General features: G+C 67.1%; 55 protein-coding genes and 2 riboswitches (2 of these 57 cut by a window edge). Of the genes, 34 read left to right on the top strand and 21 right to left on the bottom strand.

Annotated elements, in window-relative coordinates:
- The 3 genes from WIX41_RS07235 to WIX41_RS07225 all read left to right on the top strand — a co-directional run.
- A protein-coding gene (locus WIX41_RS07235; RefSeq protein ID WP_339446424.1) for a hypothetical protein crosses the window boundary here: on the top strand, positions 1 to 467 show its end. It extends 493 nt beyond the left edge of the window; the window shows 467 of its 960 coding nt (coding positions 494-960); the start codon falls outside the window, past its left edge; it ends in the stop codon at positions 465 to 467.
- Positions 464 to 835, top strand: a complete 372-nt coding sequence (locus WIX41_RS07230; protein WP_339446423.1) for a hypothetical protein — start codon at positions 464 to 466, stop codon at positions 833 to 835. The genes WIX41_RS07235 and WIX41_RS07230 overlap by 4 nt, the downstream gene beginning before the upstream one ends.
- Positions 836 to 1,005: 170 nt before the next feature.
- The gene (locus WIX41_RS07225) at positions 1,006 to 3,117 is read left to right on the top strand and encodes a hypothetical protein (protein ID WP_339446422.1); all 2,112 of its coding nucleotides are present in this window, start codon (positions 1,006 to 1,008) and stop codon (positions 3,115 to 3,117) included.
- 134 nt (positions 3,118 to 3,251) lie between these two features.
- Here the strand turns inward: WIX41_RS07225 and accC are convergent, their stop codons facing one another.
- The 3 genes from accC to aroQ all read right to left on the bottom strand — a co-directional run bounded on the left by accC (position 3,252) and on the right by aroQ (position 5,625).
- Positions 3,252 to 4,619 carry an acetyl-CoA carboxylase biotin carboxylase subunit gene (gene accC, locus WIX41_RS07220; protein WP_339446421.1) on the bottom strand — a complete coding sequence of 456 codons (1,368 nt, stop codon included), beginning with the start codon at positions 4,617 to 4,619 and terminating at the stop codon, positions 3,252 to 3,254.
- Positions 4,620 to 4,629: 10 nt separating this feature from the next.
- On the bottom strand, positions 4,630 to 5,118 hold the full coding sequence (gene accB, locus WIX41_RS07215; protein ID WP_339446420.1) for an acetyl-CoA carboxylase biotin carboxyl carrier protein: 489 nt from the start codon (positions 5,116 to 5,118) through the stop codon (positions 4,630 to 4,632).
- A 63-nt stretch (positions 5,119 to 5,181) separates the two neighbouring features.
- The gene (aroQ, locus tag WIX41_RS07210; RefSeq protein WP_339446419.1) at positions 5,182 to 5,625 is read right to left on the bottom strand and encodes a type II 3-dehydroquinate dehydratase; all 444 of its coding nucleotides are present in this window, start codon (positions 5,623 to 5,625) and stop codon (positions 5,182 to 5,184) included.
- Positions 5,626 to 5,876: 251 nt separating this feature from the next.
- Between aroQ and WIX41_RS07205 the strand changes: the two genes are divergently transcribed.
- From WIX41_RS07205 to WIX41_RS07195, 3 genes are all read left to right on the top strand, one after another.
- Entirely contained in the window at positions 5,877 to 6,038 is a 162-nt protein-coding gene (locus WIX41_RS07205; protein WP_339446418.1) for a hypothetical protein, read from the top strand.
- Between the two features lie 131 nt (positions 6,039 to 6,169).
- Positions 6,170 to 6,769, top strand: a complete 600-nt coding sequence (locus tag WIX41_RS07200) for an NAD(P)H-dependent oxidoreductase (RefSeq protein WP_339446417.1) — start codon at positions 6,170 to 6,172, stop codon at positions 6,767 to 6,769.
- 13 nt (positions 6,770 to 6,782) lie between these two features.
- Positions 6,783 to 7,379, top strand: coding sequence for a TetR/AcrR family transcriptional regulator (locus WIX41_RS07195; protein WP_339446416.1), 597 nt, complete (start codon positions 6,783 to 6,785; stop codon positions 7,377 to 7,379).
- Between the two features lie 70 nt (positions 7,380 to 7,449).
- On the opposite strand, the gene WIX41_RS07190 is transcribed toward WIX41_RS07195, so the two are convergent.
- Positions 7,450 to 8,103, bottom strand: a complete 654-nt coding sequence (locus WIX41_RS07190) for a hydrolase (RefSeq protein ID WP_339446415.1) — start codon at positions 8,101 to 8,103, stop codon at positions 7,450 to 7,452.
- 159 nt (positions 8,104 to 8,262) lie between these two features.
- On the opposite strand from WIX41_RS07190, the gene WIX41_RS07185 reads away from it, so the two are divergent.
- The gene (locus WIX41_RS07185; RefSeq protein ID WP_339446414.1) at positions 8,263 to 9,156 is read left to right on the top strand and encodes a LysR family transcriptional regulator; all 894 of its coding nucleotides are present in this window, start codon (positions 8,263 to 8,265) and stop codon (positions 9,154 to 9,156) included.
- Here WIX41_RS07185 and arsB read toward each other — a convergent pair.
- Both arsB and WIX41_RS07175 read right to left on the bottom strand, forming a co-directional pair.
- Positions 9,146 to 10,222, bottom strand: coding sequence for an ACR3 family arsenite efflux transporter (gene arsB / locus WIX41_RS07180; protein WP_339446413.1), 1,077 nt, complete (start codon positions 10,220 to 10,222; stop codon positions 9,146 to 9,148). The two genes, WIX41_RS07185 and arsB, sit on opposite strands and share 11 nt — an antisense overlap.
- A gap of 8 nt (positions 10,223 to 10,230) precedes the next feature.
- Positions 10,231 to 10,545: an ArsR/SmtB family transcription factor gene (locus WIX41_RS07175; protein ID WP_409187466.1), complete on the bottom strand. Its 315-nt coding sequence runs from the start codon at positions 10,543 to 10,545 to the stop codon at positions 10,231 to 10,233.
- Positions 10,546 to 10,616: 71 nt separating this feature from the next.
- On the opposite strand from WIX41_RS07175, the gene arsH reads away from it, so the two are divergent.
- From arsH to WIX41_RS07155, 4 genes are all read left to right on the top strand, one after another.
- The gene (gene arsH / locus WIX41_RS07170) at positions 10,617 to 11,321 is read left to right on the top strand and encodes an arsenical resistance protein ArsH (protein ID WP_339446411.1); all 705 of its coding nucleotides are present in this window, start codon (positions 10,617 to 10,619) and stop codon (positions 11,319 to 11,321) included.
- Positions 11,318 to 11,737, top strand: coding sequence for an arsenate reductase (glutaredoxin) (gene arsC / locus WIX41_RS07165; RefSeq protein WP_339446410.1), 420 nt, complete (start codon positions 11,318 to 11,320; stop codon positions 11,735 to 11,737). The genes arsH and arsC overlap by 4 nt, the downstream gene beginning before the upstream one ends.
- Before the next feature lie 94 nt (positions 11,738 to 11,831).
- A complete protein-coding gene (locus WIX41_RS07160) occupies positions 11,832 to 12,974 on the top strand; it encodes a DUF1254 domain-containing protein (protein ID WP_409187341.1) in 1,143 nt (380 codons plus the stop codon).
- Positions 12,975 to 13,162: 188 nt separating this feature from the next.
- The gene (locus tag WIX41_RS07155) at positions 13,163 to 13,495 is read left to right on the top strand and encodes a hypothetical protein (protein ID WP_339446409.1); all 333 of its coding nucleotides are present in this window, start codon (positions 13,163 to 13,165) and stop codon (positions 13,493 to 13,495) included.
- Here the strand turns inward: WIX41_RS07155 and WIX41_RS07150 are convergent.
- Genes WIX41_RS07150 through WIX41_RS07140 form a run of 3 tightly spaced genes read right to left on the bottom strand, consistent with a single transcriptional unit; the run spans position 13,492 to position 16,375 of the window.
- The gene (locus WIX41_RS07150; protein ID WP_339446408.1) at positions 13,492 to 14,847 is read right to left on the bottom strand and encodes a HAMP domain-containing sensor histidine kinase; all 1,356 of its coding nucleotides are present in this window, start codon (positions 14,845 to 14,847) and stop codon (positions 13,492 to 13,494) included. The genes WIX41_RS07155 and WIX41_RS07150 overlap by 4 nt on opposite strands.
- Positions 14,834 to 15,547, bottom strand: a complete 714-nt coding sequence (locus WIX41_RS07145; protein ID WP_339446407.1) for a response regulator transcription factor — start codon at positions 15,545 to 15,547, stop codon at positions 14,834 to 14,836. The genes WIX41_RS07150 and WIX41_RS07145 overlap by 14 nt, the downstream gene beginning before the upstream one ends.
- 27 nt (positions 15,548 to 15,574) lie before the next feature.
- Entirely contained in the window at positions 15,575 to 16,375 is an 801-nt protein-coding gene (locus WIX41_RS07140) for a MipA/OmpV family protein (RefSeq protein ID WP_339446406.1), read from the bottom strand.
- A gap of 156 nt (positions 16,376 to 16,531) precedes the next feature.
- Here WIX41_RS07140 and WIX41_RS07135 point away from each other — a divergent pair, with 156 nt between their 5' ends.
- Together WIX41_RS07135 and WIX41_RS07130 are read left to right on the top strand one after the other, a co-directional pair.
- A complete protein-coding gene (locus WIX41_RS07135; protein WP_339446405.1) occupies positions 16,532 to 17,764 on the top strand; it encodes an efflux RND transporter periplasmic adaptor subunit in 1,233 nt (410 codons plus the stop codon).
- A complete protein-coding gene (locus tag WIX41_RS07130; protein WP_339446404.1) occupies positions 17,761 to 20,814 on the top strand; it encodes an efflux RND transporter permease subunit in 3,054 nt (1,017 codons plus the stop codon). Before WIX41_RS07135 ends, WIX41_RS07130 begins: the two co-directional genes overlap by 4 nt.
- Positions 20,815 to 20,881: 67 nt before the next feature.
- Here the strand turns inward: WIX41_RS07130 and WIX41_RS07125 are convergent, their stop codons facing one another.
- Positions 20,882 to 21,484 (bottom strand): DNA-3-methyladenine glycosylase, encoded by a 603-nt coding sequence (locus WIX41_RS07125; RefSeq protein WP_339446403.1) that lies wholly within the window; start codon positions 21,482 to 21,484, stop codon positions 20,882 to 20,884.
- On the bottom strand, positions 21,484 to 22,371 hold the full coding sequence (locus WIX41_RS07120; RefSeq protein ID WP_339446402.1) for an RNA polymerase sigma-70 factor: 888 nt from the start codon (positions 22,369 to 22,371) through the stop codon (positions 21,484 to 21,486). Before WIX41_RS07120 ends, WIX41_RS07125 begins: the two co-directional genes overlap by 1 nt.
- A gap of 241 nt (positions 22,372 to 22,612) precedes the next feature.
- On the opposite strand from WIX41_RS07120, the gene WIX41_RS07115 reads away from it, so the two are divergent.
- The 7 genes from WIX41_RS07115 to WIX41_RS07085 all read left to right on the top strand — a co-directional run bounded on the left by WIX41_RS07115 (position 22,613) and on the right by WIX41_RS07085 (position 29,846).
- Positions 22,613 to 22,876, top strand: a complete 264-nt coding sequence (locus tag WIX41_RS07115; protein ID WP_339446401.1) for an RNA polymerase sigma factor — start codon at positions 22,613 to 22,615, stop codon at positions 22,874 to 22,876.
- The gene (locus tag WIX41_RS07110) at positions 22,867 to 23,901 is read left to right on the top strand and encodes a LysR family transcriptional regulator (RefSeq protein ID WP_339446400.1); all 1,035 of its coding nucleotides are present in this window, start codon (positions 22,867 to 22,869) and stop codon (positions 23,899 to 23,901) included. Before WIX41_RS07115 ends, WIX41_RS07110 begins: the two co-directional genes overlap by 10 nt.
- 128 nt (positions 23,902 to 24,029) lie before the next feature.
- Positions 24,030 to 24,785 (top strand): SDR family oxidoreductase, encoded by a 756-nt coding sequence (locus WIX41_RS07105; RefSeq protein ID WP_339446399.1) that lies wholly within the window; start codon positions 24,030 to 24,032, stop codon positions 24,783 to 24,785.
- 31 nt (positions 24,786 to 24,816) lie between these two features.
- On the top strand, positions 24,817 to 25,323 hold the full coding sequence (locus tag WIX41_RS07100; RefSeq protein WP_339446398.1) for an Ohr family peroxiredoxin: 507 nt from the start codon (positions 24,817 to 24,819) through the stop codon (positions 25,321 to 25,323).
- 32 nt (positions 25,324 to 25,355) lie between these two features.
- Entirely contained in the window at positions 25,356 to 26,363 is a 1,008-nt protein-coding gene (locus tag WIX41_RS07095; protein WP_339446397.1) for a bestrophin family protein, read from the top strand.
- Positions 26,364 to 26,382: 19 nt separating this feature from the next.
- On the top strand, positions 26,383 to 27,216 hold the full coding sequence (locus WIX41_RS07090) for an SDR family oxidoreductase (RefSeq protein WP_339446396.1): 834 nt from the start codon (positions 26,383 to 26,385) through the stop codon (positions 27,214 to 27,216).
- A gap of 95 nt (positions 27,217 to 27,311) precedes the next feature.
- On the top strand, positions 27,312 to 29,846 hold the full coding sequence (locus WIX41_RS07085) for a methyl-accepting chemotaxis protein (RefSeq protein WP_339446395.1): 2,535 nt from the start codon (positions 27,312 to 27,314) through the stop codon (positions 29,844 to 29,846).
- Between the two features lie 50 nt (positions 29,847 to 29,896).
- Here WIX41_RS07085 and WIX41_RS07080 read toward each other — a convergent pair whose 3' ends face one another.
- From WIX41_RS07080 to WIX41_RS07065, 4 genes are all read right to left on the bottom strand, one after another.
- The gene (locus WIX41_RS07080; RefSeq protein WP_339449431.1) at positions 29,897 to 30,451 is read right to left on the bottom strand and encodes a TlpA family protein disulfide reductase; all 555 of its coding nucleotides are present in this window, start codon (positions 30,449 to 30,451) and stop codon (positions 29,897 to 29,899) included.
- Positions 30,452 to 30,477: 26 nt separating this feature from the next.
- The gene (locus WIX41_RS07075; protein ID WP_339446394.1) at positions 30,478 to 32,847 is read right to left on the bottom strand and encodes a protein-disulfide reductase DsbD domain-containing protein; all 2,370 of its coding nucleotides are present in this window, start codon (positions 32,845 to 32,847) and stop codon (positions 30,478 to 30,480) included.
- On the bottom strand, positions 32,847 to 33,185 hold the full coding sequence (gene cutA / locus WIX41_RS07070) for a divalent-cation tolerance protein CutA (protein WP_339446393.1): 339 nt from the start codon (positions 33,183 to 33,185) through the stop codon (positions 32,847 to 32,849). The genes WIX41_RS07075 and cutA overlap by 1 nt, the downstream gene beginning before the upstream one ends.
- Positions 33,186 to 33,301: 116 nt before the next feature.
- Positions 33,302 to 35,086, bottom strand: coding sequence for an endonuclease (locus WIX41_RS07065; RefSeq protein WP_339446392.1), 1,785 nt, complete (start codon positions 35,084 to 35,086; stop codon positions 33,302 to 33,304).
- Between the two features lie 345 nt (positions 35,087 to 35,431).
- Between WIX41_RS07065 and WIX41_RS07060 the strand changes: the two genes are divergently transcribed.
- From WIX41_RS07060 to WIX41_RS07040, 5 genes are all read left to right on the top strand, one after another.
- On the top strand, positions 35,432 to 35,719 hold the full coding sequence (locus tag WIX41_RS07060; RefSeq protein WP_339446391.1) for a co-chaperone GroES: 288 nt from the start codon (positions 35,432 to 35,434) through the stop codon (positions 35,717 to 35,719).
- A gap of 113 nt (positions 35,720 to 35,832) precedes the next feature.
- Positions 35,833 to 37,482, top strand: a complete 1,650-nt coding sequence (gene groL, locus WIX41_RS07055) for a chaperonin GroEL (protein WP_339446390.1) — start codon at positions 35,833 to 35,835, stop codon at positions 37,480 to 37,482.
- A 350-nt stretch (positions 37,483 to 37,832) separates the two neighbouring features.
- On the top strand, positions 37,833 to 38,906 hold the full coding sequence (locus WIX41_RS07050; protein ID WP_339446389.1) for a 3-deoxy-7-phosphoheptulonate synthase: 1,074 nt from the start codon (positions 37,833 to 37,835) through the stop codon (positions 38,904 to 38,906).
- Positions 38,907 to 38,966: 60 nt separating this feature from the next.
- Positions 38,967 to 39,164: a DUF1778 domain-containing protein gene (locus tag WIX41_RS07045; RefSeq protein WP_339446388.1), complete on the top strand. Its 198-nt coding sequence runs from the start codon at positions 38,967 to 38,969 to the stop codon at positions 39,162 to 39,164.
- A gap of 4 nt (positions 39,165 to 39,168) precedes the next feature.
- Complete coding sequence (locus tag WIX41_RS07040; protein ID WP_339446387.1) at positions 39,169 to 39,654, top strand: GNAT family N-acetyltransferase; 486 nt, start codon at positions 39,169 to 39,171, stop codon at positions 39,652 to 39,654.
- Positions 39,655 to 39,678: 24 nt separating this feature from the next.
- On the opposite strand, the gene WIX41_RS07035 is transcribed toward WIX41_RS07040, so the two are convergent.
- A complete protein-coding gene (locus WIX41_RS07035) occupies positions 39,679 to 40,296 on the bottom strand; it encodes a trimeric intracellular cation channel family protein (protein WP_339446386.1) in 618 nt (205 codons plus the stop codon).
- An 88-nt stretch (positions 40,297 to 40,384) separates the two neighbouring features.
- A riboswitch (glycine riboswitch) is annotated at positions 40,385 to 40,475 on the bottom strand.
- A gap of 20 nt (positions 40,476 to 40,495) precedes the next feature.
- Positions 40,496 to 40,578, bottom strand: a riboswitch (glycine riboswitch).
- Between the two features lie 44 nt (positions 40,579 to 40,622).
- On the opposite strand from WIX41_RS07035, the gene WIX41_RS07030 reads away from it, so the two are divergent.
- Entirely contained in the window at positions 40,623 to 40,883 is a 261-nt protein-coding gene (locus WIX41_RS07030; RefSeq protein WP_339446385.1) for a GIY-YIG nuclease family protein, read from the top strand.
- A gap of 54 nt (positions 40,884 to 40,937) precedes the next feature.
- Complete coding sequence (locus WIX41_RS07025; protein ID WP_339446384.1) at positions 40,938 to 41,255, top strand: hypothetical protein; 318 nt, start codon at positions 40,938 to 40,940, stop codon at positions 41,253 to 41,255.
- A gap of 49 nt (positions 41,256 to 41,304) precedes the next feature.
- Here WIX41_RS07025 and WIX41_RS07020 read toward each other — a convergent pair whose 3' ends face one another.
- Complete coding sequence (locus WIX41_RS07020) at positions 41,305 to 42,594, bottom strand: NAD(P)/FAD-dependent oxidoreductase (RefSeq protein ID WP_339446383.1); 1,290 nt, start codon at positions 42,592 to 42,594, stop codon at positions 41,305 to 41,307.
- A 168-nt stretch (positions 42,595 to 42,762) separates the two neighbouring features.
- On the opposite strand from WIX41_RS07020, the gene WIX41_RS07015 reads away from it, so the two are divergent.
- Together WIX41_RS07015 and WIX41_RS07010 are read left to right on the top strand one after the other, a co-directional pair.
- Entirely contained in the window at positions 42,763 to 43,509 is a 747-nt protein-coding gene (locus WIX41_RS07015; protein ID WP_339446382.1) for an NYN domain-containing protein, read from the top strand.
- A 58-nt stretch (positions 43,510 to 43,567) separates the two neighbouring features.
- On the top strand, positions 43,568 to 44,188 hold the full coding sequence (locus WIX41_RS07010) for a glutathione S-transferase family protein (RefSeq protein ID WP_339446381.1): 621 nt from the start codon (positions 43,568 to 43,570) through the stop codon (positions 44,186 to 44,188).
- A gap of 199 nt (positions 44,189 to 44,387) precedes the next feature.
- On the opposite strand, the gene WIX41_RS07005 is transcribed toward WIX41_RS07010, so the two are convergent.
- Complete coding sequence (locus WIX41_RS07005) at positions 44,388 to 46,619, bottom strand: primosomal protein N' (protein ID WP_339446380.1); 2,232 nt, start codon at positions 46,617 to 46,619, stop codon at positions 44,388 to 44,390.
- A gap of 438 nt (positions 46,620 to 47,057) precedes the next feature.
- Between WIX41_RS07005 and WIX41_RS07000 the strand changes: the two genes are divergently transcribed.
- The 4 genes from WIX41_RS07000 (at position 47,058) to sppA (ending at position 52,038) form a co-directional block, all read left to right on the top strand.
- Entirely contained in the window at positions 47,058 to 48,059 is a 1,002-nt protein-coding gene (locus WIX41_RS07000) for a hypothetical protein (RefSeq protein WP_339446379.1), read from the top strand.
- Positions 48,052 to 48,606 carry a DUF3106 domain-containing protein gene (locus tag WIX41_RS06995; protein ID WP_339446378.1) on the top strand — a complete coding sequence of 185 codons (555 nt, stop codon included), beginning with the start codon at positions 48,052 to 48,054 and terminating at the stop codon, positions 48,604 to 48,606. The genes WIX41_RS07000 and WIX41_RS06995 overlap by 8 nt, the downstream gene beginning before the upstream one ends.
- 71 nt (positions 48,607 to 48,677) lie before the next feature.
- Complete coding sequence (locus WIX41_RS06990) at positions 48,678 to 50,048, top strand: MATE family efflux transporter (protein WP_339446377.1); 1,371 nt, start codon at positions 48,678 to 48,680, stop codon at positions 50,046 to 50,048.
- 85 nt (positions 50,049 to 50,133) lie between these two features.
- Positions 50,134 to 52,038 carry a signal peptide peptidase SppA gene (gene sppA, locus WIX41_RS06985; RefSeq protein ID WP_339446376.1) on the top strand — a complete coding sequence of 635 codons (1,905 nt, stop codon included), beginning with the start codon at positions 50,134 to 50,136 and terminating at the stop codon, positions 52,036 to 52,038.
- A 106-nt stretch (positions 52,039 to 52,144) separates the two neighbouring features.
- Here the strand turns inward: sppA and WIX41_RS06980 are convergent, their stop codons facing one another.
- The gene (locus tag WIX41_RS06980; protein ID WP_339446375.1) at positions 52,145 to 52,360 is read right to left on the bottom strand and encodes a hypothetical protein; all 216 of its coding nucleotides are present in this window, start codon (positions 52,358 to 52,360) and stop codon (positions 52,145 to 52,147) included.
- A gap of 140 nt (positions 52,361 to 52,500) precedes the next feature.
- Between WIX41_RS06980 and WIX41_RS06975 the strand changes: the two genes are divergently transcribed.
- On the top strand, positions 52,501 to 53,277 hold the full coding sequence (locus WIX41_RS06975) for an SDR family oxidoreductase (RefSeq protein ID WP_068854179.1): 777 nt from the start codon (positions 52,501 to 52,503) through the stop codon (positions 53,275 to 53,277).
- Between the two features lie 24 nt (positions 53,278 to 53,301).
- On the opposite strand, the gene WIX41_RS06970 is transcribed toward WIX41_RS06975, so the two are convergent.
- Together WIX41_RS06970 and WIX41_RS06965 are read right to left on the bottom strand one after the other, a co-directional pair.
- The gene (locus tag WIX41_RS06970) at positions 53,302 to 54,021 is read right to left on the bottom strand and encodes a hypothetical protein (RefSeq protein WP_339446374.1); all 720 of its coding nucleotides are present in this window, start codon (positions 54,019 to 54,021) and stop codon (positions 53,302 to 53,304) included.
- A gap of 33 nt (positions 54,022 to 54,054) precedes the next feature.
- A protein-coding gene (locus WIX41_RS06965) for a hypothetical protein (protein WP_339446373.1) crosses the window boundary here: on the bottom strand, positions 54,055 to 54,791 show its 3' portion. 58 nt of this gene lie beyond the right edge of the window; only the last 737 of its 795 coding nucleotides appear in the window; its start codon lies beyond the right edge, outside the window; the stop codon is at positions 54,055 to 54,057.

The following is a 54,791-nucleotide window of genomic DNA, read 5'->3' as shown; positions in this document are numbered from 1 at the left end:
ACGGTCTTGGCCGTTCGTTGATTGTTACCCAGCGCGTGCTGGCCGCCCGTGCCGGCAACCTGGCCGCCGAAGCGGCGCTGTTTGCCGACGGCCAGCCGTTGAAGGACAGCCCCGAGTACCGCCGCAGTCTGGTGGAGCGGGTGATGGATTCGCGCGATCCCGAAGCTTACATGGCCATTTCCACCGCCATGGGCCAACGCGCCAGCGGTGACGGCGCGCTGCAGGGCCTGGTGGCTGGCGACCCGTTCAGCGAACTGGCCTGGCGCCTGGCCGCGTGCGAACTGGGCATGGCGTGCGGGCCGGACAGTGTGTTGATGAACAATTTCTGCGCGAACGGAGGGATCTGTTCGCAGGACGGTGGGCAGGACTTCGCCACTTTCGTGTATGACGCTGCGGTTTCGCGGCAAGGTGCGGGGAAAATGAAAACGTTGGTTGAGCAGTTGATCAAGCGGAGTAACCGGTCATGAATTACCGTCGATTCCTGCATGGCGCCAAATTCTGGTTCTGGGTGGCGCTGTTTGTTGCCTATTCGGCCGGTGCCGTCGGCCTGGTCATGATCGATACCTACGATGACCGCTACCGGCAATTGTCAAAAGTAACCCTGACCTCGGTGAAGGCGCAGGAAGACGTGCGCCGCGCCGGTGCCAGCCAGGTGGCTGCGGTATACCGCGCGCAGAGCGGCATGCCGTTCACCTCGCTGCCGGCTGGCAGCACCTTCCAGGTGGTCTGGCCGGATGGCTCCACCGAAACCATGGTGATCGTCGACCCGACGTCGTCACTCGGTGTGGCCCCGGTCAAGGACACCCAGACCACGGCGGCCGACGCCAGCCGTTGATGCGCGCGCCCGGCAACCCATTGCCGGGCCCGCTGCGCTGCGCCGCCGCTGACGCTTGGGTCATGGATATATGCGGCGCCTATCGGCTTTGTGATTCATTTAGTTAGCTTCTCTTGGACAGAGGGGCAGTGCTTCGATTTCATCGGGCACGCCTTCCCCGTGAGTTGCCCATGCCCACTACCGCAGCCGACCACCGGCACGCCACCGGTCGCTTCCACGCCCGCAGCCCAGTAAGACCCGCTTCTCCCCGTCCGTTGGACACCTCCGTCATCCGTCGGGTGGAGACGCCGATGCAGGCGTTGGCAGCGGTGTTGACCGTGACCAACGCGGCCACAGTGCCGATAGCGACGCCGCCGCCAGCCACGGTGCGCGTCGTCGGGCCAATGACGACAAACTGCATTCCTGTGGCCGTCTCGCCGAGCATGCCCGGGGTGCTGCATGGCGTAGCGGGGTTGCTGCGCAGCCCAGTGACCGAGCTGTTCAGCGACGCCCGCAATGCGTGGCTACGGTATGAAGGGGTGCGCTGCGCGCCGCCGCTGGGCACGGGCATGCGCGCGCTGCTGCAGGTAGGGGATGCGCTCACCACCCTTGTCGAAGGTGCCGTGCTCGGCGGACGCAGCGTGCTTGGCATGCAGGAGGCGGCCGTTGTCCTCGATGCAGGCGCCGATGTCCTGGAGGATCGTCCACTGGGTCGGAACGAACTGACCAACGCCGTGATGGCGCTGGGGGGCATGCATGGACTCGAACCCGGTGCACCCGCCAACCCACGTGGCGCGCCGCGACGTCCCGGCATGGTCATCCGCCAGACTACCGCCGAATTGCGCGATGGTCGCATCCAGGTGCGGTATGAAGGTGCCGAGCGTGATCTCACCATCAGCGAAGGCCGGCTGCAGGTGCTGACCGACGACGGCACGATCGATGTGATCTTCGACACCGGCGATTGGCAATGGAAGCGCGCACCGGCCACACGACCGGTGACTGCCGGCGTGACCCGCCCGGGCAGCTCCATTCCACTCTTCGACCATGTGGCCGAGCAGGTGCATCGTCAGGTGCCGCTGGACCATGCCCGGCTGCGCCTGGACCTGCTTGGCCCCGACGGCATCCTGTACTACAACCATCCGGAGGCCGACCTTGCAGGCAACGCCGTCTGCGTGGATGGCCGGTATTACGCCGCTACCTTGACCGATGGCTTGGGCCTGCGTATCGGCGCGCTGGAACTGGTCAAGCGCGACGGCATCTACCAGGTGCGCGAAGCCGCGCCGACACCGGTGCGAACCCTGCGTTGTCGGCGGGCACCCGGCGAGGCTTGCACCATGTTGGCGCCCGAGTTTTCGGCGGACCTGTCCAGCACGCTGCAGACCCATCACGGGCAGGCCCTCACCCGATACCAGGCGCGCCGCCGCGGCGTCGTGCCCGACGTCAGCAGGCCAGGTTGGTACATGAGCCGCAAGGGCAACCGGCTGCGGCACTACCTGCGCTTCAACGACCGTTACTTCCGCGTGCGCCTGCGCCAGGTGGACGAACATACCCAACGCATCTCGGTGTACCTGCCGCGCGGCACCGGGGCCGGTCGCCTGCACCCCCGTGGCCAGTCCGCGCAGCGCATTGCCGACATCCGCCAGGCGATTCCCGCGCAGGAGCACCGCTTCATGACCCAGGCCGAATTCAACGTCGAATATCGAGGCATGCCCAGCCTGGAGGCAGCGCAGGTGTATGAAAGCGCGGTGGCACAGAACGATGACCTGCGGCTGAGCCAGCTGCAACGCGCTGCCATCCGCAGTTATCTCACCTGGCGGCGCCGCTCGGTGGACGATTTCCTGCAGTACGGCAGCCTGCAGCCGGTGTTCCGCGATTCGGACCAGGCCGTGGCGCGCATCAACCGAGGGCTGGCGCGCATTCCCCCGCATGCCGGCCGCGTGCACACCGCGCTGGCCGTGGATGCCGCTCAGCTGGCCGAGCTGAAGGTGGGCCAGACGATCTACAGCCGCAGTTTCCTGGTTGCCAGCGGTGACCGTGGCCGCGCGGTGGCGTCGGTGGCCGCAGCGGTCGACAGCCCGCGGGACGTGCCCACCGTGGTAACCCTGCAGGCCTACCACCATGCCCATCCCACCGGCCTGCTCTCACTGCAGGACGAAGCGCAGGTGATGATCGGCAACAACGTGCTGTTCAAGGTCACCGCCCAGGCCCAGGGCGAACTGCACCTGGAAGAACTGAGCGCAGCAAGACAGGCAATGGGCCCCCTCGGCGCCCAACCCCTTCTGGCCACGCCATTGCGGTCGTAGAGCCACGCCCTGCGTGGCTGCGCTTCCGGCGGGCATCCTGCAGCCACGCAGGGCGTGGCTCTACGCGTGGAAGCGCCCAGAAAGCAGAAAGGCGGGCAATGCCCGCCTCCCTGTTCAACCAGCCATCCACCAGATCAAGTCAACGCAATCGACTTGTTCTTGCGCTCGGCCAAACGCTTTTCCAGATAGTGGATGTTCTGCCCACCAGCCTGGAAGCCCTTGTCGCGCATGATGCGCTGCTGCAGCGCCACGTTGGTCTTGATCCCGTCCACCACCATCTCGCTCAACGCCACGCGCATGCGCGCAATGGCCGTTTCGCGGTCCGGCCCGTGCACGATCAGCTTGCCGATCATCGAGTCGTAGTTCGACGGCACGCGGTAGCCGGCGTAGATGTGCGTATCCACGCGCACACCCGGACCACCCGGCGGATGGAACGCGGTGATCTGGCCCGGGCTCGGCACGAACGTTTCGGCATCTTCGGCGTTGATGCGGCATTCGATCGCATGGCCGGTCAGCACCACGTCGCTCTGCTTGATGCTCAATTTGTGGCCGGCGGCGATGCGCAGCTGCTCCACCACCAGGTCGATACCGGTCACCATTTCGGTTACCGGGTGCTCCACCTGGATACGGGTGTTCATTTCGATGAAGTAGAAATGGCCGTCTTCGTAGAGGAACTCGAAGGTACCCGCACCACGGTAGCCGATACGCACGCACGCTTCGGTGCACACCTTGCCGATCTGCTCGCGCTGTTCGGCGCTGATGCCCGGTGCCGGCGCTTCTTCCACCACCTTCTGGTGGCGGCGCTGCATGGAGCAGTCGCGCTCACCCAGGTGGATGGCGTTGCCCTGGCCATCGGCCAGTACCTGGATTTCCACGTGGCGCGGATTTTCCAGGAACTTCTCCATGTACACCTCGCCATTGCCGAACGCGGCCTTGGCCTCGCTCTTGGTGGTTTCGATGGAGGTCTTCAACGACGCTTCGGCATGCACCACGCGCATGCCGCGCCCGCCGCCGCCACCGGCCGCCTTGATGATGACCGGGTAGCCGATCTCACGGGCGATCTTGGTGTTGGCCACGATGTCTTCGCCCAGCGGGCCGCCCGAGCCGGGCACGCACGGTACGCCGGCGGCCTTCATCGCGCGGATCGCTTCGACCTTGTCGCCCATCATGCGGATGGTGTCGGCCTTGGGGCCGATGAAGATGAAACCGGACTCTTCCACGCGCTCGGCGAAGTCGGCGTTCTCCGACAGGAAGCCGTAACCCGGGTGGATGGCCTGGGCATCGGTGACTTCCGCCGCGGCGATCAGCGCCGGAATGTTGAGGTAGCTTTCCGGCGACGGCGCCGGACCGATGCAGACCGACTCGTCGGCCATGGCCACGTGCTTGAGGTTGCGGTCGACCGTGGAATGCACGGCCACCGTGCGGATGCCCAGGGTGTGGCACGCGCGCAGAATGCGCAGCGCGATCTCCCCCCGGTTGGCAATAACGACTTTGTCGAGCATGGACGGACCCTTAGCCGATCACGAACAGCGGCTGGTCGAATTCGACCGGCTGGCCGTTTTCACCCAGGATGGCCACGATGGTGCCGGAAGCATCGGCTTCGATCGGGTTGAACATCTTCATCGCTTCGATGATCGCCAGCGTTTCGCCGGCCTTGACCTGCTGGCCGATGCTGACGAAGGCCGGCTTGTCCGGTGCGGACGAGGTGTAGAAGGTGCCCACCATCGGCGAGCGCAGCACGTGGCCTTCCGGCAGGGTCTGCGCCGGCTTGGCGGTGCCACCGGTGGAAGCTTCGGTCGGCGACTGCATCGGCATCGCCTGCGCAGCGGCCTGGACCGGCGCCGGAGCCATCATCATCTGCGGCTGGGCCTGCATCATGCCGTAGCCCGACACCGGAGCGCGCGACAGGCGCACGGATTCTTCGCCTTCCTTGATTTCGATTTCGGCAAGGTTCGACTCTTCCAACAGGTCGATCAGCTTCTTGATTTTGCGGAGATCCATGGGGGCCTCTGGTGTTTGATGTCAGTGTGGTGGGAAGCGCATGGCGCTCGGGTCAATGGGGTTTCAGGCGGCGGCCAGCCGCACCAGCGCCGCATCCATCGCGTAGCGGTAGCTGTCGGCGCCAAAGCCGCAGATCACGCCGACCGCCTTGTCGCTGAAGTAGCTGTGCTGGCGGAACGGTTCGCGGGCGTGCGGGTTGGACAGGTGGATCTCGATGAACGGCACATCCACCGCCGCCAGCGCATCGCGCAGGGCCACCGAGGTGTGGGTGAACGCGGCCGGGTTGATCAGGATGAACGTGGTACCGTCGGAACGGGCAGCCTGCACCCGGTCCACCAGCACGTGCTCGGCGTTGGACTGCAGGCTTTCCACCGCATGCCCGGCGACCTGCGCCTGGGCCAGCAGGGCCTGGTCGATCTGCGCCAGCGTGGCATGCCCATACACGCCCGGCTCGCGCGTACCGAGCAGGTTGAGGTTGGGGCCATGCAGGACCAGCAGTTTCGCCATGGGTGCCAAGAAACAGGAAAGGGCGGAGTCTGGCGGAAGCTGTGGATCGTGTCCAGTTCGGCGAAGTTACGCGTGTTTCAAGCGATTGTTTGAAAAACGCAGGTCAACTGGGCCCAAGCCCTGTCGCAGATGGCTCCGGTCACTTCGTTGTTTCGAGCTTCCAGACGGCGCCATTCATACCTTGTCCATGGCCGAGTGGCCGGCAGGATGGGGCGAACTGCCCTATTCGGAAACGGTCCGGGACGTGGGCGATGCATTCCTCCGTGAGGCACGCCATCTCGCGCTGCGCGTGCCCAGTGCGGGTAGCCCGCGGGGAGTTCAACCTGCTCATCAATCCTGCGCACGCGCGCTTTGCGGAGATCGCCCTGGTCTCCAATGACGCGCTGGCGCTGGATCCCCGGCTGTTCGAATAGCAAAACCCCCAGGCACTGAGCCGGGCAGTCCGATCACCCTCCCCATGGGATCCCAGCGTTCCGTTCATGGCACTGGTCATCCCGTAGGGCGATATTACCTTTAGTAGGTAACGTCACTCGAGGGTCATCCCATGCACAGCTTGATCGTAGTCGCCCACCCCGAACCCGGTTCGCTCACCCATGCGGTGGCGAACCGGATCGGCGATGCCATCCTTGCCGCCAGCACCAGCAACACGGTTGATATCGCCGACCTGGCGGCGGAGGGCTTCGATCCCCGCTTCAACCAGGCCGACAACGCCCTGTTCCGCCAGGCGGCAGCGCCGCCGCCGGATGTGGCCGCCGAACACGCCCGCATTGATCGTGCTGACGCGCTGGTGCTGGTCTATCCGCTGTACTGGTGGTCATTCCCGGCGCTGCTGAAAGGCTGGATCGACCGCGTTTTCACCCAGGGCTGGGCCTATGCCGACAGCCCCGATGGCAAGGTGCTCAAGAAGCTGCAGCGCCTGCAGGTGCACCTGGTGGGATTGGGCGGCGCGGATGCGGCCATGATCGAGCGGCGCGGCTATGGCAGCGCGATGAAAACGCAGATCGACATGGGCATTTTCGATTACTGTGGCGCGCGCGTGCAGTCGTCCACGCTGCTGCTGGAATCGGACAGCGGTTCCGCAGAGGCGCACCTGCGCACCGCCGCGGAGATCGGCCGTACCATTGGAGCGTCTGCTGCCGCCTGACCTCACCACTCCGATGCCCGCACGCCCCGAATCGCCCCGCCGTCGCTTGCCGCGCGAACAACGCGCGCGCCAGTTGCTGGATGTCGCGTGGGCGCTGGTGGGCGAAGAGGGAACCGATGCCCTGTCTCTGGGGCGCCTGGCAGAAGCAGCCGGGGTCACCAAGCCGGTGGCATACGACCACTTTGTCACACGCAAGGGCCTGCTGGCCGCGCTCTACCAGGACTATGACCAGCGCCAGACGGCGGTGTTCGAAGCGCGCATCGGCAAGGCCAAGGCGCAGTTGAAGGATCGCGCCCATGCCATTGCCGGTGGCTATATCGACTGCGTGCTGTCGCAGGGCAGCGAAATCCAGGGGATTCTCGCTGCCCTAGCGGGTTCACCAGAGTTGATGGAGGTAAAGCGGCGGTATCAGCAGGACTTCATCGAGAAGTGCGCGGAATGGCTGGGTGGCTTTGCCACCGGTGCCGAAATGCCTGACGCCGGCTACTGGGCGATTCTGGGTGCGGCGGAGTCGCTCTCGGAAGCGGTCGCCGCCGGGCTGGTGGAACACGCGGTGGCGGAGGCTGAGTTGGTGAGGCTGATCGTGTCGACCATCAAGCGGAGCCGATAGCGGCGACCGAGGCCGCCGCGCAGGTGCTGCGGGTGCGCACCACCTGCGGAACCGGCCAACGCCGGCTGGCTCAGCCTGCGTTGGGCGGCGCTGGCGTGTTGAGCAGCTGCTGTTCCCACAGGTAGGCGATGCCGCTGCCGGCGGCGTGCTGCTTGAACACCTCGGTCACTTCGGCCACGTGCTCCAGCCGTGCCCAGTCGCGCTGCCATTCGCCGGCCAGCGCCATCCAGGTCATCACGTTGGCGCCGGCGGCGATCATGCGCTGGATGGCGACCTGATGCGCCTCCACCGACACCGCGCCGCACGCGTCGGTAATGACGGTGACATCCCAGCCTTCGCCCAGCGCCTGGATGACCGGCATGGCCACGCAGATCTCGGTCCACAGCCCGGCAATGATCAGCTGCCTGCGGCCGGTGGCCTTGACCGCGTCCACCACCGCCTTGTCCTGCCAGGTATTGATCAGGGTGCGGTCGATGACCTCCTGGCCCGGGAATACATCGGTGATGTGCGGGAAGATCAGGCCGCCGCGTTCGGCGATGACGCTGGTGAGGATGGTGGGAACGCCGTAGGCCTTGGCGGTCTTGGCCAAAGCGGTGGCGCTGTTCACCACCGCATGCGGGTCGTGGCTGTTGAGGTTGGCCAGCTGGTAGGGCTGGTGGTCGATGAGCACGAGTACGGAATCTTCGGGGCGGAGCAGCGAGTCAAGACCGTTGCGGAATGTCATGGATTCATCCTGTAGTGAGGGGGAGTGAAGCGAGAACAAACCTTGTCATTGCCGCTGGCGGGGCGGTAGCGGCGCCTGGTGCCAAGCTGTGTCGCAGAAACAGGAACGCTGAATTGGAGGTGGCTGTGTCAGGCTATGGGGAGAATCGGGGAGGGCAGGGTGGATATCGAAGATCTGCGCACGTTCGTGGAAGTGGCTGATGCCGGAGGCGTCTCGCCCGCAGCGCGCCGGTTGGGCGTGGCCAAGTCCATCGTCAGCCGGCGGCTTGCCCGGCTGGAAGCGGAACTGGGCGTGCAGCTGCTGGCGCGCACCACGCGCGGGGCGTCACTCACCGAAGCGGGAGCCACGTTCCGTGAGCACGCCGCGCGGGCGTGCGCGGAAATGGATGCCGCCCGGGAAGCGATCCTGCCCAATGGCGATCTGCGTGGCCGGCTTCGCATTGCCGCGCCGCTGACGTTTGGTCCCACGCATTTCGCGGCGGTGTTCGCGGAAATGGCACGGCGCCATCCGCAGCTTCATGTCCATGCGGCCTACAGCGACCGCTTCGTGGATCTGGTGGCCGAAGGCTTCGACTGCGCGGTACGCGTGGGTTACCTGCAGGACTCCAACCTGGTGGCCCGTTGCGTGGGTCCGCTTCATGGAAGGCTTGTTGCAAGCCCGGCTTATGTCGCCGCCAATGGAGCCCCCGAGACCCCCGACGACCTGGCCGCGCATGAAGCGCTGATGCAGGGAACCGAACCGTGGCAGTTTCTCGATGGCGAACGGGTTGTCACGGTGCACCCGCGTGGGCGCTTCAAGGCCGACAACGGTACCGCGCTGCTGGCGGCGGCGATATCGGGTCTGGGTATCGCCTGGCTGCCCGATGGGATTACCCAGCCACATCTGGACTCGGGCGCCCTGGTCCACGTGATGCAGCGCTTTCCGCCGCCGCCGGCCGGCATCCATGTCATCCGGCCGCCGGGCCAGCACCCGTCACTGAAGGTGCGGGCGCTGACTGAGCTGCTTATCGCCTGTTTTGATCACGTGCCGGCGGCATCGCCTGTCATTCGGTAGAAGCGACAACACCACTGCGGCCAGGCACCGCAAAACAGCGGCTGCCAAGGCGCAGTGCGACATGCACCAACAGCACCAGCACCGGCACTTCCACCAGCGGCCCGATCACCGCCGCAAATGCCACCGGCGAGGCCAGCCCGAACGCAGCGATGGCCACCGCGATGGCCAACTCGAAGTTGTTGCCGGCGGCGGTGAAGGCGATCGCCGTGGTACGCGGGTAGTCCTTGGCGATCAGCCTGCCCATGAAGAAGCTGATGACGAACTGGATGATGAAGTAGAGCGTGAGCGGGATGGCGATGCGTACCGCATCCAGCGGAAGGCGCAGTATGTCCCCGCCCTTCAGGCTGAACATCGCCACGATGGTGAGCAGCAGGGCGACCAAGGTGATCGGGCTGATCGCCGGCAGGAACCGTTCTTCATACCAGCGCGTGCCTTTGGCAGCTTTCAACCAGCGGCCGGTGAGGTAGCCGGCCAGGAACGGAATGCCCAGGTAGATCAGCACCGCTTCGGCAATGGTCCACACGCTGACGTCGATGACGCTGCCCTGCAGGCCAAATACCGGCGGCAGCCAGGACAGGAAGAACCAGGCGTATACGCTGAACAATGCGATCTGGAAGATCGAGTTGAAGGCCACCAACCCTGCCACGTACTGGCTGTCGCCACGCGCCAGCTGGTTCCACACCAGCACCATGGCAATGCAGCGCGCCAACCCGATCAGGATCAGGCCGGTCATGTATTCGGGGTAATCCCGCAGGAACAGCACGGCCAGGCCGAACATCAGGAACGGGCCAACGAGCCAGTTCTGCACCAGCGAGAGTGCCAGCACGCGTTTGTCGGCGAACACCTCTGGCAGCGCCTCGTACTTCACCTTGGCCAGTGGCGGGTACATCATCAGGATCAGGCCGATGGCGATTGGAACGTTGGTCGTGCCAATCGACAGACGGTTGAGCGCGGCCGGGATGCCATCGAACAGTGCACCCAGGCCTACGCCCAGTGCCATTGCCGCGAATATCCACAGCGTCAGATAGCGATCCAGGAAGGACAGGCGGGAGGCGTCTACGTTCATCAGGGTCCTCAGCAGCAGCCAAGCCGATCAGAAGGCTGGTCGTCCGCGCAGCAGTTCTCGGTGAGGTACCCCACCAGGGCGTTCATTGCCTGGAAGTTCGCCCGATAGCAGATGGCCCGGCCCCGTTGTTCGGCGGTGATCAGCTTGGCGGCTGACAATGCCTTCAGGTGGAACGACAGCGTTGCGCCCGGCAGGTTGAGTGCCTGGGCGATATCGCCAGCCAGTTTGCCGCCAGTCCCCGCCTGGACCAGCAGGCGGTAGATGGACAGCCGGGTGGCGTGGCTCAGCGCTCCGAGCGCGCGGGTTGCATGCTTATGTTCCATAATTCTAGAATAATGGAAATAATTCCACAGGACAAGCCGTGACAGACCTTCCAAACATAGTTCCGGATGCCTTGGGTGTCCCCTCGGTCGCCACGTTGCAACCGGGGACTGTCCTGACGCATCGCCCGCGCATCCTGATCCTCTATGGTTCGCTGCGGCCGCAATCGTTCAGCCGCAAGTTGGCGCTGGAGGCGCAGCGGCTGCTGGAACACCTTGGCGCCGAGACCCGGCTGTTCAATCCGCACGAGTTGCCGATGCTCGACTCGGTGCCGGCCACGCACCCCAAAGTGCAGGAGCTGCGGCAGGCCTCGCTGTGGTCGGAGGGGCATGTCTGGGTCAGCCCGGAACGGCATGGCACGCTGACGGCGGTGTTCAAGAACCAGATCGACTGGCTGCCGCTGGAGGAAGGCAGCGTGCGGCCAACCCAGGGGCGCACGCTGGCGGTGATGCAGGTCTGCGGCGGCTCGCAGTCCTTCAATGTGGTCAACGCGCTGCGCGTGCTGGGCCGCTGGATGCGCATGGTGACGATTCCAAACCAGTCTTCAGTGGCCAAGGCGTGGCAGGAGTTCGATGAAGACGGGCGGATGAAAGCGTCGGCGTATTACGACCGCGTTGTGGATGTGATGGAAGAACTGGTCAAGTTCACCCTGCTGGTGCGCGGCCGCAGTGACTACCTGGTGGATCGTTACAGTGAACGCAAGGGCACGCTGGAGGCTGCGGCGCTGGCCGCCGCTGCCGGTGTCGTTGAAACCGTTTTGAATGAGGAAAATGCATGAACGCTGTCATCTATCACAACCCCGAATGCGGCACCTCGCGCAATACGCTGGCGTTGATCCGGCATGCCGGGATCGAGCCGGAGGTGATCGAGTACCTGCTCAATCCACCCAGCCGTGCGCGCCTGGTTGAACTGATCGCCGCTGCGGGTTTGAGCGTGCGTGGCGCCATCCGCGAGAAGGAAAAGCGGTATCTCGAGCTGGGCCTGGAGGATGATTCGCTCAGCGATGATGCGTTGCTCGACGCCATGCTGGCCAATTCGATCCTGATCCAGCGGCCGTTGGTACAGACCGACCTCGGCACCCGCATGTGCCGGCCCTCCGAGGTCGTGCTGGAAATCCTTCCTGCGATCGCAACGCCGTTCACCAAGGAAGATGGCGAAGTCGTCAGCGCAGCAGGTGGCCTTCATTCGCGTTGATCGCGCGGGTGAAGCGTGAAAACGCAGTAGAAGTACTGTTTTTAGCACCCGCGGCCGTTGCTACGCTCCAACACCCGTGGCCAGAGATTCCGCCGTGAGCACTGCCATCCTGCGCAACAACCGCCTTGCCCTGACGTTGGCTGTCCTGGCCGTAGCCGTGACCTTGTCCGCTTGCCGACGTGAACCCGAAGCGGCCTCCCCCAGCGCTGCGGAAGAACCTGCATCCGCACCGGCAGCGGCCACGCCAACCCCCGCGCCGGCCGCGGACGCCCGTGTTCCAGAGCCGGGCAGTGTGCCCGTCACCGCCGACAACTTCGTGCGTGCCGAATCGGATCGGTACTTCGCCTCCCTCGTGAAGGAGGGAGGCTTGGGCCGGATTTTCCACCACCGCGAACCGGCATCGATCGATAACCAGACCGTGGTGCGTTTGAACCGGGACACCCTGTATTCCAGCGCGGTGCTCGACCTTGACGCCGGTCCGGTCACCATCACCCTTCCCGATGCCGGCGACCGCTTCATGTCCATGCAGGTCATCGACGAGGATCAGTACACCACGCAGGTGAACTACAGGCCGGGCGCCTACACGCTGAGCCGTGGCAAGGACGGCACCCGCTATGTAGTCGTTGGCATACGCACGCTGGTGGATCCGGCCAACCCGGAGGATGTGGGCAAGGTGCACGCGCTGCAGGATGCCATCAAGATCCAGCAGGCCGCGCCGGGCAGTTTCGAAATTCCCAGGTGGGATACGGTGAGCCAGGACAAGGTGCGCGATGCACTGGTGACCCTGGGGTCAACGTTGCCGGATGCGCGCCATATGTTCGGTACCCGCGAAACGGTCGACCCGGTACGCCGCGTGATTGGCGCAGCGACAGCCTGGGGTGGCAACCCGGACAGCGAAGCGATCTATTTGAACGTGACGCCCGCCAGCAACGACGGCAAGACCGTGTATCGCCTTCATGTGGCGGATGTCCCGGTGGATGGATTCTGGTCGGTGAGTCTTTACAACGCCAAGGGCTACTACGACAAAAACCCGCAGAACGCCTATTCCCTCAATAACCTGACCGCAAAGAAGAACGCAGACGGCTCGGTGGACATCCAGTTCGGTGGCTGCGATGACCAGGTGCCCAACTGCCTGCCCACCACACCGGGCTGGAACTACATGGTGCGGTTGTACCGGCCACGGGCCGAGATACTGGACGGACGCTGGACCTTCCCGGAAGCCGTGCCGGTGCAGTAACGCGGCGGGTCAGCAAGGCGGCACGGCATCGTGCTTGGCAAAGGGTGGGTAGCAGGCGGATTGGCGGGAAGTGGCGACGGCGCGCCGGTTGCCTGCCGAGCATGTCATGGCGGGCGGGAAGGGTATGCTGCGCCCCACCTGCCGCGGGGCCGTACGACCACTTCGGCACGCAGGCGCTGGTCAAGGCGATGGAGCTGCGCGGGTACACCGTGGACCCGGCCGCGCAGTTCGATACCGAAGTCATCACCTTCCAGTGGTTCGACCACGTGCTGCACGGCGGGCCGCTGCCGCCGCTGCTGGCCGGCCGGGTCAACTACGAGCTGATGGGGGCCAACCGCTGGGAGCATGCCGATTCGCTGGACGCCGCTGCGGGCGGGTACCGCGACTTCCAACTGTCCAGTGAGCGCGATGGCGACCACCATGTCAGCGATGAATCGGTGGCCGACGCCGGGGAGCCGTTGCGGATCGAGTGGCACCCTGACAGCGTGCTGCGCATTCCGTTGCGGGCGGCGCGTCCCTAGGCGGTGGTGCCGGTGACCACGACAAAGCACGCACCTGGTGCGTCGTCGTCAGGTACGAGTGCGATGGACCACCCATGGGAGAGGCAGATTTCCATGCAGATCGCCAGCCCCAGGCCAGCGCCGTCGCTGTCTTTGGGGTTGCCCCGCCAGAAACGCTTGAACAGCAGCGAACGATCGGCCTCGCCAACCCCAGGGCCGGCATCGCGTACGTGGAAGCGATCCGGCGCCACCACGATGTTCACCACGCTGCCCTGCGGGGCGTGATGAAGTGCGTTCTCCAACAGGTTTTTGACCAGTACGAACAGCGCGCCTGCATCGGCCTCCACCGGCGGGAATGACGCGTCTTCGGTGGTGACCAGGACATCCACCCCGCGTTGAGCGGCCAGCCGTGACAGGTAGTCGACGGCGTCGTCGATCACGCTGGCGACCTGCACCGGCGCGTAGCTGTAGTTGTGCCCTTCGCTGACCTCGGCCAAGTGCAGAAGCTGATGCACCTGCCGCGCCATCTGCGTGGTGTCGCGCAACAGCAGCGCGGTGTTGGGGGCGCCGCTGAGCTCGATCTCCGCCTGCAGCAGTGCCAGGGGCGTCTTCAACTCGTGTGCGGCGGAGGCAAGAAACTCCTGCTGCACCCGGAACCCTTGTTCCAGTCGCTCCAGCGCGGCGTTGAATGCATCGATCAGCGGCACGACTTCCGATGGCAGGCCATCGCTGCGCAGGCGTGCGCCCAGGTTGCGCGGTCCCACCCGCGCTGCCACGCGTGACGCCTGCCGCAGCGGCCGGACCATGCGGTTGACGGTGATGTAGATGACGCCGGTAAAGGTGATCAGCGCCAGCACCGCCATGACCGAGCCGGCACGCAGGTACAGCTTGGATCCATGATCTTTGAGGGTGGCCACAAAGCGGTCGCTGCGCGCAATGCGCGCGTGGTAGGTACGGCCGGCATGCTCGAATGTGGCGTCTGCCACCCGCAGCAGAACATCGCCATCAGGTGCTGCGACCGTCATTCCGGTCGAGCCCGGCGGCAACGCCAGCAGCGTCTCCAGGGCCGGGCCCTCTTGGCTGGTGGCAACGTCATGTCCGGATTCGTCGGTCAGACGGTATGCGGCGTCGTTGCGCATGGCGGCGTAGACATTGCCCACCTCGGGCGACAGCTCAAGGGTCACGGTGCCGTCCGCACCGACGCGCATGCCTTCCTGGAGCTCGACCACCTCCTCGGCGAGTTCCTCGCGCACCATGTCGTCCATGGAGCTGGTGCGAAGCATCAGCATCACTGCCGCGGCAGCGACCGCTGCGGCGAGCAGCGCCAGCAGCGTGGCCAGCATCAGGCGTGCGCTGAGGCTACGCGGCAGCATCGGCAGGCCGCAGGGCAAAGCCCAGGTTGCGCACGTTCACCACCGACAGCGCTGAATCGATTGCGCCCAGCTTGCGCCGCAAGCGATGCAGGGCGACATCCAGCGCGTTCGGGGTGACTGCTTCGCTCACGCCCCATGCCGCCGATTCCAGTGCGGCCCGGCGGACCACCTGGCCGGCGGCGCGCACCAGTGAAATGATGATCTGCAGTTCGGCCGGCGCCAGGCTGACCTGTTCGTCGCCACAGCGCATGCAGCTTTTTTCGGCGATGACCTGCAGGTCGTGGTGCACCAGCTGCAGGTCGCGCAGTTCGGCGGGGCGGCGCATCAACGCGCGCACCCGCGCCGCCAGCTCCTCGATGGCGAAGGGTTTGGGCAGGTAGTCATCTGCACCGGCATCAAGCCCATCCACGCGGTCGTGCAGGGCATCGCGCGCGGTCAGCATCAGGCAGGGCATGCGGTTGCCGGCCGCGCGCATGCGCCGTACCAGGTCCAGGCCATCGCCGTCGGGCAGGCCGCGGTCGATCACGGCCAGCGCATAGGCATGCTGGCCGATGGCGTGCCAGGCCGCTTCCATGCTTGGAAAGGTATCGACGGCGATGCCTGCCGCACCCAGCCCGCGCTCGACCAGGCCCGACAGGCGCACGTGGTCTTCGACCAGGGCGATCCGGTTGGGCAGGGCAGTGGGCGTGGGCTGGGACATGCGGGGCCGTAAGGAAAGGAAGAACGATCAGAAGCTGCGGGTGATGCCGATGCGCAGGCCGGCAGAGCCGTCGGTGTCCGGCTCGCTGAGCGGGCTGTCGGTGATTTCATTGGGCAGGAACTTATAGTCCACCCCGCCCATCAGGCGCCACTTCTCTCCCAGCGGGCGGGTGAAGGCGATGCTCACCTGCGGCACCACGGCCGAGCCGGGTTGATAGCGGGGCACGCCCCGCGCGACTTCTTCATCCAGCGTGCCGTGGTAATAGTTGACCAGGTCATCGGACATCCAGCGTACCCCGACGCCAGGAACGACGGTAGTACGGCCCCACGTCAGTGCATAGGCGTAGTCGGCCGCGATCTCATAGCCGCCGCTGGCATCGGTGACATCGGCCAACGCGCTCAGCTTGAATTCGCCGGCGCGGCTGCTCCAGCTGGCGGTGATGCCGGCATCCAGGCCGTCGTCGCGGTCGTCCAGCCGCGCAGGGTCCACCCCGTTGGCCAGCAACTCGCGGCGGCCCAGGTCCTTGATGTCGAAACCGTCGAAACGGCCGCTCAGTACCGCGTCCAGGCTGAAGGTGTCGCCCTGGACCAGGTGCACGCCACCGGTCAGGCCTCGCCAGAAGAGGCGTTCGCCCTCATAGGTCAGCAGTGGCACCGGCCGCACGCGGGTGCCTTCGCCGGCGTAGGGGCTCTGGCGCACGGAGGCGGCCACGCCGATCGACCAGCGATCGTCATTGGCCTTGGCAAGCAGGTCGCCACTGCTGGTGGTGCTTTGCGCCAGTGCAAGGGTGGGAAGCAGGAGCGGAACAGAAACCAGGTACTTGAACATGAGGCGGTACTTCCGAGGGAGGGCGGAGCGAGTCTTGCGGCCCCGGACTTACACGCGACTTACCGCCGACGCCGGCGTTGCCCGCCGGTCAGTAAGAACCGGGTAACCCGGCCGGTTCCAGAATCGCCGCCGCCTCCTTTCCACCACGAGCCCCGCATGGCCGACCTCCGCCCGCGCTCTTCCCGCCACCGCCACTGGGCCGCCTCGCTGCCGCCGATTCCGTCGCGCATGAGCGGCCGCAGCACCCGCCGTTTCAAACTGCTGGTGACCGCGTTGGCGATCACCTTGACGGTGCTGGCAACCCTGGTGCTGGTCCGACCGGGCAATCCCGCAACCACCGCACAGCGTGGCACCGCCGAAGCACCCGCCGCCATGACGGTCACCCGTGTGCGCGTGGCCCGGCAGTCCTGGCAGCGTGGGGTTACCGCTTCCGGTGCGATTGCGCCCTGGCAGGAGTCGGTGGTGGGGGCGCCGCTGGCCGGGCTGCGCCTGGCCAGCGTGGATGCCAACATTGGCGATGTGGTGCACAAGGGCCAGGTGCTGGCGCGTTTTGATGACGCGCTGTTGCGGGCCGACGCCAACCGCCTGCAGGCGGCCCTTGCGCAGGCCGAGATCGCGTCCGCACAGGCCAGTCGCGATGCGCGGCGCGCGGAGCAGCTGCGTACCAGTGGTGCGTTGAGCGAGCAGTCGATCCTGCAGGCGCTGGCCGACGCCGCCTCCGCTGCAGCCGCGGCACGAGCGGCGCGGGCAGCGCTCCACGCCAAGCAGGTGGAGATCGACTACACCGTGCTGCGTGCTGCCGATGACGGGGTGATCAGTGAACGCACGGCCACTCTTGGCGCCGTGCCCGAACGTGGCGACGCCCTGTTCAAGTTGATCCGCCAACAGCGACTGGAGTGGCGTGGCGAGCTGGGCGCCGCGCAGCTGGTCCAGGTGGCCATCGGCCAGCAGGTTGAGCTGCAGCTGCCCGATGGCAGCGCCGCGCACGCGCGGGTACGCCAGCTCGCTCCTGGCTTGGGAGCAGATACCCGGCAAGGGCTGGTCTACGCGGACCTCGACGCCGGCAGCGCGGCGCGGGCCGGGATGTACGTCGACGGCAGCATCGGCCAGATGCATACACACGCACTGGTGGTGCCAGCGGCGTCGGTGGTGGTCCGCGACGGCCGCAGCCGGGTGTTCACCCTCAATGCCCAGGGCGCACAGGGCCATGTGAGCGCGCGCGAGGTGGCGGTGGGCCGGCGGCAAAACCGCCAGGTTGAGATCACCTCGGGTCTGGAGCAGGGGGAATGGATCGTCGAGGAGGGGGCCGGCTTCCTTGCCGATGGCGACCGGGTTCAGATCGTGCCGGGCACGGCGCAGGGCCATGGCACCCCGGCGGGCGCGCCATGAACTTCGCGACCTGGTCGATCCGCAACCCCACGCCGGTGATGCTGCTGTTCGTGTTGCTGGCGGTGGCCGGCGCGGTGGGGTTCGTGCGCCTGCCGATCCAGAACCTGCCTGATATTGAACTGCCAACGGTCAATGTGGCCCTTGCCCAGCCCGGGGTAGCGCCCGCACAGCTGGAAACGTCAGTGGCGCGCCCGGTGGAGGATGCACTGGCCAGTGTGGCTGGCCTGCGCCACCTGCGCAGTCAGGTCGGTAATGGCGCCGTGCACATCTCGGCCGAGTTCGAGATCGGCACGCCGTTGTCCGAAGCCCTGGATGAGGTCAAGGCGGCGCTGGACCGTACCCGCGCCATGTTGCCCGGCGACGTGCTCCCGCCGGCGGTCAGCGCGGACGTGGTGGGCAGCAGTCCCATCCTTACCTATGCCGTGGAATCGGCCACGCTGGACGAGGCGCAGCTGTCCTGGTTTGTCGACGACGTACTGGGCAAGGCATTGCGCGAAGTATCCGGGGTGGGCCAGGTGGAGCGCCTGGGCGGTGTGCAGCGCGAGGTGAAGGTGGAGCTCGATCCGGTGCGGTTGGTCGCACTCGACGTTACCGCCACGGAGGTTTCGCGCGCACTGGCGGCGGTGCAGATGGAATCTTCTGCAGGCGGCGTGCGTCTCGGGGGCGGCGAACAGGCCCTGCGCACGTTGGCCACGGTGGCAACGGCCGATGCGCTGGGGGCTGCAGCACTGCCGCTGGGCGATGGTCGCTGGGTGCGCCTGGACCAGGTAGCCACTGTGGTCGATGGTCATCGTGACCGTGATCAGGCCGCGCTGCTCGATGGCACGCAGGTGGTGGGCATCCATGTCTACCGCACGCGCGGCAGTGACGAGGCGGCCACCGCAGTGGCGGTGGGCCGCGCACTGGAAACAGTGCAGCAGCGGTACCCCAGCCTGGTGGTGACAGCGGTCGCCAGCCGCGTGGATTACACGCTCGAACAATATCGGGGATCGATGCAGATGCTTCTGGAAGGCGCGCTATTGGCGGTTCTGGTGGTGTGGTGGTTCCTGCGCGATTGGCGTGCCACGGCCGTGGCGGCAATGGCCTTGCCACTGTCGATCCTGCCTACGTTCGCGTTGATGCCGTGGCTGGGCTTCTCGCTCAATACGTTGACGCTGCTCGCCTTGGCGGTGGTCGCCGGCATCCTGGTGGACGATGCCATTGTGGAAATCGAGAACATCGAAACCCATCGTCGGCGCGGCAAGTCGGTTTCCCAGGCGACGGCCGACGCCGTCAGCGAAATCGCATTGGCGGTGATGGCCACCACACTCACGCTGGTGGTGGTGTTCCTGCCCACCGCGATGATGCCGGGCATTGCCGGGTTGCTGTTCGCGCAGTTTGGCTGGACCACGGTCGTCGCCGTACTGGCCTCCCTGCTGGTGGCACGGCTGCTGACGCCGCTGCTGGCCGTGCATTGGCTGCGCCCGTTGCCCGCGCAGCCGCACCTGCAGGGACGGCTGATGCGGCGCTATCTGGCCATCGTGCAGTGGGCGCTCGCCCACCGACGCATGACGTTGACTGCGGCAGTGGCGTTTCTGGCAGGCTCGTTCGTGTTGCTTCCTCTGCTTCCCACCGGTTTCATGCCGGCGGCCGACCAGGGCTATGTGGAAGTCGGGGTTGAATTGCCACCCGGGGTGGCGCTGGCCGATTCGGTACAGGCGGCCGAGCGCGTGCGCAAGGCGCTCGAGGACGTGCCCGGCGTAGCAAAGATATTCGCCCGGGTGGGTGAGCCGGGCGACGGGGACGGTGCGTCCGGCCCGGAAGTTCGTCGTGCGTTGCTGACGCTCACCCTGGCCCCGCGCGAACGGCGTGCGTCGCAGCAGGTGATCGAGGCGCTGGTGCGGGAACGGCTGGCGGCACTGCCCGGAGCGCGCTTCAGCGTGGGTGGCGGCAACCTGGGTACAGCCATGACCCTGATCCTGGCCAGCGATGATGGGCGCCTGCTGCGCAGCACCGCGCAGACGCTTGAACAGCAGATGCGCGGTATTCCCGGCTTGGCCAACGTCAGCTCCACCGCGAGCCTTGAGCAACCAGAACTGACCGTGCGCCCCGATCCGCGCCGCGCCGCGGAGCTGGGCGTGACCACCGCCGCCATCGCCGAAACGGCGCGCATTGCACTGGGCGGTGACATTGACGCCAATCTGCCACGGCTCAACCTCGATACCCGCCAGGTACTGATCCGCGTCCTGGTCGCGCCGGCCCTGCGCACGGACCTTGAGGCGATCGGACGTCTGCGCGTACCGGGACGTGATGGCGCGGTGCCGCTGCACAGTATCGCCACGTTGGCCATGGAAAGCGGTCCAAGCCAGATCGATCGCTTCGACCGACAGCGCGTCGTTACCCTGAGCGCCGGCCTGGCTGGCATTCCCTTGGGCGATGCCGAAGCAGCGGTTGCGGCGCTGCCGATCAGCCAGGCCATGCCAGCCGGGGTCCGTCCGATCGAAGCCGGGGATTCGGAGCTGGCCGGCGAGCTGGCCGGTGGTTTCCTGGTGGCCATCGGTGCAGGCCTGCTGTGCATGTTCTGTGTGCTGGTGCTGCTGTTCAAGGACGCGTTCCAGCCGTTGACGATTCTTTCCGCCGTGCCGCTCTCGCTGGGCGGCGCGTTGCTGGCGCTGCTGGTGACCGGCAGTGCGTTGGACGTGCCGGCGATGATCGGCCTGGTCATGCTGATGGGGATCGTGACCAAAAATTCCATCCTGCTGGTGGACCATGCGGTGCAGGCCACGCGCCAGCACGGCATGCGTCGTGGTGCTGCGTTGTTGGACGCATGCAGCCATCGTGCCCGACCCATCCTCATGACGTCGCTGGCGATGGTGGCCGGCATGCTGCCGATCGCTGCCGGGCTGGGCGCCGATGCCAGCTTCCGCCAACCGTTGGCGATCACGGTCATCGGGGGCCTGGCCACTTCCACCGTACTCAGCTTGGTGGTGGTGCCGGTGCTGTTTACCTGCATCGACGACCTGCGCATCCGGTTGCGTGGTGGATGGCGCAACATGCAGTGTGCGCGCTGACGATCCGCTGCCGCTGCTGCGGGCGCACCGCACGACCAACGGTCGCGCGCTATCGGCGCGGTGAGATTTACCGCCGGTCGGATACATGCGCATGCCCGCGCACGTGCCAGCGCCACGGAAACTCCACGGCGCGGGTGATGCCGATGCGGGGTCCCGCCACCGGATCGTCCGGTGGGGGCATGCCGTCTGACACGATGCGGATGCCTTGATCGTTCGTGACCAGGTCCGCACCGTCGAGCGCCTTGGTGATGCCCATTGCCTGCGACAGGCGCCCAGGGCCGCTGGCCAGCTCGCGGTCGCGGCGGATTGCCGGTCGCGCTTGGCGGATCAGCGCCAGGCCCTGCACCGGTTCCAACGCCCGCAGGAGCACGCCCCAGCCCTGGCCGACCTCGCCGCAGACCACGTTGCTGCCCCAGTGCATGCCGTAGGTGAAGTACACGTAGAGGTGGCCGCACTCGCCGAACATGCTGGCAGTGCGCGCGGTCATGCCACGGAACGAATGCGCGGCCGGGTCCTGGTCGCCGGCATAGGCTTCCACTTCAACGATCCGGCCAGCCCGGCCATCGTCGCGGACCAGCAGCTTGTTGAGCAGCTGCGGCGCGACCTCGGTGGGGTGGCGACGGTAGAAGCTGCGCGGCAACGTACGCCAGCGCGAAGGAGGTAGGAGCATCAGCGCAGTGCCAGCGGTTGTGCGGACAGGATCCGCGCCAGCTTGTTGGGGTTGCGCTGCACCAGGATCTGGGTGATGTGCTCGCCATCGGTATCGAACGACATCGCCGAATCGAGGTGGTCGCCGAAGAAGCGCAGCAGTCCCATTCGACCATTGATGAGCGCTGGCACCATGCGCAGCTCGGCGCGCCGCCGCAGGGTGGGCGCGAACAGCAGCTGGGCAATACGTGCGCCACCGAGCATGGGCCTGGGGAAGCTGCTCACGATGCCACCGCCGTCGCCGATCAGCTGGGCCGAGTTGTCCATCAGCGCCATCATCGCCTTCAGGTCGCCCTTGTCCAGCGCGTTGGTGAACGCCTGCAGCAGTTGCTGGTGGGTGCGGTGCGGTACCGCGTGCAGGGGACGTTCCTCGCGCAGGCGCGTGCGTGCGCGGTGCACGATCTGCCGGCAGGCCGCTTCGCTCTTGTCGAGGATGCGGGCGATCTCGGGATAGTCGCGGTCGAACACATCGTGCAGCAGGAACGCGGCACGCGCCTCGGGTGCCAACCGTTCCAGTACCGCAAGGAAGGCGACGGAGAGATCGCTGGCGGCCTCATGCAGGCGTTCAGGCGTGCTGGCGTCGTCGGTCAGCACCGGCTCCGGCAGCCAGATGCCCACATAGTGCTCGCGGCTGCGGCGGGCCATGCGCAGCTCGTCGATCGCGATGCGGGTGGTGGTGGCTACCAGCCACGCTTCGGCATTCTCGATGGCGTCGCGGTCGGTGCCATTCCAGCGCAGCCACACGTCCTGCGCAACGTCTTCCGCCTCGGCCATCGAGCCCAGCATGCGGTACGCCACGCCAAGTACGCGGGGGCGCAGTTGGGTGAAACGGTCGAGGGAGGTATCCATGGCGGCAATTCAACATGAGCGCGGGCCGCGTGGACAGTGCCGTAAGCGGGGCTACGTAAAGAAGCTGTCGCATTGGGAATGTCCTGCAGCCCACCTGGGCGTGGGCGGATTCGAGGCTGCAGGCTAGGAGGCGGCCCGCCGTGGCGGTAGCCGGCAGCGCGGACGCACGGTGTTGAGCGCCACGCACCAATCCCGTGGGCGGGGGCTGTCACAGCGCATCGCGTTGGGCCGTCTGCCTTGCATGAGCACCTCATCCACTCCTGATGCTGCAGGCCTGCCGCGTCCCGCCGACCAGGTATGGACCACGTTCCTGTCTGCGCTGGAGGCCCTGCCCGCCGACGCCCGCCTGCTGCTGTTGCTGCATGACGTGGCCGGTGCGTCGATCGAGGAACTCATGCCGTTGCTGGGGTTGCCTGCTGCTGAATGCAGGCAACGGCTGGAAGCGGCCCATGCCTGCCTGCGCGCGCATGCGCGCCATCTTGGAGCGCCGCCCGCATGTCCCTGACTGATCCGGCCACCGCAGACGACGGTGTCGACCCGCTCACCACCGGCTTCTCGGCCAGCTACGCCGGGGTGATGGCGTTCATTGCCGTGGCCCACGAAGGCAGCTTCTCGCGCGCGGCCGACCGGCTCGGCATCGGCCGCTCGGCGGTCAGCCGCAGCGTGCAGAAGCTGGAAGGACAACTGGGCGTGCGGTTGTTCCTGCGCACCACGCGCTCGACCTCGCTCACCCGCGAAGGCGAGCTGTTTCATGACGGTTGTCGTCCGGGTGTGGACCGCATCCTGCAGGCGCTGGAGGAGATGCGCGACCTGCGCGACGGGCCACCACGCGGACATCTGCGGGTGAGCGCCACGCATGGCTTCGGGCGCAAGGTGATCGCGCCGCTGCTGTCGGCGTTCCGCGTCCACTTTCCCGAGGTCACGCTCGAGCTGCAACTGGAAGAGCGCCCGCTGGACCTGGCCGCCGACCGTATCGATGTGGCTTTCCGCGATGGCGTGCTGGAAGACAGCGAGGTCATCGCCAAGCACCTGATTCCCATGCAGCTGCTGGTCTGCACATCACCGGACTACATGGCGCGGCACGGCCTGCCGGCCACGGTGGGTGAACTGGCCGGGCATGCCTGCATCAGCCAGCGCCAGGCCAATGGACGGCTGCAGCCGTGGGAGTTCCGCGTGGAAGGGCGACCGTTGAGCGTGGAGCCGGCCTCGGCGCTGGTCTTCAACGATGCCGACCTGGCACTGCAGGCGGTACTGCAGGGGCAGGGCCTGGCCCAGCTGCCGAACTACCAGGTGCGCGCCGCGCTCGATGCCGGGCTGGCGGTGAGCTGCCTGGACCAGTACGCCGCCGACGACCGCGGGCACTATCTGTGTTACCTCAGCCGCCGCCAGCTGCCCAAGCGCATCCGCGCGTTCATCGATTTCATCACCAGTGAAGTGCGCGCGCTCGACCTGGATGTGGTCACCCATTGGGAAAGCGTGCAGCAGGCCAGCGCGTCGGCACGCGACATCGATGCCGGCGCATGGCGTTGATCCCGATTGATGCCTGACGGGCAACAGTGCGCGTCCGCGTGCGGACCTACTGCCGCCGAGGCGCCCTGCCTAGCATCGTCACATGCCCCGGCCATCGGGGTTCCCCCTTCCACCTTTGGAGCCTGAACATGAAGATCCTGGTCATCGGCGGCACCGGCCGCATTGGCAGCAAGGTCGTCGACCGCCTGCGCGCGGCCGGCCATGACATCGTCATCGCCGCGCCATCCACCGGCATCGACATCATCAGTGGCGAGGGCCTGGACGCGGCCATGGTCGGGACCGACGTGGTCATCGACCTGGCCAACTCGCCCTCGTTCGAAGACGCGGCCGTGCTGGCCTTCTTCCAGGCCGCCGGGCGCAACATCCTGGCCGCCGAAGCCAAGGCGGGCGTGGGCCATCACGTCGCCCTCTCCGTAGTAGGTACCGACAAACTGGCGGCCAGCGGCTACTTCCGCGGCAAGATCGCGCAGGAAAAGCTGATCCGCGAAGCGGGCACCGCCTACACCATCGTCCATTCCACCCAGTTCTTCGAATTCCTGCCGGGCATCATCCAGTCCGCCGGCGAATCGCTGCGCCTGCCCACCGCACTGGTGCAGCCGATCTCGGCCGACGATGTGGCCGACGCCGTGGTGCGCGTGGCGCTGCAGCCTGCCGTCAACGGCGTGGTGGAAATCGCCGGCCCCGAGCGCGCACCGATGGATCAACTGGCCCAACGCTTCCTGGACCGCACCCAGGACCCGCGCCGGGTAGTGGGCGACGCGCAGGCGCCGTACTTCGGTGCGCAGCTGCAGGACGACACGCTGGTGCCGGTCGGCCAGGCGTGGCTGGGCCGGCAGGGCTTCGACAGCTGGCTGCAGCAGTCCGGGCTTGTGCACGCCAACTGATGTTCCTTCCGCCCCGCTGTGTGGATCTGCCATGTCCGACCTGAAGCCGCCATCGCCGGCCGTTCTCGACAAATACCATGGCGATGAGGTGCGCCCGCTCTACACCGGGCGGGTGCGGGTGAGTGGCGGCGCGACCGGTCACGGGCGCGCCTCGGGCGTGGTGGTCTCCGACGATGGAGCGCTGGCGCTCGATCTGCGCCTGCCACCCGCGCTGGGCGGGCCTGGCGGTGGCAGCAACCCCGAACAGCTGCTGGCTGCCGGCTACGCGGCCTGCTTCCACGGCGCGATGAATCTGCTGGCCAGCCGCGCCGGGCTGGTACTGGTGGATGCCTGCATCGAGGTGGCGGTGACGTTCTCGCGCGATCCCATCGATGGCTTGTACCTGCTGTCGGCGGAAGTGGAAGCGTACCTGCCGGGGCTGGAGGCGGGCGTGGCCGCAGAACTGGTGCGCAACACCGAGCGCGTCTGCCCCTACGCAAAGATGTTCCGCAACGGCATCACCCACGTGGTCAGCGTGGTGCCCACCGCAGCGCCCTGAGGGGCGCTTTCCCAACGCTGGAGACAACGATCATGCACGCCGGCCGCTCATACACCTTCACCGAGTTCCTGCTGTGGACGCGTCGCCCGCTGTACCTGCTGATCCTGCTGGATGTCGTGCTGGTGGCGCTGTACCAGCTCGGTGGCCTGCACTGGTTGGCGGTGCCGTGGAACGTGATCTTCATGCTTGGCACCAGCGTGGCGCTGATCGCCGGCTTCAAGAACACCCAGACCTACAACCGGCTGTGGGAGGCGCAGCAGGTGTGGGCCTCCATCACCGCCGCCAGCCGCCTGTGGGGCACGATGAGCCGCGATTACGTGGACCATCCAGAACACACCCGCAGGCTGGTCTACCGGCACCTGGCGTGGCTGACCGCGCTGCGTTACCAGATGCGCGAACCCAAGCCCTGGGAGACGGTGCAGCTGGCGCCCAACGTCGAATACCGCAAACGCTACGACGTGCCGGAAAAGGTGCGGACGCTGGATGCCGAGTTGATCAAGTACGTCACCCCCGAAGAACGTTCGCGCATCCTGGGTGCGGGCGGCAAGGCCACCGAGGTACTGTCGCTGCAGGGCGCATCGCTGCGCGGGCTGCTCGATGCCGGGCAGATTCCGCAGGCCGGTTTCGCCGAACTGCAGCGTGTGCTGCGCGACCTGCACGACCAGCAGGCACGCAGCGAACGGATCAAGAACTACCCATACCCGCGCCAGTACGCGGTGATCAACGTGATCTTCGTACGCATCCTGTGCCTGCTGCTTCCGCTGGGCATGATCGACCTGCTGGCGCCGATGAACGACAGCGTGACCGGGGTGATGGCCGGGCAGATGGTGTGGCTGGCCATTCCACTCAGCGTGCTGGTGTCGTGGATGTACGCGGCGCTGGACCAGGTCGGCGAGAGCAGCGCCAATCCGTTCGAGGGCGGCGCCAACGACATTCCGATCTCGCAGCTGTGCACGTCCATCGAGCTGGACCTGCGCCAGCTGCTGGATGAGCGCGACGTACCGGCGCCGCAGGCGCCGGCCAGCCCCATCGTGATGTAACCCGCAGCGGAGCACGCACATGAAGATGGTCGTCATCGGTGGTCACGGGCTGATCGGCAGCCGGGTGGTGGAACGCCTGCTGGCGCAGGGCCACAACGTACTGCCCGCATCACGGCGCAGCGGCGTGGATGTGGTCAGTGGGCATGGGCTGGATGAAGTGCTGGACGGGGCGGAGGTCGTGGTGGATTCAGGCAATGCACCGACCTTCGAAGACCCGGATGTCACCGCGTATTTCCAGCGCGCCACCACCCAGCTGCTTGCGGCCTGCGAACGCGCCGGCGTGGCGCACTATGTAGGCCTGTCGGTGGTGGGCACCCCCTACCTGCAGGACAGCGCCTACTTCCGGGCCAAGGCCGTGCAGGAAGCGCTGGCGCGGCAGGCGCGCATCCCGGCCACGCTGGTGCGTGCCACCCAGTGCTTCGAATTCATGGCCCAGCTGGTGCCGCCCGTTGCGGGGCGCGATGTGCTGCACCTGTCGCCCGCGAAGGTGCAGCCGGTGGCCGCTGACGATCTCGCCCTGCTGGTCGCGCAGGTGGCAACGGCGCCGCCAGCGGGCCACATGGTGCAGATCGCCGGGCCAGAACGCCATCGACTCTTCGAGCTGGTGGAGTGGGTGATGTACTTCAACCAGGACCAACGTCCGGTGGTGGCCGATCCACAGGCACGCTACTACGGTGCGCTGCTGAAGGACGCCACGCTCACCGCCGAACCGGGCGCGGCGCTGGGCACCACACGCTTCATCGATTGGCTGGCCAGCCACGTACCCGGCACCCTGCCGCACGTTCACCTCCCCAATCCGTTGCCGGCAGCGCCGGCCGTCATCGTGCGGTCTTCAACGCCAGTTACAACGTAGGCACTGCGCGGGCCGGGCTGGAGGCAGGTTGATCCAGCCCTAAAGTCCAGGGAGTCGCGGCCGATACCGATGCGTCCTTCCGCCTGGAGTACGTCATGTCGGCCGTCCCCCGCCGTGTGCTGCTGTCCCTCGCCCGCCGGGCTCAACCCCTGCGCCAGCTCAGCGTGGCGCGCAAGCTGAAAATCAGTCTGCTGGCCTGCGCCACGGGACTGCTGGTGGTGGCCATCGTGTACGCATGGACACGGTACAACAGCGAGCGCGCCGCTGATACCTTCGCCGCGCACGAGCAGGCAACCAGTTTGATGGCGGCGCTGAACGCACAGGTGGCCGATGCCCGCCGCCTGCAGACCCGCTACGCCACCAGTTTCGACGATGCCGACCGCTCCTCCCTTCAGCAGGCTCGGCAGCGCTTGCAGGCGTCGCTGGTGGCGCTGCAGCACGCTGCGGCCACGAAGAACGGCAACGCCAGGGAGCTGCAGGATCTGGCCACGCGCATCGGCGAGTTCGCCGACGGCATCACCGCGCTCAATGCACGCGTGGATGAAATGGGGCACGGCGATGCCGGACTGCGCGCGCAACTGGAGGCCGCGGCCAACGCCATGGAAGCCGAGCTTGCCGGCATCCAGCGCCCCGTGCTGGACGCGCAGTGGCAGGCGATCCGCCGGCAGGAGGCGCTGTTGTTGCTTACCGGCGATTCCAGCCATGCCGACCGTGCCAGCGAGGCCAAACTGTCGTTCGAGCTGGCCGTGGCCGCGCCTGGCTTGGCAGCCACCTCCCAGGACGCGCTGCGCGCGGCGATGGATGCTTATCAGGCGGCGCTGCTGGGCTACACCGCGGCACGGGTCGGCCTGGATGTCGAGGCGCAGTCGCTGGCCGACACCGCCACGCAGATCGAACCCAGCCTGGTCCAGGTCCAACGTGCCCAAGCGGCATCGCTGGAGGCGGCGCGCGAGCGGCAGCAACACCGGGCGCGGGCAATGACCGCGCTGTTCGCACTCACGCTGTTGCTGGTGGCCGCGCTGCTCATCGCGACCCTGCTGCTTACCCTGCAGGCCGTGCAGCGCCCGATCGCCGACACCCTGCGCTTCGCCGAGGACATTGCCGACGACCGGCTGGACACGACCCTCACGGTGCACAACCCACATGACGAGTTCGGTCGACTTGCACAACGGCTGCAGCACATGCAGGGCCGCCTGCGCAGTCGGATCGAAGCTGAACGGGCTGCCGCGCGCGACAACACGCGCGCCCGCCAAGCGCTGGACAGTGCGCAGACCGGGTTGATGGTGCTGGACCCGGACGGCCGCATCGGCTTCCTCAACCATGCTCTGTGCCAGGCACTGGCCTGCACGCCGGAGCATTGGCGTGGCCAGCCGGTGCAGATGCTGCACCCGGTGTTTGACAGCGCGGTGGCGCAGCTGCAGCGCGGCCACGGCAGTACCCACGAGATCGAGCAGGGCGGGATCCGTTACCAGCTGGCACTCAGCCCGATCCTCGACCACGACCAGCTCCTGGGCGCGGCGGTGGAATGGCGCAGCCGCGCGCTGGAAACTACGGTGGAAACCGAAGTGGCCGCGTTGGTGGACGCCGCTGCGCAGGGACAGTTGGATGCCCGCGTTGCCGTGAATGACAAACAGGGGTTCGTGCTGACCCTGGCGGTCAGCATCAACCGCCTGCTGGATACCTTCCAGGGCAATCTTGCCGGGCTGCAGTCGTTGCTGTCCGGCTTGGCTCACGGCGACCTGAGCATGCGCATGCAGGGCGAGTACCAGGGCGTGTTCGCGCAGATGCGTGACGACGCCAATGCCAGCGTAGGGCAGCTGACCAACATCGTGGCACGGATCCAACAGGCCACTGCGACCATCAATGGCGCGGCGGGCGAGATCGTGACGGGCAACCGCGACCTGGCCGAACGCACTGAACGCCAGGCGGCACACTTGGAGGAAACCGCGTCCTCCATGGAAGAGCTCACCGCCACCGTGCGCGAAAATGCGGAGTCTGCGCGGCAGGCCAACCAGCTGGCCGTCGACGCCGCCGCCATTGCGGGGCAGGGCGTTGACGCGGTGGCGCAAGTGGTGGCCACGATGCACGACATCGCCGCTTCGTCGCGACACATCGGCGACATCACCGGGGTAATCGATGGCATCGCGTTCCAGACCAACATCCTTGCGCTCAACGCGGCGGTGGAAGCGGCGCGGGCCGGCGAGAAGGGGCGCAGTTTCGCGGTGGTGGCGGGCGAAGTACGCCTGCTGGCCCAGCGCAGTGCAGACGCCGCGCGCGAGATCAAGCAGCTGATCGAGGCGTCGGTGGAGAAGGTCAGTGCCGGCACCCGCCAGGTGGACGAGGCCGGTGCCACCATGCGCTGCATCGTCGGCAGCGTCGAACAGGTCACCGCAATCACCGCCAGCATTTCCGCAGCTTCGCAGCAGCAGAGCGTGGGCATCGAGCAGGTGGGTGCGACCCTGCTGCAGATGGACGGCAGCACGCAGCAGAGCGCGGCGATGATGGAGCAGGCCTCGGCGTCCGCGCAGGCAATGCAGCGCCAGGCTGCACTGTTGTCCGAGGCGGTTGCGGCCTTCGTGCTGGCGCCGTCCAACATGTTAGGCCCGGTACGCCGTCCCGTCGTTGCGTGAGGAGGTCGTGATTGCGGCGTCCACGGGCCCGGCAGAGCGCCGGCCCCGGGTTACCTGCGACGGTTCTTCGCCTGACTACCCAACCACCGTTCGATTTCTCCGTCAGCGAACGGCCCCAGCTTCTGTTTGATGATCTTCCCGTCCGCATCCACGAGCACCGTGTACGGCAACAACCCCTGCGCGTTACCCAACCGCACGCTGGCGTCATCTGGCGCAGGCTGTTCGATCACGATCGGATACTTCACCGGCACGCGATCAAGGAAGTCGCGTACGCCGTCCGGCGTATCGATGGCCAGCCCCACCACCCGCACGCCATCAGGCGGCTGCGCAGCGGCGAACGCAGCCAGCATCGGCATCTCTTCCACGCACGGGCCGCACCAGCTGGCCCACACGTTGATCAGCAGCGGGCGGCCACGGAAGGCGGCGAAGTCCACCGGGGTGCCATCCACGTCCGGCAGGACGATCGCCGGCATCGCATCGCCCGGTTTGGCGGGTAGGGCCGCAGAACGATCGACGGCGGGGAACCGTGTTTCCTGTGGCGTACGCGCGACGTAGTACACGCCCGTCCCCAATCCCAGCACTGCGGCAACCGCCGCCACCGCCATCAACGATGTGCGGGGCGGCGGCGTGCTCATCGCGCGGTGCGCAGCAGCGCTTCTTCGACCAACGCCTGGGTCAGTACGGTGGGCAGCACGGTCGGCGGGGCGCCGGGGCCATACACCACGTACAGCGGCACGCCGACCGCCTTGTGCTCATCCAGGAACGCGGTGATTTCCGGATCCACGTTGGTGTAATCGCCGCGCATGTATACCGCGTTGGTGCGGCGCAGGGTTTCTTCGAAGCCGTGGGTGCCCAGTACCGTGCGTTCATTGGCCTTGCAGGTCACGCACCAGTCGGCGGTCATGTTGACGAACACCACGCGGTTGTCCTGGCGCAGCCGGTCGAGCATCTGCGGCGAATAGGCCACCACGTTGTCGGCGGCGGCCAGCGCGGCCTTGGCCGGTGCGTCGATGCGGGTCACGCCCCACACCGGCACCAGGGCGCCCAGCAGCAGCACCAGCGCCAGCGCGGCGCCGACCCGGTGGCTGCGCCAGCGGCTGCGTTCGAACCACCACAGCGCCAGGCCCAGCACCACCAGCCCGGCCAGCACCAGCGCCATCGCATCCACGCCGCGCTGCTTGCCCAGCACCCACAGCAGCCACAGCGCGGTGGCATACATCGGGAAGGCCAGCACCTGCTTCAGGGTTTCCATCCATGCGCCCGGGCGCGGCAGGCGCTTGGCCAGCGAGGGCACGAAGCCGATCAGCAGGAACGGCAGCGCCAGGCCCAGGCCCAGCACCAGGAATACCAGCATCGCCGGTACGGCCGGTGCGGTGAACGCATAGGCCAGCGGCGCGCCCATGAACGGTGCCACGCACGGGCTGGCCACCACGCAGGCCAGCACGCCGGTGAAGAAATCGCCCATGGGACCGCTGCGCGAGGCCAGCGACTGGCCCACGCCGCCCAGGCTGCCACCCAGGGTGAACACCCCGGACAGACTCAGGCCCACGGTGAACATCAGGTAGACCAGCGCGGCAATGAACCACGGGTGCTGCAGCTGGAAGCCCCAGCCTGCTGCCTGGCCGGCGGCACGCAGCGCCAGCACCAGCGCGCCGATCGTGGCGAACGCCACCAGCACGCCGGCCGTGTACCAGAGCGCATGGCTGCGCGCGCGCTGGCGGCTTTCGCCGCTCTGTGCCACGCCCAGCACCTTCAGCGACAGGATCGGCAGCACGCATGGCATCAGGTTGAGGATCAGGCCACCGGCCAGGGCCAACAGCAATGCGGTGATGAGGGTGATGGGCGTTGCACTGCCGGTGTTGCCCGGCGGACGGGTACGCTGCGCGTTGTCGGCGCTGGCGTCGGGCGTGCCCGCAGCAGCTGTGTCCAAGGCCGGTTCGTTCGGGCGGATCAGCATCGGCTGGGTGGCAATGCCGGTGGCCTCGCGCGCCTGCGCGCGCTTGTCGCGGGTTGCCAGCGGCACAATCACTTCGCTGCGGGGCGCCTGTTCATCGGCGCTGGCGTTGATCTTGCCGGCCGGCAGCGCCAGCTGCACCCGCCGGGTCATCGGCGGGTAGCAGATGCCATCGGTCTGGCAGCCCTGGAAGGTGATCACCAGGGTGGCTTCGGCCGCATCGGCAACGCTGCGGCGCAGCGGCAGCTTTACATCCACCTGGTCGAAGTACACCGACACATCGCCGAAGTGTTCGTCGCGGTGCGACTTGGCGGCCGGCCACAGCGGCTTGTCCGCGCGGATGCCGGGGGCGCCCTCCAGCTTCAGCGACGTGCGGTCGCGGTACAGGTAGTAGCCCGGTGCGGGGCTGAAGCGCAGCAGCACGGTATTGCCATCGCCGACGATGGCTTCGAAGCCGAATGCGCGTTCGGACGGCAGCGGCAGCGACGGGATGTTGGCCGCGCCGGGCAGGCGCAGACCGCCGCCGGCGTCACTCCCGGCCAGCGGGTTGTTGAAGGGCGACGCCGCGGCGCCGCCGAAGGCCGGGGCCACGGCGCTGTCGGTGCGCGCGCTGCCGCCCGGCAGCTTGACCTGCACGCTGCGCTTCTGTGGCGGGTAGCACACGCCGGCATCGGCGCAGCCCTGGTAACGCACTTCGAGCGTGACCGTATCGGTACCGTCGGCCGCCTTGCCGGGCAGTACTGCGGTCAGCCGCTCGCGGTAGGTTTCCACCTCGCCGAAGAAGTCGTCGTGGTGCTTCTTTCCGGCGGGCATCTGCAGCGCTTCGGCAGTGAAGCCGGCGTCGCTCTTGACCGTGGTGCGGTGCCGGTAGAGGTAATAGCCGGGCGCGATCTTCCAGCTCACCTCGATGTGGTCGCGGTCGCGCGCCTGTGCGCTCAGCCCGAAGGCTTCATCCACCGGCAGCAGGTCCTTTTCGCTGACGGCCAGCGCCGGCAGGGACACCACGAACAGCGCACACAGCGCGGCAATACGACGAAACAGCGTCATCAATCAGTTTCCTCTCGGGTCTGTGCCCGAATCCAATCCAGATACGCCGGCAGGCCGGCGCGGGTTTCGACCGCGATGCACTCGGGAAGTTCATACGGGTGCAGTACCTGCACGCGCGCGATGGCCGCCTCCAGGCGGCTGCTGGTGGTCTTGATCAGCAGTTGGATCTCATGGTCCTCGGTGACCTCGCCGTGCCAGCGGTAGGTCGAGTGCGCCCCGTCCAGCCGGGTGACGCAGGCGGCCAGGCGTTCTTCCACCAGCGCCTGCGCCAGCCGCGCGGCGGTGGCCGCATCGGGGCAGGTGGTCAGAAGAATGAATACGGGATCGGGGGTCGACATGACCCCCGATTGTAATGGGTACGCGCCATCGCATACGCGCTGCCGCCCCCTGACTCAGGGGGCTCTCCTCCAGACCCTTCCGGGGCGCCGGCGCTGGCCGGCAACCCCGGGATGCCTCACTCAGCCAATTCGCAGGTAGCCGGCTGCGCCGACGTGAACAGGGCAGGGGTGCCCCACTCCGGGTGGTCGATGAACGGGTTGCGGTTGCCCTGGAAGCTGTAGATCACTTCATTGCGGGCCCGTTCGGCCGCATCCGGCGGGTCGGACAGGTGCCAGTCGATCAGGGTCGAGAGCAGGCCCATGTACGCTGGCGAGGCCGAGGTCTTGACGATTCTGCTGCGGTCGTCGGTCAGCTCCAGGTCCGGCTCGGACTGGCCGGTGGCCGCGTCCTTGCCGCCCTCATAACGGATGGCCATGTACATCACCGCGCGGGCCATATCGCCCTTGCGGTGGCCCCACACCTCGAAGGTGCCGGCGTTGCCGTCCGGGCTACGCACCCAGTTGGAGTTGCCCGGGTAGCCGCCGGTGCCGCCGCCGGTGCCGTTGTTGGCCTCGGTGGCGCGCTCGCCGCAGTTGCTGTCGCACTTGGCGAATGGCTTGTTGCCGCGGTCCGCGTTCCACTGCGCATCGGTCAGGTACAGCATGTGGGTATCGGTATAGGGCGCATACGGCAGGCCCTTGTCGCCGGTGGTGCTGGCAAAGCCCAGCGAGTTGGGCCAGGTGTGCTCGCGGTTGTAGGTCAGGCCGCTGCCGGTGCCCGCCCGGTCGCTGACCTTGGTGTAGCTGCGGTTGCGGTAGGCGTCCAGGATCCGACCGCTGTTGCTGGGGTCCTCATCGGCGATTTCCAGGATGGTCCAGGTGCTGGTGCCCGAGCCGCTGTACGGGTAGGAGGTGTGGCCCTTGATGGTGGCGTGCAGCGAGCAGCGCAGCTGGCTGGGGCTGGAGGTATTGACCTTCGAGTAGTAGCTGCCCGGATCCGGATCGGGGCCCGGATCGGTGCCGCCGCTGGCCACGGTGAAGGCGATGCGGGTATCGGCGGCCGGGCGTGCGCCCTGCGCGTCCTTGATGCGCGTGGCGCGGATGTCGAAGCGGCAGGCTTCGCCGGCCACCAGCGCGGTGTTGGTGGACAGGGTGAAGCGGGTGCCGCTGCTGGCATGGGTCAGCGGCACCGTGCCGGACTGGCCGCAGCTGAGAGTGAACGCACCGGCGGTGACGGTGACGCTTTCACTGAAGGTCACGGTGAGGTCGGCGGCGGCCGGGAAGCTGGTCGCGCCCTGCTCAGGGGTGGTGGTGCTGACCGAAGGCGGGGTGTTGGGACCGGTGCTGCCACCGCCGCTGAAGGTCTGGCCGTTGTTGCAGGCGCCGAAGGTCTGCGCGGCCGACTCTGCCCAGGTGAAGTGGGCGTACTGGCTGCCGCTGCCGGTGAGCTGCAGCGAGGTGCCCGGCGCGGTGCTGTTGCTCTCGCTGACCGGGATGTTCTGGCTGGTCAGCCCGGCGGCCGGACCGCCCGAAGCGGTCATGGTGCCTTCGTAACTGATGAACTGGACCACCTTGCCGGTGGCGTCCACCAGCGCGATGCCGTCGTTGGCACCGTTCTGCAGGCCGTTGGTGGGGTAGGTGACCGTGGCGACGCTGGCCTTGCCGCAGCTGGCGGCCGTGCCGGCTGGCACCGGGTTGTTGGCATAGACCGTGGCCGCCGACGGGGTACTGCCGTTGTACAGGTACAACCGGTAGCTGCTGAGGTCCTCGCCGCCGGTGGCGACCACTTCGATGGCTTCGCCGACATCCCCGGCCGGGGTGCTGTCGTCATAGTGCAGTTCATTGATGAATACGTCCGCCTGGGCGGTTCCAGCGGCCAGCGCCAACAGGCACCCCAGGGACAGCGGTGTGAGCAACCTCATCTACGTCTCCTTGTGATTGGGTTTTGCCGACCGAATCTAGCTAATCCATATGACATATCTATCGATATGTCGCATTCGGCACTCCGCATTGAGACGTGCATCAATAATTGGTGCCCCGATTTCCCCGACGGGTAGGTACCCACCGTGGGTGGGTACGCGGGGACAGGGACGCGCCGGATCGTGGGGGAAATTTTCCTGCCGGCCCCTTGAAAGCCCCCGGACCAGCACCATCTCTGCCCTGTCCCGCACTGGCGGGTTTTTTCACGAGCGGTGCTGGCAGTCACCTGGGGTGAGTGCTAAGATCGTCGGACTTTTTCAAATCAATCAACAACTTAAGAGGCACGCATGAACATCAAGCCGCTTCACGACCGCGTTGTGGTCAAGCCGATCGAAGCCGACGAAGTCTCCGCCGGCGGTATCGTGATCCCGGACTCGGCCAAGGAAAAGTCGACCAAGGGTGAAGTCGTGGCCGTGGGCCCGGGCAAGCCGCTGGACAACGGCAGCGTGCGCGCGCCGTCGGTCAAGGTCGGTGACAAGGTGATCTACGGCCAGTACGCCGGCAGCACCTACAAGAGCGAAGGCGTGGAATACAAGGTCCTGCGCGAAGACGACATCCTCGCCGTCATCGGCTGATTCCGCCTCGCGGGGCGTTGCCCCGCTGCTGACCCGTAGAGCGGGGCTCTGCCCCGCTGCCCAGATCAATGTCGCCGGGCAAGCCCCGGCCATCACACAAAAAGGTAATCGCAATGGCTGCCAAGGAAATTCGTTTCGGTGAAGACGCCCGTTCGCGCATGGTGCGCGGCGTCAACGTTCTTGCCAATGCCGTCAAGGCCACCCTGGGCCCGAAGGGCCGCAACGTCGTGCTCGAAAAGAGCTTCGGCGCCCCGACCATCACCAAGGACGGCGTGTCCGTTGCCAAGGAAATCGAACTGGCTGACAAGTTCGAGAACATGGGCGCGCAGATGGTGAAGGAAGTCGCCTCGCGTACCAACGACGACGCCGGCGATGGCACCACCACCGCCACCGTGCTCGCCCAGGCCCTGATCCGCGAAGGCGCCAAGGCCGTGGCCGCCGGCATGAACCCGATGGACCTCAAGCGCGGCATCGACAAGGCCGTGGTGGCCGCCGTCGCCGAGCTGAAGAACATCTCCAAGCCCACCGCTGACGACAAGGCGATTGCCCAGGTCGGCACGATCTCGGCCAACTCGGACGAGTCGATCGGCAACATCATCGCCGAAGCGATGCGTGAAGTCGGCAAGGAAGGCGTGATCACCGTTGAAGAAGGCTCGGGTCTCGAAAACGAGCTGGACGTGGTCAAGGGCATGCAGTTCGACCGCGGCTACCTGTCCCCGTACTTCATCAACAACCAGCAGGCGCAGACCGCCGACCTGGACGACCCGTTCATCCTGCTGCACGACAAGAAGATCTCCAACGTGCGCGACCTGCTGCCGGTGCTGGAAGGCGTCGCCAAGGCCGGCAAGCCGCTGCTGATCGTTGCTGAAGAAGTCGAAGGCGAAGCGCTGGCGACCCTGGTGGTCAACACCATCCGTGGCATCGTCAAGGTCGTGGCCGTCAAGGCACCGGGCTTCGGCGACCGCCGCAAGGCGATGCTGGAAGACATGGCCGTGCTGACCGGCGGCACCGTGATCTCCGAAGAGATCGGCCTGTCGCTGGAGAAGGCGACCATCGCCGACCTGGGCCGCGCCAAGAAGGTGCAGGTTTCCAAGGAAAACACCACGATCATCGACGGCCAGGGCGACAAGGCTGCCGTGGAATCGCGCGTGGCCCGCATCAAGACCCAGATCGAAGACACCTCGTCGGATTACGATCGTGAGAAGCTGCAGGAACGCGTGGCCAAGCTGGCCGGCGGTGTTGCGGTGATCAAGGTGGGTGCGTCGACCGAAATCGAAATGAAGGAAAAGAAGGACCGCGTCGACGACGCCCTGCACGCTACCCGTGCAGCGGTCGAAGAAGGCGTGGTGCCGGGCGGCGGTGTTGCCCTGGTGCGTGCGGTCACCGCGCTGGCTGGCCTGAAGGGTGCCAACGAAGACCAGAACCACGGCATCCAGATCGCCCTGCGCGCGATGGAAGCCCCGCTGCGTGAAATCGTCGCCAACGCCGGCGAAGAGCCGTCCGTGATCGTCAACAAGGTCAAGGAAGGCACCGGCAGCTACGGCTACAACGCTGCCAACGGCGAATTCGGCGACATGCTGGCCTTTGGCATCCTGGACCCGACCAAGGTGACCCGTTCTGCCCTGCAGAACGCCGCCTCGATCGCCGGCCTGATGATCACCACCGAAGCCATGGTTGCCGAAGCGCCGAAGAAGGACGACGGCGCCGGCGCAGCAGGCGGCGGTATGGGCGGCATGGGTGGCATGGGCGGCATGGATTTCTGATGTCGGCGCCGGCCACCGGCCGGCAGACATCGGTCCGGTAGGTGCACCACAGGAACCCCGCCGAAAGGCGGGGTTCTTTTTTTTGTATTGCATGGCAGGAGCTGAACCTGCATCCGCAGTTGCGAATGAAACAGTTGGCAGCCCCAAACCCCTGTGATATCAATACTCCCCAATGAACGCACGCCACGCCAATTCCTACTTTTGGTATTACTTTCCGAAGCCACCGGCGGAGGAAGGCATGCGCTCACCCTGAAGAAAGCTTCAGACGCATTCCCGAAAGCCGCCAGCGCACCTGGCGGCTTTTTTGTTGCCGCCGCGCTGGGGACCCCTACCTTCCAGGAGACACCCCCATGCCCCCCCATACCGACGACCTGCGCATCCGCAAGATCGAACCGTTGACCCCGCCGGCACAGCTGCTGTCGATGCTGCCCTGCGACGACGAAGCCTCATCCACGGTCAGTTCCTCGCGTGCAGCACTGCACGAGATCCTGCACGGCCGCGACGACCGCCTGGCGGTGGTGATCGGCCCGTGCTCGATCCACGATCCGGTGGCCGCGATCGAATACGCCCAGCGCCTCAAGCCGCTGCGCGATGCCTACGCTGGTGAGCTGGAAATCGTCATGCGCGTGTACTTCGAAAAGCCGCGTACCACCGTGGGCTGGAAAGGCCTGATCAACGACCCGGACCTGGATGGCAGCTTCCAGATCAACAAGGGCCTGCGCGTTGCCCGCGGCCTGCTGCGCGACATCAACAAGCTGGGCCTGCCTGCCGGCGTTGAATTCCTCGATGTGATCTCGCCGCAGTACATCGCCGACCTGGTGGCCTGGGGCGCGATCGGTGCGCGTACCACTGAAAGCCAGGTGCATCGCGAGCTGGCGTCGGGGCTGTCGTGCCCGGTCGGCTTCAAGAACGGTACCGACGGCAACATCAAGATCGCCGCCGATGCGGTGGGCGCGGCGTCCAACCCACATCATTTCCTGTCGGTGACCAAGCAGGGCGACACGGCCATTGTTGCCACGGCCGGCAACCCGGATTGCCACGTGATCCTGCGTGGCGGCAAGGTGCCCAACTTCGATGCGGCCAGCGTGGACGCGGCCAGCCAGACCCTGGTCAAGGCGCAGCTGCCGGCACGGCTGATGATCGATGCCAGCCATGCCAACAGCAGCAAGAATCCAGAGAACCAGCCGAAGGTGATTGCCGACATCAATGCGCAGCTGGCCGCAGGCGAAGAGCGCATCGTCGGGGTGATGGTGGAGAGCCACCTGGTGGCTGGTCGCCAGGATCTGGTGGAGGGCCAGCCGCTGATCTACGGCCAGAGCATCACCGACGGGTGCATCGGCTGGGACAGTTCGCTGGCTGTGCTCGAATCGCTGGCCGAAGCCGTGCGTGCGCGGCGCGCGCGGCGTCTGTCCGAGGCGGCTTGACCCCGTAGGGAGCCGGCCGCCGGCCGGCTCCACGAAAGATCAGCTCTACCGGGAGGTGGTGTGAATCGCACCGAGTTCATCCTGGACGCCGCATGCGACAGGGCACGCGAGGTGCTGGCCGACCAGATGCAGTTCACGTTGAACGCTGAACAGCTGCAGCGCTTCAACGCGCTGCTGGACGCGCTGCTGGACGCGCCGCTGGAAGACAACCCGGCGCTGCGCCGGTTGCTGAGCACGCCAGCGCCTTGGGAACGGTGAGCCCTTGTGGCTCTCCGCTCCAACGCCGCTGCATGCCGGCCATCTGCTGGATGACTTCCGCTGCAGCACCCCAGCCCTGGCGAAATGGCTGCTTGAACGCGCACGCCAGAACCAGGCATCCGGCGCATCACGATGCTTCGTCGCCTGCGATGAGCAGCATCGCGTTGTCGGCTACTGCGCGCTCTCAGTCGGTTCGATGGTGCATGAAGCCGTTCCCGGACGAATCCGCCGCAACATGCCCGATCCCATCCCGGTCATCGTGTTGGGGCGGCTGGCGGTACATGCGGACAGGGCTGGGCAAGGCATTGGCCAGGGCTTGTTGAAGGATGCCGTGCTACGTGCGCTGCAGGCGTGCGGCCAGGTCGGAGCCCGTGCGTTGCTCTGCCATGCCCTCGATGAGCCCGCCAAGGCGTTCTATCTCAAGCACGGTTTCATCGCTTCACCGATTCAGCCTCTCACGCTGATGCTGCCCCTCACTCACCGAAGGTAGGTACCGACCGTTGGTCGGTACGCGCTAATGCACCTCGTCGCGGTACACGAACTTCGGCATCTCCCACTTGAAGTGGATGGCCAGCAGGCGGAACGCGAAGCCGCCGCCCAGGCACCACAGGGTGGCGGCATTGAGCGATATGCCCAGTTCGAGCAGGCCCAGCCACGCGGCGCCGGTGAGCAGGGTGATCACCGCGTACAGTTCCTTCTGGAAGATCAGTGGCACTTCATTGCACAGCACATCGCGCAGCACGCCGCCGAAGGCGCCGGTGAGCATGCCGGCGATCAGCACGATCGGCACCGCGTGGCCGCCGTCGCGCGCCACCGCACAGCCGATCAGCGTGAAGCAGATCAGCCCCAGGCCATCGAGCACCAGGAAGGTACGGCGGAAGTGGTGCATCCAGCGCGCCACCCAGGTGGCGATCAGCGCCGCGCAGATGGTGAAGCCCAGGTATTCCGGATGCTTCACCCAGCCCAGCGGGTAGTGGCCCAGCACGATGTCGCGCAGCGAGCCACCGCCGAGGGCGGTGACGCAGGCGATGATGACCACGCCGAACAGGTCCATCCGCCGCCGCCCGGCAGACAGCGCGCCGGTCATGGCTTCGGCGGAAATGGCGATGAGGTAGATCAGGGACAGCAACATGCGACGGCTCCGGGTGGGGCGGGCAGGGCGGAAGCGCGCACGCACCACGCCAGCGCCGCAGCACTGTCGTGGGGTGGGGTTCCGTTGCCGCTCCCGCTGTCCTTTTGCCTGAGAGTTCAGTGGCCAGGCCACGTGCCCCTTCGGCGGGTCATTGAAGACCTCTCTCCAGATCGGCGTGTTGGATGCATGGTTGGTGGCCTATCGAGCCACCGGCCTGAGCGATTATGGGAGCCTGCGCCTTCGGCGGGCGCCAGCGCGGCGCCTCTCTCCTGCATCCGGAGTGGATTCTAACAGCCAGCGCCCCCGCGCCGGTGGATAATCCTGGTATGCCCGCTGAACCTGCCCCCTGGTTTGTATACCTGCTGGAATGCCGCAACGGCACGTATTACGCCGGCATCAGCAACGACGTGGACGCCCGCTTCCAGGCCCACCTGTGCGGCAAAGGGGCGCGCTACACCCGCGCCAACCCGCCGGTGAGGGTGCTGGCCATGCGCGCCTACCCCGACCGGTCGGCGGCATCGAAGGCCGAATGCGAGCTCAAGCGTCAGCCACGTGCACGCAAGCTGGCATGGCTGCAGCAACCGTAGCGCCGGACCCTGCCCGGCACTGTATGGTGTGATTTCCACCGCCCGGCCCCTGCAATGACCGATATCGACCCACGCAAGGCGCACAGCATGATCGGCAAGACCGTTCTTGCCGGCATCACCTACCTGGACGCCGACGGCAACGCGCTGGAACACCGGCAGCTGGCAGGCGAGGTACTGCGTATCAATGACGAGGAGGGCGTGGTGCTGGCCAGCGCGCTGGACGGCCAGGAAGTGTTCCTGCCGCCCACGCTGGACCACTACACGCCAGCGGCGCCGGGCGACTACACGCTGCGCTCAATGGCGCTGACCATCACCGACCCGGACTACCTGTGCACCTGGGATGTGCGTCTGGCTCCCGGCAACGACCCGTGACCGGATGACCGGATGACCGGTGGAACGACGCCCTGCGTCGCTGCCCCCGTCAGTGCCCTGGAGCCCCGGGTCGCCGGTCGTCCTGGTCATCACCAAAGATGATCCGCGCGCTGCGCTGGCCGCTCCAGTACGCCACGGCCCAGTTGAGCAGTACCACGATGCGGTTGCGGAACCCGATCAGGAAGAACACGTGCGCGGCCAGCCAGAACCACCAGGCCAGCACGCCCGACAGCTGCAACCGGCCCAGGTGGACGATGGCCGCCATGCGCCCGATCGTGGCCAGGTTGCCGAAGTCCTGGTACTTGAACGGCCCCGGTGCCGGCTTGCCGTCCAGCCGCGCGCGGATGATCGTGGCCACATGCTTGCCCATCTGCTTGGCGGCGGGCGCAACGCCCGGTACCGGGCGGCCATCGGCCCGCTGCAGCGCGGCCAGGTCGCCAGCGACGAAGATCTCCGGGTGCCCGGCCAGGGTGAGATCGGGCTGCACCGGCACGCGCCCGGCGCGGTCCAGTGGCACCTCCAGCGTACGCGCCAGCGGCGAGGCGGCCACGCCGGCGGCCCACACCACCGTGCGCGCGGGAACGAACTGCCCGCCCAGCTGGAAGCCCTCGCCGTTGATGTTGCTCACCGCTGTGCCAGTCAGCACTTCCACGCCCAGCTTCTCCAACTGGCGCCGCGCCTTCAGCGACAGCACCTCGGGGAAACTGGACAGCACGCGCGGGCCGGCTTCGACCAGCCGCACCTTGGCGCTGGCAGGATCGATGTGGCGGAACTCGTTGCGCAGGGTATGCCGCGCAATCTCGGCCAACGTGCCGGCCAGTTCCACCCCGGTGGGGCCGCCGCCGACCACCGCGAAGCTGAGCCACGCCGCCTTGCGCGCCGGATCGGGCTCGGCCTCGGCGCGTTCGAACGCCAGCAGCAGCTTGCGGCGCAGCGCGATGGCATCGTCCAGGGTCTTCAGGCCCGGGGCATCGGCGGCCCACTGGTCATGCCCAAAGTAGGCGTGGGTGGCGCCGGTGCACAGCATGAGGGTGTCGTAGCCCAGCTGGCTGCCATCGGCCAGGGTGATCTGGCGGCTGTCCTTGTCGATGGAGGTCACCTCACCCAGCCGCACTTCCACGTTGTGCTGGTCGCCGAGGATGTGGCGCAGCGGCGCGGCGATGTCGGGCGCGGACAGGCCGGCAGTGGCGACCTGGTACAGCAGGGGCTGGAACAGATGGTGGTTGCGACGGTCCACCAGGGTGATGCGGAGGCGCGCGCTGGCCAGCGCGCGGGTGGCCCAGAGGCCGGCGAAGCCGCCACCGATGATGACCAGGTGGGGCAGGGAATCGCGGGTCATGCAATGACTCCTTGGCGGGGGCCGGCCTTCCGACCCCATGGGAACATGGTCGAAGCGAAGCGACACATGGTCGCATGTGACGCGCGATATTCACGTGGATGACAGATACTGGGTTCAGCAGCCGTCGCGCCTGCCGGCGGCCGATCCGTTCCTTGCCTGGAGGTTGAGATGACCGAACCGGAAAAGCGCATCGCCCTGCTGATCGATGCCGACAACGCACCGTCTTCGAAAATCGACGTGGTGCTGGCCGAGGTGGCGCGCTACGGCGTGGCCAACGTGCGCCGCGCCTATGGCAACTGGAAGAGTCCACGGTTGAAGGGCTGGGAGGGCGTGCTGCATGAGTACGCGATCCGGCCCATCCAGCAGTTCGCCTACAGCCGCGGCAAGAACGCCTCGGACATGGCGATGGTGATCGATGCGATGGACATGCTGTACGCGCGCAACCTGGATGGGTTTGCGATCGTGTCCAGCGATGCCGACTTCACCCCGCTGGTGATGCGCCTGCTGACCGACGGGGTGAAGGTGTATGGGTTTGGTGAGAAGAAAACGCCGGAGCCGTTCGTCAACGCCTGCTCCAAGTTCACCTATCTTGAAGCGCTGGGGCAGAGCCACGCGGTGGATGCGGAAGTGGAACAGAATGCAGAGGAAACCCGCCCACGCAAGACCGGCCCCGAACTGCGCAGCGATACCCGCCTGGTGCAGATGCTGCGCCGCGCGGTGACCTCGGCCGAAGCCGAAGACGGCTGGTCGCACCTGGGTCCGGTCGGCAGCCAGATCGGCAACCAGGCCTCGTTCGACTCGCGCAACTATGGCTACAACAAGCTCAGCGAACTGCTCGCCGCCACTGGCCTGTTCGACATGAAGAAAGAGGGCAAATCCACCTACGTCCGCGCACTTCCCAGGAAGGCGCGGTAACACCGGTGGAGCGATCGGCGTATCGTATCGGCGCAAATCAATCACCGGGAAGACCAACATGCTGAAGATCTGGGGCCGGATAAATTCCAGCAACGTGCGCAAGGTGCTGTGGTGCGCGGAGGAAATCGGCTTGCCATACGAGTCCATCGAAGTGGGCGGCCCCTTCGGTGGCACCCAGTCGCCGGAATACGTCGGCATGAACCCCAACGGCCTGGTCCCGGTGATCGAAGACCACGGCCTGCCGCTGTGGGAATCCAACACCATCGTGCGTTACCTGAGCGCGCGCTACGCGCTGGGCACGCTGTATCCCGAAGACGCGATGGTGCGTGCCCAGGCCGAGAAGTGGATGGACTGGAGCACCTCGCGCATGGCGCCGCTGTACACCGACCTCATCTGGGGCATCATGCGCACCGCCCCGGCCGACCGCGACGAGGCCCGCATCAATGCCGCGATCACGCGTGCCGGCGAGTTGCTCGGCATGGCCGACCGTACCTTGGCGCACCAGCCCTGGTTGTCCGGCGGGCAGTTCGCGATGGGCGACATCCCGCTCGGCGCGCTGGTCTATGCGTGGTTCGAGTTGCCGATCCAGCGGCCGTCGCTGCCGCACCTGGAAGCGTGGTACCAGCGCCTGCAGCAGCGCCCAGCCTACGTTGAAGCCGTCATGACCCCGTTGACCTGACCGGTTGATGTGCGATCCGGTGGGCCGGCCAACGGCCGGCGCTACCGGGTGTGCGTGATCGTGATCGGCGACGCGCCCCCGGCCTGCGCGATCGTCATGGCGACGCACACCCGGCCTGCGCGATCGTCATCGGCGACGCGCACCCGGCCTGCGCGATCGCCATCGGTAGCGCCGGCCGTTGGCCGGCCCTCCATATCTCTCAATACAGATCCGTCGGATCCACGTCCAATGACCAGCGCACCCTGCGCGCCTGCGGCAATCCGTATACCTGCGGCATGATCTGGTCCAGCAGTGCGTGCAGCGGCCGTCGTGCCGGCGCGGACAACAGCAGCTGGGTGCGTTGGTAACCCGCGCGGCGCGGCATCGGTGCCGGCATCGGGCCAAAGCGCTCCACCGGGCTTTCGTGCGCGATCAGCTCGCGCACCGCCATCAGCATCGCATTGGCATGGTCCACCTGCTGCGCCTCGGCGCGCATCAGCGCCAGGTGCGCGAACGGCGGGAATCCGGCCGCTTCGCGTTGCTGCAGCTCGGCGTCGGCGAAGGCGTGGTAGCCGCCATTGACCAGTGTTTCCAGCAACGGATGGCCGGGATGATGGGTCTGCAGCCAGACCTCGCCGGCATCGGTCGCGCGCCCGGCCCGGCCAGCCACCTGGATCAACTGCTGGGCCAGCTTTTCGCTGGCGCGGAAATCGGCGGAGAACAGGCCCTCATCGATGCCCACCACCACCACCAGGGTCAGCTTTGGCAGGTCGTGGCCCTTGGCCAGGATCTGCGTGCCGACCAGGATGCCGGCGCGGTCGCCCAGCGTGGCCAATTGGGTTTCCAGGGCGTCGCGGCGGTGGGTGGTGCCACGGTCGATGCGGATCACCGGGAAATCGGCGAACGCTTCCACCAGGTGTTCTTCCAGGCGTTCGGTGCCGATCCCCTGCGGCTGCAGCGCCAGGCTGGCGCAGTCCGGACAGGCCAACGGCGCGGGCTGGCGCGCGCCACAGTGGTGGCATTGCAGGCGGCGCCCGCCGGCGTGCACGGTCATGGGCGCGTCGCAGCGCTTGCACGGCGCGGTCCAGCCGCAGTCGTGGCAGAGCAGCACCGGTGCGTAGCCGCGGCGGTTCTTGAACACCAGCACCTGGTGGCCGGCGGCCAGGTGCTGGCCGATGCCTTCCATGACTTCGGCCGACAAGCCGTCCTTCAGCGGCCGCTTGCGTACGTCGAGCACGCGGACCCGTGGTGGGCGCGCCTCGCCGGCACGCTGCTTCAAGCGCAGGTGGGTGTAACGGCCGGCATGTGCGTTGTGCAGCGATTCCAGTGATGGCGTGGCGCTGCCCAGGACCACCGGCACGTCCAGCGCCTTGGCCCGTACCAGTGCGAAATCACGCGCGTGATAGCGGATGCCGTCCTGCTGTTTGTAGCTGCCGTCGTGCTCTTCATCAATCACGATCAGCCCGGCGTTGGGCAGCGGGGTGAACACCGCCGAGCGCGTGCCGACGATCACCTGCGCTTCGCCCCGGGCTGCGGCCGCCCACACCCGCGCGCGTTCGTTGTCGTTCAGGCCCGAATGCAGCGCGTGCACCGCGATCCCCAGGCGGTTGCGGAAGCGCGCCAGCGTCTGCGGGGTCAGGCCGATTTCCGGCACCAGCACCAGCGCCTGGCGGCCGCGGGCCAGGCAGGCCACGATCGCCTGCAGGTACACCTCGGTCTTGCCGCTGCCGGTCACGCCATCGAGCAGGAACGCGCCGAACCGCTCGTGGGCGGTAATCGCGGCAATGGCGTTGGACTGTTCCGCATTCGGGGCGGGGCCCGGACGGATGGCGGGCACCACAGGGCTGTGTTCCAGCGCGATGCGCTCGACCAGCCCGCGCTTGGCCAGCGACCGCGCCGCGCTGCGCCAGTCCTGCATCGCGTCGTCCAGCCGGTCCTCGTCCACGCTGCCGCCGGCCAACTGCCCGGCCAGGCGCTGCGGGCGGGTACCGGTCCGCAGCCGCTCCCGTTGTTCGTATCCGGCCGCAGTGAGCTGCCAGCCCCAGCGATGGGTGTCGGGTACCGGCTCGCCGCGACGCAGCGGCGCGGGCAGGGCGGTACTGACCACCTCGCCCAGCGGCGCATGGGCATAGCGCGCCAGCCACTGCAGCGAGGTCCACAGCTCGCCGCCCAGCAGCGGCGCCGGGTCCAGCCATTCCAGCGCCGCGCGCAACGCGTTGCCATCGGCCACCGTGCCGATTCCGGCCACGACACCGACCAGCTCCCGCGCGCCAAACGGTACCCGCAGCCGGCGCCCGACCATGCGGGGATGGGGGGGCTCGCCCGGCGGCGGCGCGTAGTCGAACCACTGCGGCAACGGCAGCGGCAGGACGACCTGCAGGGAGAGGGCGTCGGTCAGGGGCGCCGGGGCACATTCCAGGGTCAGCAGGGGGGCCGGATCGGGGGGCGACATCGCGTCAGTGTAAGCGGCCCGGGCCGGCCCTGTTCAGCGCATGGAATCCATCGCCGCCCGGTTCCGTGGAACCTAAATATGAGCTAAATATCCGTGGTGGTTGGAGATTCGGTCTTATCCACATCTTCTGTGGATAAGTCTGTGTGCCAGTGTCGAACTCTGAGCTGTTTGTCAGGGAGTACCGCACCGAAGCCCGGGTTGGTCAAAAAATAGCCACATCTTAAAACGCATGTAAATCAATTGGATAGCTGTGAAACACAGCTGACACACGGGGGTCGCCGGCTTCACCTGCCCATTTCCTGCCGAATTTGTTGGTGCTGTGCACAACCTGCGCCACTGTCAAGCGGGATGTACTGCTGGCGTCTTCACAGATGGCCTGCATCGGCATCCCCCTGCACTGGCGCACTCGCTATCATTTCGACACTTGATGGAGTTGCTATGACGGCTGTGAACGCCCCTGTTTCCTCTACTGCAGCGGGTGCGCTGTCCGCATTCCTGCGTGGCGTTGAACGCCGTGCCCTGGTGGTTGCCGAGCTTCAATGCGGCGACCCGACCGTGGCAGAACAGGCCCTGGTGGCCGTAATGCGCGCCTTCGCCGGCATCGCCAGCGACGTGCCCATGGCCCAGTGGCCGGACCGGTTCTGGATTCTGCTGGCCCACCGCACCCCGATCCGCATGCCGGCCGCCGGTGGCCAGTGGCCCCCCGGTCTGGCGCACCTGCCCAGCCTGGCTCCCCCCGCACGGCTGGCATTGCTGCTGCGGGTCGGCGGCGGGCTGGACGAAGCCGCTGCCGCACAGATACTCGACATGCCGGTGGCCGATTACCAGCAGGCGCTGGCCAAGGCCTGCCCGCGTGACGCGCAGGGCCATCCCGATGCGGCAGGCTGGCGCGACGTAGCCGAACAGGTGCAACAGCGCCTGCGCGACCTGCCCGCCAGCCGGCTGCAGCAGTTGCACCAGCCCGCGCCGGCACCGGTGGCGGGCACCGGCCCGGCCTCATGGCGGGCACCGGCCCCGGCCGAAGCGGCGCCCCGGCGCGCGGCCGCCCGCGGCAACAACCGCCGGTCGCTGTGGCGCGGTCTGTTGATCGTGCTGGTCACCGTTGGCGTGTTGCTCGGTGGCGCGGCATGGTGGAAGCACCAGCGCCAGGGGCTTGCCCCGGAGGCCAGCGTGCCCGACGGTGCGGTGTCCACGGCCGACCCGGTCCAGGTCGAGCAACTGCCGGCCGACGACCTGCCGGTAACGGCACCGGCCGACCCGGCCCAGGCGTCAAGCGACACGGCGATGCTGGCCGACCCCGAGCTGATGCTGGCCCGCGATGCCGACCTGTACGCCTGGTTCGCAGCGGGCGGGCCGGTGCCGGTGGACGAATCGCAGCCGCAGCCCAGCCGCCCCGAACCTGCCACCGCCGGCCTGGAGACGGCTGCCGCCGATGAATAAGTCGATCCTGCTGCTCGTCCTGGGCCTGGCGGCCGGCGCCCACGCCGCGCCGCAGCCACTGTCCCTGCCGGCGGCCACCCCGGTACCGACCACCACGCCCGCCATTCCCGCCACGCCGGCCGCGCTGGACCCGGCGCAGCTGCGCGAACTGCGCAGCCGTTACGCGCAGTGGCAGGCCCTGCCCGAATCCGAACGCGCCCGCATCCGCGACGCCGCCCGCCGCGTGGCGGCGTTGCCGGCCGCCCAGCAGCAGGCACTGCGCGCGCGCTTCGACGAGCAGGACCAGCGCTTCCGCGATGGGTGGCTGCTGGGCCCGCAGCTGGGCCAGCAGTTCCCCAAACTGCAGGGCCTGTTCGGCTACCTGCCGGCCGACCAGCGGACGCCGGCCCTGGCCGCGCTGCGCCAGCTCAACGACGACCAGCTGGCCCAGCTCACGCTGATCGCCCAGCGCACCCCGCCGCAGGAGCGCGACCGCGTGCGCGACGAGTTCCTTGGGTTGGCCCCAGCCGCGCGCGATGCCTGGTTGAAGGAAAACCTGGTGCGTTGAGCGTAAGATGACCGGCCGCAACCCGGTGCCTGTGCCCTCCGCGCGCTGCCGTAGTTGTCGCCTGTGATCCCATGTCTATCGCAACCTCCACGCCGCGCCTCTCCCGGGAAGTGCGCGCCACCGGCCTGCTTGCACTGCCGCTGGTCCTTGGCCATATCTCCACTGGCCTGATTTCCTTCGTCGACAACGTCATTGCCGGGCACCACGGTACCCAGACCCTGGCGGCCGTCACCATCGGCACGGCATTGCTGTGGCTGCCGATGCTGATTCCGATCGGCACGTTGATCTCGCTTACCGCCTCGGTGTCGCAGCTGCACGGCGCCGGCCGCGAGCGCGAGATCGGTCCGTTGTTCCGCCAGGCGTTGTGGCTGGCACTCGGCCTGGGCCTGATCATGTTCACCTTCCTCACGGTGGTGCCGCCGCTGCTGCCGGCGTTCGGCATCGCCCCGGACATCGTGCCGGGTGCGACTGCGTTCCTCCACGCAGTGCGCTGGGGTGGTCCCGCGCTGACGCTGTACTTCTGCATGCGCTACCTGAGCGAGGGCATGCACTGGACGCTGCCGACCATGCTGCTTGGTTTCGGCGGCCTGCTGGTGCTGGCGCCGCTGGGCTATGTGCTGTGCTATGGCAAGCTGGGTTTCCCGGAAATGGGCGCTGAAGGCCTGGGCATCGCCTCGGCCACCATGATGTGGATCCAGGCGCTGTGCTTTGCCGGCTACCTCTGGAAAACCAGGCGGTTCGCCCACCTGGAACTGTTCTCGCACCTGGAGCTGCCGCGCTGGGCGGCGATCTGGGACCTGCTGCGCACCGGCCTGCCGATCGGCATCACGGTGTTGATGGAAGGCGGCCTGTTCATCGTTACCGCCCTGTTGATCGGCCGCTTGGGCGCGACGGAGGCGGCCTCGCACCAGATCGCCATCAACGTGGCCCAGCTGTGCTTCATGATCCCGATGGGCGTGGCCGAAGCCACCACCGTGCGCGTGGGCCATGCGGTGGGCAGCGGCAACGGCCTGGGGGTGCGTCGGGCGGCCATTGCCGGGCTGTTGATCATCCTGGGCACCCAGACGCTGTCGGCGCTGGTGCTGCTGTTCGGGCACGACGCCATCGTGGGGGTCTATACCGCCGACATGGGCGTGGCCGCGCTGGCCTCGACCCTGCTGCTGTATGCGGCCGCCTTCCAGTTCCCCGACGGCATCCAGGTGCTGTCGGCCGGTGCGCTGCGCGGCCTGAAGGACACCCGTGTGCCGATGTTCATCGCCATGTTTTCGTACTGGGGCTTGGGCATGCCGCTGGGCGCCGGGCTTGGCCTGGGCCTGGGCATGGGCCCGCAGGGCATGTGGCTGGGCCTCATCCTGGGCCTGACCGCCGCGGCGATCCTGATGGCCTGGCGGCTGCGCGTGAGCAGCCTTCGTGTCGGAATTGGCATGAACCTGCCGGCCTGACGGCCCCCTTACTTGTGTCCGATGCCGGGCTGTCCGGCAGCGGCTATGCTGGCACTACGGCAAGAAGCCAACTGGAGTTTTCCCCATGAACCAACCCGCGCGTCGCAATCCCGTCGCCAGCTTCTTCATCGGGCTGTGGGATGTGATGAACTTTACCCGCCGGCTGATCCTCAACCTGCTGTTCTTCGGGCTGTTGCTGCTGATCCTGGTGCTGTTCGTTTTCGCCATGGGCAAGGGCGCCAGCAGCGGCCGGGCCCTGCAGGACCGCACCACGCTGGTGATCGCGCCGGAAGGCCGTCTGGTCGAACAGTTCAGTGCCGATCCGGTCAGCCGCGCGCTCGCCAAGGCCATTGGCGACAACAGCGCCGAGGAAGTGCAGCTGCGCGATCTGGTGCGTGCCCTGGATGCGGCGCGCGAAGACAAGAAGATCGAGCGGGTGGTGCTGCAGCTGGACAAGCTGCAACCGAGCGGCTTCGCTTCGATGCGTGAAGTGGCGGCCTCGCTGCAGGAGCTGCGCGCGTCGGGCAAGGACCTTGTGGCCTACAGCGACAACATGAGCCAGTGGCAGTACCTGCTGGCCGCGCAGGCCAAGGAGATCTACCTCGACCCGATGGGCGGGGTGGTGCTGGAAGGCCTCGGCCGTTACCGCCAGTACTTCCGCACCGGCCTGCAGGACAAGCTGGGCGTGGACGTGCACCTGTTCAAGGTGGGCGAGTACAAGTCCGCCGCCGAACCTTACGTGCTCGACGCTGCTTCGCCGCAGGCCAAGGAGGCGGACCTGTTCTGGATGAACGATGTGTGGCAGCGCTACCTGGGCGATATCGCCACGGCACGCAAGCTGGACGCCGCGCAGCTGGCCGCCGGCATCGACACCATGCCCGAAGGCATCGCCGCCGCCGGTGGCGACCTGGCCAAGTTCGCCCTGCAGCAGAAGCTGGTGGATGGCCTGAAGACCCGCGGGGAAGTCGAGGACCTGCTGGCCGACCGTGGCGTGGCCGATGAAGATGCCGACGGTGGCTTCCGCAGCATCAACCTGGACGCTTACCTGGCCCAGCTCGATGCCCGTCGTTCGCCGGTGGATTCGCGTCCGCAGGTGGCGGTGGTGGTTGCGTCGGGCGAAATTGCCGGTGGCGACCTGCCGGCCGGCCGCGTCGGCGGTGAATCGACCTCGGCCCTGCTGCGCGAAGCGCTCGACGACGACAACGTGAAGGCCGTGGTGCTGCGCGTGGATTCGCCCGGCGGTGAAGTGTTCGCCTCCGAGCAGATCCGCCGCGAAGTGGTGGCACTGAAGGCCGCCGGCAAACCGGTGGTGGTGTCGATGGGTGACCTGGCGGCATCGGGCGGCTATTGGATCAGCATGAACGCCGATCGCATCTACGCCGACCCGTCCACGATCACCGGTTCGATCGGCATCTTCGGCATGATTCCGAACCTGTCGCGTGCGCTGGGCAAGATCGGCGTGCACACCGACGGCGTGGGTACCACCCGCTTTGCCGGTGCGTTCGACATCACCCGTCCGATGGACCCGGCCGTGGGCCAGGTGATCCAGTCGGTGATCAACAAGGGCTACGCCGATTTCACCGGCAAGGTGGCCGATGCACGCAACAAGCCGGTGGAGGCGGTGGACGAAGTCGCCCGCGGCCGTGTGTGGAGCGGTGCACAGGCCAAGGAACGCGGTCTGGTCGACGCTTTCGGTGGCCTGAAGGCCGCCATCGCCGATGCGTCCAATCGCGCCAAGCTGGGCGGCCCGGACAAGGTGCGCGTGCGTTACATCGAAAAGCCCGCCACCCCGTTCGCGCAGTTCCTCAGCGGCTTCGCCGGCAGCCATGCCGGTGCCTGGATGCTGGGCGAATCGGGCGTGGCGCGGATGATGCTGGCCCGTTCGATGCCGGAAGTGGACACGCAGCTGCGCTTCGTCGAAGACGCCGCCCGCGACCCGCGCGGCAGCGCCCCGGTGAAGGCGCTGGCCTACTGCTTCTGCGGCTTCTGATACGGCCCGCGTGGTAGGTCACCCCCGTGGGTGGTGACGCGCTTCAGCAAAAAAACCGGCCTTGGCCGGGTTTTTTGTTGTTGGAATCACGACCAACGGGAGTGATCTACCGGCTGGATTCGGCCTCGTCCGCAGCGCTGGTGTCCGGTGCCTTCTCCAGCGTGTCACGTGCGGCCTTGGCCTTGTCCAGCGGCTGTTGCATGGCGTCGCGCAGCGCGGTGGCCTGCGGTTCCGGCCGCTTTTCCGGATCCGGTGGCACCGGGCGGTTGCAGCCGCCCAGGACGAGCAGGCCGGCCAGCGGCAGGGCGATACGGATCAACATGGCAACCTCGCGCGCAAACCCAGGGAAGCGCAGTGTCGCACCGCTTTGCCAGCCTGTGTGTGATGGGGTGCGCCGCATCGGCATGCGGGCTATCCTGCCCGCAAAACATGCGGGGCAGCGCCCCAGGGCAGGAGAAGCAGGTGAGTGCGCATCGTTGGCGACTGGATGGACAGACCGCATTGATCACCGGTGCCAGTGCCGGTATTGGCCTGGCGATCGCGCGCGAGCTGCTGGGATTCGGCGCCGATCTTCTGATCGTCGGCCGCGATGCCGATGCGTTGGAGATGGCCCGCGATGAACTCGCCGATGCCTATCCCGACCGCGAGATCCATGGTCTGTCCGCCGATGTTTCCGATGACGAGGACCGCCGCGAGATCCTGGACTGGGTGGAAGACCACAGCGATGGCCTGCATCTGCTGATCAACAATGCCGGCGGCAACATCACCAAACCGGCCACCGAGTACACCGAAGACGAATGGCGCGGCATCTTCGAAACGAACCTGTTTTCGGCGTTCGAACTTTCGCGCTACGCGCACCCGTTGCTGGCGCGCCATGCGGCATCGGCCATCGTCAATGTCGGCAGTGTTTCGGGGCTCACCCACGTGCGCAGCGGTGCGGTATACGGCATGACCAAGGCGGCCATGCACCAGATGACCCGCAACCTGGCGGTGGAGTGGGCCGAAGATGGCATCCGCGTCAACGCGGTGGCGCCCTGGTACATCCGTACCCGCCGCACGTCGGGTCCGCTGGCAGACCCGGACTACTACGAACAGGTGATCGACCGCACCCCGATGCGCCGCATCGGCGAGCCCGAAGAAGTGGCCGCCGCGGTGGGCTTCCTGTGCCTGCCTGCCGCCAGTTACGTCACCGGCGAATGCATTGCCGTGGACGGGGGGTTCCTGCGCTACGGGTTCTGAAGCGTACCCACCAACGGTGGGTACCTACCGGGGTACGGCGCAGTTGCTTTCGGACAGCACGCTTTCCAGCCGCTGGCGCTCGGCGGTGGCGGCAGCGGCGGTGCCGGGTGAAGCGAAACGTTCCCGCCCCCGCGCATTGCGGAAGCGTTGCTGCCAGGCATTGCAACGCTGGTCTTCAGGCAGCGGCTCGCACGTATCGCGGATCACTTCGCAGCTGGCGGCGTTAAGCGGTGTCTGGCCGCCCAGCGCGGTGACCGACAGCAGCACGCACGTTGGTGGCGCCGGTTCAAGCTCATGCAGGTAGCGACCACCGTCCTGGCCCTGGCATTGGTAGATCGGCGGCAGCGGCGGTTTTGCCGGACCCTCGCCGGGTACCTCGTCGCCTGGTTTGGGCAGGTTGGTGCTGTCGAGGATCGCCGTACCCCTTGGCACCTCGTACGCCTCGGCAATCATGCGCTCCATCGGCTGTGCCTTGCCAGGTACCTGCGGCGGCATCGAAGCGGGTGACACCGGCTGGGCGGGCACCACCGGCGCGGTCGGCGGTGCAGGCGTGGACACGGACACGGACACCTCCGCGCGTGACGGCGCGGCATTCATGCGCTGGATCACCTGGTGGCTGCCGGCCGGGCAGGGCTTGCCCTGCACGGTCACGTTGTCGTCCGCGTCGGTGCAGCGGAACACGATCGGCTCATCGGCCATCGCCGACGACGCCACGCACAGCAACAGGAGCCAATACGGTTTCATCGGCGCAGGATACAACGCGCCGGTTGCCGCGCCCTACCGGCAATCCCGGTCAAGGCGCGCGTCCACCCCGCGCTGCTCGCGGCTGATCGCATCGCGCTCGCTCTGCAGCGCGTTGTTGTAGCGCCGCACCAGTTCCCAGCGGCGGTCGCGCAGGATCGAACACACTTCGCTGGCCGGCAGCGGGTGGCACTGGTCGCGCACCAGCACGTTGCCGGCCGGAACCACCACGTCCTGATAAGTGCCTGGATACGCCGAACCTTCGCTCTGCCACTGGGTGCTGCCGCTGCCGACGGTGAGGCTGCCGCCCACCCGCGAGCCGCCGCCGGACACCGTCAACGCGCCGCCACTGGACGTCACCGAGCCGCTCCCCATCGGCGCGATGGGGGGCAGTGGGCGCGGTCCCGGGCCCGGGCCGGGATGGACGCCACCGGGCCGGCGGCCGGGGAACCAGGCGCTGGTCCACACCGGCACCCAGCGTGGGTTGCCCTCGCTGGTTTCGCTGGTATAGCGGCTGCCGTCGTCGCGGATGCATTCGTACATCGGCTGTGGTGGCTGCACCTGCACGTACCGCACCTCGCGTTCGGGTACGGCAGGCGACGGCGTGGCGGGGTCACGGTCGCTGCGTACCACGCGCGGTGCGGGATCACGCGGGCGCTGCATCTCGCGCACTTCCTGGCGACCGTCGCGGCAGGGGGCATCCTGCAGGGAAACCGCGCTGTTGCTGCCCACGCAGCGATAGACACGCACGCTGCCGGTGTCCTGGGCGGCGA

This window comes from Stenotrophomonas sp. AB1(2024) (assembly GCF_037482345.1).
GTDB lineage: Bacteria > Pseudomonadota > Gammaproteobacteria > Xanthomonadales > Xanthomonadaceae > Stenotrophomonas.
This window is presented reverse-complemented; position numbering and strand designations above follow the sequence as displayed.

Bases quoted from the DNA above. Each gene is read 5' to 3' on its own strand.
- WIX41_RS07190 (WP_339446415.1), bottom strand. From the start codon at position 8,103: ATGACATTCCGCAACGGTCTTGACTCGCTGCTCCGCCCCGAAGATTCC.
- WIX41_RS07010 (WP_339446381.1), top strand. From the start codon at position 43,568: ATGCTGAAGATCTGGGGCCGGATAAATTCCAGCAACGTGCGCAAGGTG.
- aroQ (WP_339446419.1), bottom strand. From the start codon at position 5,625: ATGGCGAAACTGCTGGTCCTGCATGGCCCCAACCTCAACCTGCTCGGT.
- WIX41_RS07225 (WP_339446422.1), top strand. From the start codon at position 1,006: ATGCCCACTACCGCAGCCGACCACCGGCACGCCACCGGTCGCTTCCAC.
- WIX41_RS07025 (WP_339446384.1), top strand. From the start codon at position 40,938: ATGACCGATATCGACCCACGCAAGGCGCACAGCATGATCGGCAAGACC.
- arsB (WP_339446413.1), bottom strand. From the start codon at position 10,222: ATGAACGTAGACGCCTCCCGCCTGTCCTTCCTGGATCGCTATCTGACG.
- WIX41_RS07175 (WP_409187466.1), bottom strand. From the start codon at position 10,545: ATGGAACATAAGCATGCAACCCGCGCGCTCGGAGCGCTGAGCCACGCC.
- WIX41_RS07135 (WP_339446405.1), top strand. From the start codon at position 16,532: ATGGCCGACCTCCGCCCGCGCTCTTCCCGCCACCGCCACTGGGCCGCC.
- WIX41_RS06995 (WP_339446378.1), top strand. From the start codon at position 48,052: ATGAATAAGTCGATCCTGCTGCTCGTCCTGGGCCTGGCGGCCGGCGCC.
- WIX41_RS06980 (WP_339446375.1), bottom strand. From the start codon at position 52,360: ATGTTGATCCGTATCGCCCTGCCGCTGGCCGGCCTGCTCGTCCTGGGC.
- WIX41_RS06990 (WP_339446377.1), top strand. From the start codon at position 48,678: ATGTCTATCGCAACCTCCACGCCGCGCCTCTCCCGGGAAGTGCGCGCC.
- WIX41_RS07065 (WP_339446392.1), bottom strand. From the start codon at position 35,086: ATGAGGTTGCTCACACCGCTGTCCCTGGGGTGCCTGTTGGCGCTGGCC.
- WIX41_RS06970 (WP_339446374.1), bottom strand. From the start codon at position 54,021: ATGAAACCGTATTGGCTCCTGTTGCTGTGCGTGGCGTCGTCGGCGATG.
- sppA (WP_339446376.1), top strand. From the start codon at position 50,134: ATGAACCAACCCGCGCGTCGCAATCCCGTCGCCAGCTTCTTCATCGGG.
- WIX41_RS07060 (WP_339446391.1), top strand. From the start codon at position 35,432: ATGAACATCAAGCCGCTTCACGACCGCGTTGTGGTCAAGCCGATCGAA.
- WIX41_RS07080 (WP_339449431.1), bottom strand. From the start codon at position 30,451: ATGGCGGTGGCGGCGGTTGCCGCAGTGCTGGGATTGGGGACGGGCGTG.
- WIX41_RS07015 (WP_339446382.1), top strand. From the start codon at position 42,763: ATGACCGAACCGGAAAAGCGCATCGCCCTGCTGATCGATGCCGACAAC.
- WIX41_RS07020 (WP_339446383.1), bottom strand. From the start codon at position 42,594: ATGACCCGCGATTCCCTGCCCCACCTGGTCATCATCGGTGGCGGCTTC.
- groL (WP_339446390.1), top strand. From the start codon at position 35,833: ATGGCTGCCAAGGAAATTCGTTTCGGTGAAGACGCCCGTTCGCGCATG.
- WIX41_RS07140 (WP_339446406.1), bottom strand. From the start codon at position 16,375: ATGTTCAAGTACCTGGTTTCTGTTCCGCTCCTGCTTCCCACCCTTGCA.
- WIX41_RS07150 (WP_339446408.1), bottom strand. From the start codon at position 14,847: ATGCTGCCGCGTAGCCTCAGCGCACGCCTGATGCTGGCCACGCTGCTG.
- WIX41_RS07130 (WP_339446404.1), top strand. From the start codon at position 17,761: ATGAACTTCGCGACCTGGTCGATCCGCAACCCCACGCCGGTGATGCTG.
- WIX41_RS07200 (WP_339446417.1), top strand. From the start codon at position 6,170: ATGCACAGCTTGATCGTAGTCGCCCACCCCGAACCCGGTTCGCTCACC.
- arsC (WP_339446410.1), top strand. From the start codon at position 11,318: ATGAACGCTGTCATCTATCACAACCCCGAATGCGGCACCTCGCGCAAT.
- WIX41_RS07115 (WP_339446401.1), top strand. From the start codon at position 22,613: ATGAGCACCTCATCCACTCCTGATGCTGCAGGCCTGCCGCGTCCCGCC.
- accC (WP_339446421.1), bottom strand. From the start codon at position 4,619: ATGCTCGACAAAGTCGTTATTGCCAACCGGGGGGAGATCGCGCTGCGC.
- WIX41_RS07195 (WP_339446416.1), top strand. From the start codon at position 6,783: ATGCCCGCACGCCCCGAATCGCCCCGCCGTCGCTTGCCGCGCGAACAA.
- WIX41_RS07095 (WP_339446397.1), top strand. From the start codon at position 25,356: ATGCACGCCGGCCGCTCATACACCTTCACCGAGTTCCTGCTGTGGACG.
- WIX41_RS07000 (WP_339446379.1), top strand. From the start codon at position 47,058: ATGACGGCTGTGAACGCCCCTGTTTCCTCTACTGCAGCGGGTGCGCTG.
- accB (WP_339446420.1), bottom strand. From the start codon at position 5,118: ATGGATCTCCGCAAAATCAAGAAGCTGATCGACCTGTTGGAAGAGTCG.
- WIX41_RS07110 (WP_339446400.1), top strand. From the start codon at position 22,867: ATGTCCCTGACTGATCCGGCCACCGCAGACGACGGTGTCGACCCGCTC.
- WIX41_RS07100 (WP_339446398.1), top strand. From the start codon at position 24,817: ATGTCCGACCTGAAGCCGCCATCGCCGGCCGTTCTCGACAAATACCAT.
- WIX41_RS07030 (WP_339446385.1), top strand. From the start codon at position 40,623: ATGCCCGCTGAACCTGCCCCCTGGTTTGTATACCTGCTGGAATGCCGC.
- WIX41_RS07230 (WP_339446423.1), top strand. From the start codon at position 464: ATGAATTACCGTCGATTCCTGCATGGCGCCAAATTCTGGTTCTGGGTG.
- WIX41_RS07105 (WP_339446399.1), top strand. From the start codon at position 24,030: ATGAAGATCCTGGTCATCGGCGGCACCGGCCGCATTGGCAGCAAGGTC.
- WIX41_RS07035 (WP_339446386.1), bottom strand. From the start codon at position 40,296: ATGTTGCTGTCCCTGATCTACCTCATCGCCATTTCCGCCGAAGCCATG.
- cutA (WP_339446393.1), bottom strand. From the start codon at position 33,185: ATGTCGACCCCCGATCCCGTATTCATTCTTCTGACCACCTGCCCCGAT.
- WIX41_RS07085 (WP_339446395.1), top strand. From the start codon at position 27,312: ATGTCGGCCGTCCCCCGCCGTGTGCTGCTGTCCCTCGCCCGCCGGGCT.
- WIX41_RS07125 (WP_339446403.1), bottom strand. From the start codon at position 21,484: ATGCTCCTACCTCCTTCGCGCTGGCGTACGTTGCCGCGCAGCTTCTAC.
- WIX41_RS07090 (WP_339446396.1), top strand. From the start codon at position 26,383: ATGAAGATGGTCGTCATCGGTGGTCACGGGCTGATCGGCAGCCGGGTG.
- WIX41_RS07075 (WP_339446394.1), bottom strand. From the start codon at position 32,847: ATGACGCTGTTTCGTCGTATTGCCGCGCTGTGTGCGCTGTTCGTGGTG.
- WIX41_RS07050 (WP_339446389.1), top strand. From the start codon at position 37,833: ATGCCCCCCCATACCGACGACCTGCGCATCCGCAAGATCGAACCGTTG.
- WIX41_RS07120 (WP_339446402.1), bottom strand. From the start codon at position 22,371: ATGGATACCTCCCTCGACCGTTTCACCCAACTGCGCCCCCGCGTACTT.
- WIX41_RS07005 (WP_339446380.1), bottom strand. From the start codon at position 46,619: ATGTCGCCCCCCGATCCGGCCCCCCTGCTGACCCTGGAATGTGCCCCG.
- WIX41_RS07145 (WP_339446407.1), bottom strand. From the start codon at position 15,547: ATGTCCCAGCCCACGCCCACTGCCCTGCCCAACCGGATCGCCCTGGTC.
- WIX41_RS07155 (WP_339446409.1), top strand. From the start codon at position 13,163: ATGGAGCTGCGCGGGTACACCGTGGACCCGGCCGCGCAGTTCGATACC.
- WIX41_RS07205 (WP_339446418.1), top strand. From the start codon at position 5,877: ATGCATTCCTCCGTGAGGCACGCCATCTCGCGCTGCGCGTGCCCAGTG.